Here is a 57671-nt window from a genome sequence, read left to right on the forward strand (position 1 = left end):
GGATTGAATCGGAACAGGCAACAATTTCACCCGCAATGCGCGAACACTGCCCCGCTGCCTGAGCGCGGATTTTTCTGACCGAGTGCCTTCAAGCGCGTCTGACCGAAACCTGGCAGACGCGTTTTTTTCGTCCGCGACCGGAGCACGCCGCCGCACTCGCCGCCGCCTCCGCTCCGGCTAGCGGCGAACCTCCAGATACCGGCTCGGCGTTTCGCCGAGGATGCGGCGAAACGCCGACGTAAAGGCGCTCGCGCTCGCATAGCCCAGATCGAACGCGACCCGCGTCACCGGCTGACCGTCGCTCAGGCGGGTAATCGCCGCCAGCATGCAGACCTGCTGACGCCAGGCGGCGAAACTCACGCCGGTCTGCGCGCGGAACAGCCGCGTAAACGTGCGCCGGCTCACGCCCGCGTCGGTCGCCACCTGGTCGAGATCGGCCGCGATCGACGGCGACGCGAACAGATGCCGGCAGATCTTCGCGAGGCGCGCGTCGGCCGGCAGCGGCGCGTGCAGCGACAGCCGCGGCATCGTCGCGATTTCCGCGACCAGCAGCGCCATCAGCTTGCCCGCCCGGCCGTCGACGTCATACATCGCCGGCAGGTCGATCGCATCGTCGATCAGTTGCCGCAGGAGCGGCGACACGCCGTACACGCCGCACTGGTCCGGCAGCCCCGCGGCCTCGGCCGTGTCGTCCGACACGAACGTGTTGAGCATCGTGACCGGCCCGGTCATCGTCATTTCGTGCCGCACGCCGGCCGGCACCCAGCACGCGCGCTGCGGCGGCACCAGCCAGCGGCCGTGCGGCGTCGACACGCTGATCGTGCCGCGCGACGCGAACGCGAACTGCCCGCGCCGGTGCGCGTGCTCCGGAAACGTCGTGCCCGCCGCGTAGTCGTTGGCGGTCACCACGACGCTACGGGGAATGTCTTCGTAGGGATCCAGCAGCGTATTTCTCAAGGCCCGAATTCCATCATGAATGACCCGATATCGAAGGCGGGTCACCTTCGATCGGTCTACGATCCGCTCCACGCTTGCGCGACCGGATGGCCGCAAGACCCGACGGCCGAATCGGCCGGATAGCGACTTCTTCGGAGCGGAGATGCCCAATACGTTTCATCGCGTGGGGGACGGCCCCCACCCTGTTCTCGTGCTGCACGGCTGGTTCGGCGACGCGCGTGCGTTCGAGCCCGTCGAGACGTGGCTGTCGCACGAACGCTTCACCTATGTGTTCATGGACTACCGCGGCTACGGCGGCATGCGCGGCGCGCACGGCGCGTACTCGATCGCCGAAATCGCCGCCGACACGCTCGCCCTCGCCGACGCGCTCGGCTGGCGCACGTTCAGCCTCGTCGGCCACTCGATGGGCGGCATGGCGATCGAGAAGGTCGCCGCCATGGCGCCCGACCGGGTACGCGCGCTGGTGCCGATCGCGCCGGTGCCGTGCGGCGGCCTGCCGTTCGACGCCGCGCGACGCGCGCTATTCGAACGCGCCGCCGACCAGCTCGCCGATCGCCGCACCATCATCGATCGCAGCACCGGCGGCCGGTTGCCCGCCGCCTGGGTCGAGTGGAAAGCCGCGTATTCGGCATCCTGTTCGTCGCCGCACGCGTTCGGCGCGTACTTCCGCGCGTGGGCCGACACGGATTTCACCGACGAGATCACGGGCCGCCATCCGGTGAAGGTGCTGATCGGCGAACACGATCCGGCGTTCGACGCGGCGCTGATGGCGCGCACCTATCTGCGGCGCTATCCGCACGCGACCGTCGACGTGCTGCGCAATGCCGGTCATTACCCGATGAACGAAACCCCGCTCGCGCTGGTCGCCGCGATGGAAGCGTTCCTGCTCGACACGGCGGCAGACCGCGCGCCCGGTGCGTGACGCGCCGCGCATCGGCGGCCTCCGGTCGGCACGCATCACCGCAGCATGAACGACATGGCCGACAGGCTGTTCAGCGTGCGCACCACGTGCTCGACCGACGGCCCGTCGAAGCGCAGCGTCACCGCATCGACCCGCTCGAGCGACGGCAGCACGCAGAACAGATCGGCGAGCGCGGCCGTCTGCACGCGCAGCGTGCAAGCGGCCGGCGCGGGCCGGTGCGCGCCCGCACGCCAGCCGGACGACAGCGCATGCGCGACCGTTTCGCGTGCGGCGGTCGCGATGCGCGCGCAGGACGCGGCCGGCGTGAGCGTGTCGCCGCTCGATGCGCCGCCGGCCGTCTTGACCGTCTCGAAACGCGCGTCCGGAAACAGCGGCCGGGTTTCCTCGGCGAATACGTCGTCGCCCGACGCCAGCGCGACGTGCGCGCCGTATTCGCGCGCCAGCGCGCCGTACAGCCCGGCTTCGCCGAGTTCGACGCCGTTCAGCCACACCTGCGTGAACGCGAAGCTGTTGATGGTGTGCGCAAGCACGCCGCGCGTCTGCGACTTCGCATGAAAGCCGATCATGAACACGAGGTCGGGCTGCTGCTCGAGGCCTGCCATCATCCCCAGCGTGCGCGGCTTGCCGAGCACGACGCGGGCGCGGGCATCGAGCCCGTCGGGCAGCAGATTGCGGAAGCTGCCGTGCGAATCGTTGACCCAGACGGCCTGCGCGCCGCCGGCGAACGCGCCTTCGATCGCCGCGTTCGCCTCGGCGGTCATCCAGCGGCGCGCACGTTCGTATTCCGGATTGCCGGCACGCGTCTGCTCGAGGGCGAACACGCCGGCGACACCCTCGATGTCGGTCGAGATCAGAATCTTCATGAATGGCTCGGACGTCCTTCGTTGCCTGCGTTGAATAACCGCTCGAGCTCGGGCACCGCATCGCGCAGCGATTGCCGTACGTGGCCGTCGCGGCCGGTCACGGTCACGGCCTGCAGCAGCGCGTCGGCGATCGCGTGCTCGACGCTTTCGGCCGCGGCCATGAACAGCGGATCGAGCGCCGCATCGGCCACGAGGGCCGGCAGCGCGACGGTCGACGCATCGTGCGCGATCGTGTACGCGGTGGAAAAGGCGAGCGCGATGTCGCCGCTGCCATGCCCGTAGACCGAGCCGGTGCGGGCGAGCCCCGCGCCCGCGCGGCGCGCGAGCCGCGACAGTTGCCGCGCGTCGAGCGGCGCATCGGTCGCGAGCAGCAGGATGATCGAGCCTTGCTCGGGCGGCGCCGCGTGCGTCGGCTGAGCGTCCGCTGCGGCACGCCGCTGCGCGACGATCCGTCCGACCGGCACGCCACCGAGCATCAGCATCGGCAGCCGGCCGAAATTCGCGAGCACCAGCGCGCCGACCGTATACGGCCTGCCGGCCGCGACGGCCACGCGCGACGCGGAGCCGATCCCGCCCTTCAGGTCGAAACACGACATCCCGCGCCCGGCGCCTGCCGCGCCACGTGCGAAATCTCGCGCCGCGGTATTGCAGGCTTCGTCGTGATGCGCGGCCGTCACCGCGAACGCCTGGATGTCGTTCAGATAGCCGTCGTTGCACTCGAACACGAGCGGGTTGACGGTCGGCCAGTCGCGGCCGATTTGCGGGTTCTCCGCGACCGCCGCGCGAATCTGCGCCTGCGCCACCGCGCCGACGCCGAACGTGTTGGTCAGCGCGATCGGCGTTTCGAGCGTGCCCAGTTCGTCGACCTGCACGAGCCCGACGCTCTTGCCGAAGCCGTTGATCACGGCCGCGCCGGCCGGCACCTTGCTGCGGTACAGGTCGCCCGGGTGCGGCTTCACGACGGTGACGCCCGTCTGCACGTCGCCCGCATCGAGCGTCGCATGGCCGACCGTCACGCCCGGCACGTCGGCGATCGTGCCGCGCGGCCCGGCCGGCAGCGTCGCGGCCCACATGGGCACGGCTCGCATCAGCGCCGCTCCAGCTTCGGGTCGAGCGCGTCGCGCAGCCCGTCGCCGAGCAGGTTGAACGCGAGCACGGTCAGGAAGATCGCGAGGCTCGGGAAGATCGCGACGTGCGGCGCGGTCACCATGTCCGCGCGCGCCTCGTTGAGCATCGCGCCCCACTCCGGCGTCGGCGGCTGCGCGCCGAGCCCGAGGAACGACAGGCTCGCGGCCGTGATGATCGACGTGCCGATCCGCATCGTGAAGTAGACGACGACCGACGACACGGTGCCCGGGAGGATGTGCCGCATGATGATCGTCCAGTCGGACGCGCCGATGCTGCGCGCGGCTTCCACGTAGGTCATGTGCTTGAGCATCAGCGTGTTGCCGCGCACGAGCCGCGCGAACGCCGGAATGCTGAAGATCGCGACCGCGCAGATCACGTTGACCATCCCGTTGCCGAGGATCGCGACCACGCCGATCGCGAGCAGGATCCCCGGGAACGCGAACAGCACGTCGGCCACGCGCATCGTGATGCGGTCCCACCAGCCTTCGTAGTAGCCGGCGAGCAGCCCGAAGAACGTGCCGATGAGCGCGCCGAGCGCGACCGAGAAGAAGCCGGCCGCGAGCGAGATGCGCGTGCCGGTGACGATCCGGCTGAAGATGTCGCGGCCAAGCGAGTCGACGCCGAACCAGTGCACGGCCGACGGCCCCGCATTCAGCGCGTCGTAGTCGAAGTAGTTCTCCGGATCGAACGGCACGATGTGCGGGCCGACGAAGGCCAGCACGACGAGCGCGAGCACGAAGCCGCCGGCGACCAGCGCGACAGTCTGCTTGCGGAACTTGCGCCAGAATTCACGCCACGGCGTGCGGATCGTGTTCGATGCGGCCGGCGCCGCGGGCTGGACAGTCGCGTTCATGCTGGCCTCACGCTCACTTGAACCGGATGGTCGGGTTGATGACCGCGTACAGCACGTCGACGGTCAGGTTGATCAGGATGAATTCGAGCGAGAACAGCAGCACGATCGCCTGGATCACCGGGTAATCGCGCATCGTGACCGCATCGACCAGCAGGCGCCCGAGCCCCGGCCAGTTGAACACGGCCTCGACGACGATCGAGCCGCCGAGCAGGAAGCCGAACTGCAGCCCCATCATCGTGACGACCGGGATCATCGCGTTGCGCAGGCAATGCTTGAGCACCACCAGCGGCTCGTGCACGCCCTTCGCGCGCGCGGTGCGCACGTAGTCCTCGTTGAGCACCTCGACGAACGACGCGCGCGTGAAGCGCGCCATCACGGCCGCGACCGCGGCGCCGAGCGTCAGCGACGGCAGCACGTAGCTCTTCCACGTGCCGTCCGGCACGACCGGCAGCCAGCCGAGCTTCACCGAGAAGATCTCCATCAGCAGCATGCCGAGCGCGAACGCCGGAAACGAGATGCCCGACACCGCGATCGTCATCCCGAGGCGGTCGGGCCAGCGGTTGCGCCATACCGCCGACGCGATCCCGATCGCCATCCCGAACGCCGTCGCCCACACCATGCTGACGAGCGTGAGCAGCAGCGTCGGCATGAAGCGCTCGCCGATCTCGGTCGACACCGGCCGCTTGCTGCGCGTCGACGTGCCGAAATCGCCGTGCGCGATCTTCACGAAGAAGTTCGCGAACTGCGCGGGCAGCGGCCGGTCGAGCCCGAGATCGGCGCGCACCAGCGCGACCGTCGCGTCGTCGGCTTCGGGCCCGGCCGCGAGCCGCGCCGGGTCGCCCGGCAGCAGGTGCACGAACAGGAACACCAGCACCGCGACGATCGCGAGCGTGGGCAGCAGGCCGAACAGGCGTTTGACGAGAAAATTCAGCATGGGGCACCGATCGAATCAGCGCGCCGGCAGCTTGCGCCGCCGGCGCCGGACAGCGGGCGAGCTGCCGTCATTTCACCGAGATTTCGTCGAAGTTGAACGAACCGTCCGGCATTACGTACATGCCGTGCAGGCGCTTGCTGCGCGCGTAGACGATCTTCTCCTGCACCAGGAAGATCCACGGCGCGTCGGCCCACACCAGCTTCTGCGCGTCGGCGTACAGCGCGGCCTTCTTCGCGTTGTCGGTCGTCTCGAGCGCCTTCGCGAGATCGTCGTCGACGGCACCGTTCTTGTAGTACGCGGTGTTGTAGAGCTTCGGCGGCGCCGACGTGGACGCGAGCAGCGGCGACAGCGCCCAGTTCGCCTCGCCCGTCGAGGCCGACCAGCCGCTGTAGTACATCCGCACCGGCGCCGCCGCCGGATCCTGCGCGCTCTCGACCTTCGCGACCCGCTCGCCGGCCTCGAGCGCCTGCACCTGCACCTTCACGCCGACCTGCGCGAGCTGCTGCTGGACGAACTGGATCAGCTTCTGCGCCGTCGAATGGTTGTACGCGGACCAGAGCGTCGACTCGAAGCCGTTCGGATAACCGGCCTCCTTCAGCAGCGCGCGCGCCTTCGCCGGATCGTACGGCCAGGGCCCGAGCTTGGTCGCGTATTCGACGCCGACCGGGGCGACGCCCGTCTGCGGGGTCGCGTAGCCGGCGAACACGACCTTCGCGAGCGCCTCCTTGTTGACCGCGTAGTTCAGCGCTTCACGCACCTTCGGATTGTCGAACGGCTTCTTCTGCGTGTTCAGCGAGATGTAGCGCTGGATGATCGACGGCCGCTCGATCAGCTCGACCTTCGGATTGCTCTTCAGGTCGGCCGCCTGCTCGAACGGAATCGTGAACGCGAAATCCGCCTCGCCGGTCTTGAGCAGCGCGGCGCGCGTGTTGTTGTCGACCACCGGCTTCCAGTCGATCGAATCGACCTTCGGATAGCCCTTCTTCCAGTAACCGGCAAACTTCTTCACCTTCATGTCGTCGGTCTGCTTCCATTCGACGAACTCGAACGGGCCCGTGCCGACCGGATGCAGCGACACGTCGCGCCCCCACTTCTTCAGCGCGGCCGGCGAGATCATCACCGCCGACGGGTGCGCGAGCGTGTTGATGAACGCGGAGAACGGCTCGCGCAGCGTGAAGCGCACCGTCATCGGATCGACCACCTCGGTCTTCTCGATCACGCGGAACAGCCCGTAGCGCTTCAGCTTGTTCGCCGGATCGGTCACGCGGTCGAAGTTCGCCTTCACCGCGTCGGCGTTGAAGTCGGTGCCGTCGTGGAACTTCACGCCCGGGCGCAGCTTGACCGTGTAGACCTTCGCATCGGGCGACGCCTGGTAGCTCGTCGCGAGCACGTTCACGAGCTTCATGTCCTTGTCGAAGCCGAACAGCCCTTCGTAGAACGACTTCACGACGGCCTGCGACACCGTGTCGTTCGCGTCGTACGGGTCCATCGTCGTGAACGTCGAGTACACGGCGACCACGACGTTCTGCTGCGCGAACGCGGGCGCGGCGACCGACAGCGCGAGCGCGCCTGCCCCCGCGGCGAACAGCGCGCGCGGGCGGAACATCGGGAACGAATGCGGCTTGTTCATTTTGTCTGGCTCCTGTGGATGATTCGGTAACGCGTGGTGGAAATCGCGGCGTGACTGCATCCGCTCCGGGAAGTGACGCCGTTGCCTGGCGCGTGCGCAGCTACGGTCCATATGCGCCTCGCCGCGCAATCAATACGCGCCGCCGACGCGATGCGTCGCGACGTAGTGATCGGGGCCGACCGCGACGAGCGGTGCGACGATCGGCTCGTCGCCGACCGCGCGGATCGGGCTCGGAATCTCGTCCGCCGCGAGCTGGCGCGGCGCATGCCGGCGTGCCGGGTCGGCCACCGGCACCGCGCTCATCAGCTTCCTCGTGTACGGATGCTGCGGCGCCTCGAACACCGCGCGGCGCGGGCCGATCTCGACGATCTGGCCGAGATACATCACCGCGACCCGATGGCTGACGCGCTCGACGACGGCCATGTCGTGCGAGATGAACAGATACGCGACGCCGAGCTCGCGCTGCAGGTCGAGCATCAGGTTCACGATCTGCGCCTGCACCGACACGTCGAGCGCGGACACCGATTCGTCGGCGATCACGACCTTCGGATTCAGCGCGAGCGCGCGCGCGATGGCGATCCGCTGGCGCTGGCCGCCCGAGAATTCGTGCGGATAGCGGCGCGCGGCCTCCGGCGGCAGGCCGACCTTGTCGAGCAGCCAGTCGACGCGCGCCTGCGCTTCGCGGCCGCTCGCGACACCGTGCACGAGCAGCGGCTCCATGATCGAGAAACCGACCGTCAGGCGCGGGTTCAGCGACGCGAACGGATCCTGGAAGATGAACTGGATGTTCCGGCGCAGCGCCTGCAGGTCCTGGCCCTTCAGCGCGCTGATGTCGCGGCCGTCGAATTCGATCGAGCCGCTCTGCGATTCGACGAGGCGCAGCAGCGAGCGGCCGGTGGTCGACTTGCCGCAGCCCGATTCGCCGACGAGCGCCAGCGTCTCGCCCGCGCGCAGCTCGAAGCTCACGCGCTCGACCGCATGCACGTACTGCGACACGCGGCCGAACACGCCGCTCTTCACCGGAAACCGCGTGACGAGATCGCGCACGCGCAGGATCGGCGGCGCGGCCGGATCGACGCGCGGCTGCCCGGCGGCGGGGACCGCGGCGGCATCGTTCGCATCGTTCGCATCGGCCGCATCATTCACGTCGTTCGCGGCAGGCGCCGGCGCGGCCGCGCTCGCGCCGTCCACCTTCAGCAGCGGAAATTTCTCGGGGATATCGGTGCCGTGCATCGAGCCGAGCCGCGGCACGGCCGCGAGCAGCGCACGCGTGTAGCGATGCGCGGGCGTCGCGAAAATGCGCTCGGACTCGCCCTCCTCGACCTTCTCGCCGCGATACATCACCAGCACACGATCGGCCACTTCGGCCACCACGCCCATGTCGTGCGTGATGAAGATCACGCCCATGTTCATTTCGTCCTGCAGGCCGCGGATCAGTTGCAGGATCTGCGCCTGGATCGTCACGTCGAGCGCGGTCGTCGGTTCGTCGGCGATCAGGAGCGCGGGCCGACACGACAGCGCCATCGCGATCATCACGCGCTGCCGCATCCCGCCGGACAACTGGTGCGGATAGCGCGCGAACACGCGGCGCGCCTCCGGAATGCGCACGAGATCGAGCAGCCGCAACGCTTCCGCGCGCGCTTCGGTCGCGCTCTTCGACTGGTGCAGCGCGATCGCCTCGCTGATCTGGTCGCCGACCGTAAACACCGGGTTCAGCGACGTCATCGGCTCCTGGAAGATCATCGCGATGTCGGCGCCGCGGATCCCGCGCATCGTCGCCGCACTCGCCTGCGCGAGGTCGACGAGCGCGCCGCCGCGGCGCCGCAACGCGATCCGGCCGCTCGTGATCTCGCCGCCGCCGTGCTCGACGAGCCGCATCAGCGCGAGCGACGTGACCGACTTGCCGGAGCCCGATTCGCCGACGATCGCGAGCGTCTCGCCGCGATCGACGTGAAACGACACGTTGCGTACCGCATCGAACGTCGCGTTCTCTCGTCGGAACATCACCGACAGGTCGTCGACGGCGACCACGCGCTGTTCCGGCAGCACCAGCGCGGACGGGGTTCGGCTCGAAGTCATGCGAAGGTCTCCTCGTACGATCCGGAATCAGGCCGCATCGTCGCGATAGATGCCGACCACGGGCGTCTCGCCGACGCGTGCGTAGCCGCGATACATCCCTTCCGTGTTGAACGGCATCGCGACGTTGCCGTGCGCGTCGACCGCGACGATCCCGCCGCGCCCGGCCAGGCGCGGCAGCTTGTTCATCACGACGTCGTGCGCGGCGTCGGCAAGCGACGCGCCGCGATAGGCCATCTGCGCGGCCACGTCGTGCGCGGTCGCGAGCCGGATGAACATCTCGCCGGTGCCCGTCGCGGAGACCGCGCAGGTCGCGTCGTCCGCGTAGCAGCCGGCACCGATGATCGGCGAATCGCCGACGCGTCCGGGCTGCTTGTTGGTGATGCCGCCGGTCGACGTCGCCGCCGCGATATGGCCGCGCAGGTCGCACGCGACCGCGCCGACCGTGCCGTGCTTGCGGTCGGGATCGAGCGGCTCGGCCGGCTGCCCGGCGCCGAACGCGAAGGTCGCCGCGTCGTGGTCGAGCATCATGCCGGCCGCCTCGCGCGCCTTGAGCCACTGCGCACGACGCGCTTCCGTGTCGAAGTAACCGGGCTCGGCGAGTTCGAGGCCCTGTGCGGCCGCGAACGCATCGGCGCCCGCGCCCGCGAACAGCACGTGCTCGCTTGCCTCCATCACGCGCCGCGCGGCGAGGACCGGATTGCGCACGCGGGTCGCGCAGCAGATCGCGCCGGCCGCGAGCGTCGTGCCGTCCATCACCGCCGCGTCGAGCTCGTGCTTGCCTTCGGCCGTATAGACGGCGCCGCGCCCGGCGTTGAACAACGGACAGTCCTCGAGCATCCGCACGGCGACGGTGACGGCGTCGAGCGCGCTGCCGCCGTCGGCGAGCACCTTCTGCGCGGCCTGCAGGATCGCGGTGAGTTCGGCGCGGTAACGGCGTTCGGTGTCGGTGTCCATCGCCTCGCGCAGGATCGTGCCTGCACCGCCATGAATCGCGACGATCGCGGATGAAGTCATGATTTTTTCGGACCGGAAGAAGAAGGGTTGGCGGCCGGCAGCGCCGCTTGCGGCTGGACCAGCCACGGCAACAGGAATTCGGTCATTTCGGCGGCGGACTTCGCGGAGCGGTGCGTGCGCAGCGCGACCGCGTCGATCAGTGCCTCGATCATCGTCAGCACGGCCGCTTCCGACGTGGCCGCGAAACGCCGCTCGGCCTTCACGTACAGGTTCAGCGACGCGATCGGTGCCAGCGGCGAACCGGGCCCGTCGGAAATGCCGAGCACGCGCGCGCCGCGCGCCGCCGCGCGGCGGGCCAGCTCGATCGTGTCCTTCACGTAGCGGGGAAACGCGAGCGCGATCACGAGATCGCGCGAGTCGGCCGTGTACAGGCGCCGCGCCGCATGCGACGGGCCGCCGAGCAGCGCGAGCGACTGCACGTTGTCGTGACACACCGACAGGCCGTGTTCCATCAGCCCGGTCAGAAACGCGCTCGAACCGGCGCCGAGGATCAGCACGCGCCGCGCGCCGACGATCGCCTCGACGGCCGCTTCGACGTCGGCCGCATCCAGCTGCGCGCGCGTGTTCTCGATGTTCGTGACGGCCTGGTCGAACACCGCGTCGATCCACGCGGCGCCGCGCACGCCCTGCTCCTGCTCTTGCTCCTGCGCGGAACGCAGCCGTTCGACCGGGCCGAGCGTCGCCTCGAAGCCGCGCACGAGCGCCGCGCGCATCGCCGGATAGCCGTCGAAGCCGAGCGCCTTCGCGAAGCGGTTCGCGGTCGCGATCGATGCGTTCACGGCCTGCGCCAGCTCGTCGATCCGCATCGTCGCCGCGCGGAACGGATTCGCGAGCACGAACTCGCCCATCCGGCGGTGGATCGGCGTCATCCGCGGCATGGCCGAGGCGATGCGCTCCGCGATCGCGGATTCCTCGTGACTGACATCGTGCGGAAGGAGCGGCGTCATGCGAATGGTTTTGCAAGGTGGATGAAAATCAATTTACACAATCTGCCGACAGGAAAAAAATAAATTTTCATCAGGGTTGTCACGCCCATTGCCGGGCCCGGCTGATGCAGTCGGCCCGTCGACGGCCGCTCGGCCCCGGCAAGCGGGCGTTCGGCGCTCGGTCGTCACGCAACGCGCCGGACACCCGATCTGCACGCCTATCGGGAATACCCCAAGCATGTTCGTTCGAATGCAGATTCACGTTGACCTGATTCGAATTCGAACATAGGATGCTCGAAAATGATCAGTCGTCCGATAACATCAGCTTTCGACAACATCGAAATGTTCGATTGAATGTGGTCATTTCGAGAAAAACCGGGCGAATCGGCGCCCACCAAGATCGGACATCGTACAAATAAGACTGAACGAGACGCCCTAGCCGGGCGACTTGCATGGATCAGGAGACAGCAGTGAAAACAGTCAAGGCGTTGCGCTGGTGGATCATCGTGCTGGTATGCCTCGGCACGATCCTCAACTACCTCGCTCGAAACTCCCTCGCGGTGCTCGCACCGGAACTGAAGCAGGTGTTCGCGATCTCGACGCAGCAGTACTCGTATATCGTCGGCGCATTCCAGATCGGCTACACGATCATGCAGCCGGTGTGCGGGTTCATCGTCGACCTGATCGGGCTGCGGCTCGGGTTCGCGCTTTTCGCGATGCTTTGGTCGGTGGTCGGCGTCGCGCACGGCTTCGCGTCGGGCTGGCTGTCGCTCGGCATCCTGCGCGGCTTGCTCGGGCTGTTCGAGGCCGCCGCGATTCCGTCGGGGATGAAGGCCGTCGCCGAATGGTTTCCCGATCGCGAGAAATCCGTCGCGGTCGGCTACTTCAACGCCGGCACGTCGCTCGGCGCCGCGATCGCGCCGCCGCTCGTCGTGTTCCTGTCGATGCGGTTCGGCTGGCAATCCGCGTTCATGGTCACCGGCGCCCTCGGCTTCCTGTGGGCCGCGCTCTGGTACACGCAGTACCGCTCGCCGGCCTATCATCCGCGCCTCACGTCGCAGGAGCGCACGCTGATCCGCGACGGCCAGGCCACGATGCCGGCCGTGTCGAAGCGCCGGATTCGCGACGTCGTCACCGCGCGCCGCTTCTGGGCCATCGCGCTGCCGCGCTTCTTCGCGGAACCCGCATGGCAGACCTTCAGCTTCTGGATTCCGCTGTACCTCGCCACCGAGCGCCACATGGCGCTCACGCAGATCGCCGTCTTCGCGTGGATGCCGTTTCTCGCGGCCGACCTCGGCGGCATCGCGGGCGGCTACCTGTCGCCCTACCTCGCGAACCGGTTCAAACTGCCGCTCGTGTGGTCCCGCGTCGCCGGCGTCGCGCTCGGTTCGGTGCTGATGCTCGGGCCGGCGATGATCGGGCTCGTGTCGTCGCCGTATACGGCCATTGCCCTGTTCTGCGTCGGCGGCTTCGCGCACCAGATGATCTCCGCACTCGTCAACACGCTGTCGGCCGACGTGTTCGATCCCGAGGAAGTCGGCACCGCCAGCGGCTTCGCGGGCATGGCCGCGTGGATCGGCGGGCTCGGCTTCTCGCTGCTGGTCGGCGCGCTCGCCGACAAGATCGGCTACGCGCCGCTGTTCGCGTGCCTCGGCCTGTTCGACATCATCGGCGTCACGCTGCTCGCGGTGCTGATCCGCGGGCAGTCGAAGCAGGAACGCCTGCTCGCGCAACACGCCTGACCTTCGTTTTCATCAGGAATCGCCTTCATGACTTCGCTTCTTCATCCGCCCGTGTTCCGCGTCGCCGCCCGGCAGGCGAACCGTGTGCTGCTCGCGTCCGACGCGGGCGCGACCCTCGAGATCTTCGTGCTCGAGGACGACATCGTGCGCGTGCGCGTGCTGCCCGACGCAACGGCGCGCAACCCGCGCACCTGGACGATCGCACCGGGCCTCGACGACGTGCCGCTCGAGGGCCGCGACCGTCTCGACCTCGGCGGGTTCGCGCTGCCCGACTACGACTTCGGCGAGGACGACGGCGGCGTGCGCATCGAAACCGCGCAGGTCCGTCTCACGGTAAGCCGGCAGGGCGGCCATTGCACGTGGTCGATGCGTGGTGCCGACGGCGCGTGGCGCGTCGTGCTCGCCGACCGCGCGACGCAGGCGTACAACTTCGGCTGGTGGGACGACCGCGCCTATCACTACGTCGCCCGCGAGCGCGGCGACAAGGTGTTCGGCCTCGGCGAACGCGCGGGCGACCTCGACCGTACCGGCGCGCGCTTCGAGATGCGCAACATCGACGCGATGGGCTACAGCGCGAAGCACACGGACCCGCTCTACAAGCACATCCCGTTCTACGTCACCTGGTCGCCCGACGCGTGCCAGGGCTTCGGGCTGTTCTACGACACGCTGTCGGATTGCGCGTTCGACATGGGCCGCGAGCTCGACAACTACCACGGTCTGTACCGCTACTTCGTCGCCGAGCACGGCGATCTCGACTACTACTTCATCGCATCGCCCGACACGCCGCTCACGGCCGCACGGCGCTTCACGTGGCTCACCGGGCGCCCGGCGCGCACGCCGAAATGGGGGCTCGGCTATTCGGGCTCGACGATGAGCTACACCGACGCGCCGGACGCGCAGCGTCAGATGAGCCAGTTCGTCGAGCAGTGTGAATCGCACGACATCCTGTGCGATTCGTTCCACCTGTCGTCGGGCTATACGTCGATCGGCGCGAAGCGCTACGTGTTCAACTGGAACCGCGAGAAGTTTCCCGACGCGAAGGGATTCGTGAAGCACTACCGCGACCACGGCATCCGCCTGTGCGCGAACATCAAGCCGTGCCTGCTGCGCGATCATCCCGCGTTCGACGACGCTGCACGGCGCGGGCTGCTGATCCGCTCGGCGTCCGGCGAGCCGGCGTGGGTGCAGTTCTGGGACGAGGTCGGCGCATATATCGACTTCACGCAACCGGACGCTTGCCGCTGGTGGCGCGAGCAGGTCACGTCGGCGCTGCTCGACTACGGGATCGAGTCGACCTGGAACGACAACAACGAATACGAGATCTGGTCGCCCGACGCGATCGCGCACGGCTTCGGCCAGCCATTTCCCGCGCGCGAGGCGAAAGTGCTGCAGACGATGCTGATGATGCGTGCGTCGCGCGACGCGCAGCGCGCGCATGCGCCGGCGCAGCGGCCGTTCCTCGTGTCACGCTCCGGCGGCGCCGGCATGCAGCGTTATGTGCAGACCTGGTCCGGCGACAACTACACGTCATGGGAAACGCTGCGCTACAACCTGAAGATGGGCCTCGGGCTCGCGCTGTCGGGCGTGTCGAACATCGGTCACGACATCGGCGGCTTCTCCGGTCCCGCACCGTCGCCCGAGCTGCTGCTGCGCTGGGTCCAGTTCGGCATCTTCATGCCGCGCTTCAGCATCCATTCGTGGAATGACGACGGCACCGTCAATGAACCGTGGATGTATCCGGAGATCACCGCGCGGATCGCGTCGCTGATCAAGCAGCGCTACCGGCTGCTGCCTTATCTCTATCACCTGTTGTGGCTGTCGACCACGCGCTACGAGCCCGTGCTGCGGCCGACCTTCGGCGACTTCCCCCGCGACCCGCGCTGCTACGACGAATGCGACGACATGATGCTCGGCGACGCGCTGCTCGTCGCGCCGGTGGTCGACCCGGGCCGCACGGAACGCACGGTCTACCTGCCGTCGGGCGCGCGCTGGCTGTGCTGCGCGAGCGCGCGATCGTTCGACGGCGGCGCGAGCGTGACGCTGCCCGCGCCGCTCGACACGCCGGTGATGCTGTTGCGCGAAGGCCGTGTGCTGCCGCTGAACGTCGCCGAGCAACGCTTCGGCGCGTGCGCGGACACGCGCGGCTTCCTCGTCGCGCCACGCATCGAGGACGGTGTCGCATACGGCGAATGCGTCGAGGACGACGGCGAAACGGAAGCGTGGCGCGACGGCGAATACGGGCTGTGGCGCATCGAGACCGGCCGCCAGGCGTCGGGCGAACTCGGCGTGTCGGTCCGCTGGGACGGCCGCATGCATCGCCCCGCCGAGCGCCTCGAGATCCTGCTGCCGGCGTCGCTGCAAGGCGCGCTTGCGGTGCACGGCGCGCGCGTCGAGCACGATGCGCGGGACGGCGCGTGGCGTCGCCTCGTCGTGGCGCTCGACGACTGACCGCGCACGCTCGGGCAAGCGCCGAGCCATGTTCGGGCGGACCGCGCACGCGGCCCGCCCCGCCATCCAAGAGGAGGCCGTCCAGCCTCCCGCCCCCTGAAGAGACCTGGAGATCGACAATGAAGGCACCGCATCATCATTATGCAATCCTGATTTTATCCGCCGCGTCGCTCGGCGCTTCCACCGCCCATGCGCAGAGCAGCGTGACGCTGTACGGCGTGGTCGACGATTCGCTCGCGTACGTGAACAACCAGCAAGGCCACTCGAACGTGTACATGCGCGACGGCAACCTGTATGCGTCGAAGTTCGGGCTGCGCGGCGACGAGGATCTCGGCGGCGGCACGCACGCGATCTTCGACCTGCAATCCGGCTTCAACCTGAACACCGGCGCGCAAGCCGCCGCCGGCACGATTTTCAACCGCCAGGCCTTCGTCGGGCTGCGCAACGACCATTACGGCACGGTGACGGCCGGCCGCCAGTACACGCCGTACTTCCTGCTGGTCGGCCCCTACGCGTCGAGCAGCTGGCTGACCGGTGCGACCGGCGCGCATCCGGGCGACATCGACGGCCTCGACACGACCATCCGCGTGAACAACTCGGTCACCTATACGTCGCCGACCTTGTCCGGGCTGACCGCGAGCGCGATGTACGCGTTCGGCGGCATCGCCGGCGCGACCGGCAAGGGCAATACGTTCAGCGCCGCGCTGCGCTATGCGAACGGGCCGGTCGGGATCGCGGCCGGCTACCTGCGCATCAACAGCTCGGGTTCGTCGGCGGGGTTCCTGAATCCGGCGACCGCGGCGTCGGGCAGCTTCGCCGTGTCCGTGCTGAACCAGGGCTACCTGACCGCGAAGGCTGTCGAGCAGGTCGCGACGGCCGGCAACTACACGCTCGGCAACCTGACGATGGGCCTCAACTACTCGAACGTGAAGTACCTGCCCGGCAACGGCTCCGCGTTCGCGAACACGGCCGTGTTCAACACCTACGGCGCGCTCGCCGCGTACCGCTTCACGCCGACCTTCTCGGTGGCCGGCGCGTTCGCGTACACGCTCGCGTCGAAGGCGAACGGCGTGTCGAACGCGGCCCGCTACCAGCAGTATTCGCTGAAGGAGTCGTACAGCCTGTCGAAGCGCACGACGCTCTATGCGCTGCAGGCGTACACGCATTCGAGCGGGCGCACGCTCGGCGCGCAAGGTGCCGGCCATATCGTCGACGCGGCGCCGATCGTCGGCGACTCGCAGCAGCTCATGCCGTCGACGACGCACGGCCAGTTCGTCGGCATGGCCGGGATCGCCGTGACGTTCTGAAATCGCGGCAGCGCATCGCCCGCCGGCGCCCCGGACGGTCCGCATCATCCGGGGCGCCGGATTCCGCGCCTCGTCTGCGCTCGGTCTGGGCTCCGTCGCACGCGCCGGCTCAGTGCGAGGGTGTTCGCGATCGGCCCGATACCCTACAATTCGTCAGGTTAACCCCTGCTGCTTGCCCCTTCTTGCAGTCCCGACACCGCGCTACACTCGACGCACGCCGTATCAGGGTCCGACGTGCGACGCGCGCGCCGGGCGGCGTCGCGCCTCGTTGCGCCCACAACTGGATGCCAGCCATGCCAGGTTCCCGTCCCTCGACCCGCACGGCGTTAGAGCCGCAGGCCGTCGCCCCCAGCACGCCCGCCACCGCGCGCGAGGCCATGCTGATGCCCTTCTTCCACTGGGGCTTCCATGCGTGGGCGATCTACGGGCTGACGGGGCTCGTGCTCGCGCACTTCGGTTTCCGCTACAACCTGCCGCTGACGCTGCGGTCCGGGCTGTATCCGATGCTGCGGGAGCGCGTGAACGGCCGGATCGGCCACGCGGTCGACGCGTTCATCGCATCGTGCGGACGCGTGGCCTCCGACGGAGTCGCACGATGAGCGGCCTGCTGCACGATCGCACCGGCGACTTCATCGCGCTCGCGACGCTCGCGGTGCTTTACCTCGGTGGCGTCGGCCTCGCGCTGTGGCGAATCCGCACCGCCGCGCCGCGCGGCAAGGTCTACTGGATCGTCTGCATCGCGTTGCTGGCCGGCGGTGCGATCGCGATCACCGCCAACCTGTCGCCCGTGCCGAACAGCGGCGAGATGCCGCCCGGTTTCGCGCTCGGCGTCGAGGCGGTGCTGCTCGGGCTCGCGCTCGTCGCGGCGGGCTGCGCGTGGCTGATGTTGCGTGCGAGGCGCGGCTGATATCTGTCGCTTGCGCGGCGGCGCAGCCTTGCCTTGTCATGCGCGAACGGCAGCGTGCATGCCGAACGTCGGTCGTCCTCGTAGCCTCACGCGTCATGCAGACGGCGCCCGCGCCGTGACGAGCCAGCACGCCGCGTCGAACCGCACGTCAGCGCCCTGCACGTAAGGCTCGAACGCAGCGCGCACCGTTTCGACCACGCGCCGCCGCGTCGCGTCGTCCGCGTCCTGAAGCGCGAGCCCGACCGGGCCCAGCCGCGCGATGTAGTCGTTCAACGCCGCCTCGGGCAACGCGCACGCCTGGTCGATCGGCTCGATCGCGATGTCGGCCCAGCCGCTGTCCGACAGCACCGACGCGATCCGCTGCCGGTCGCCGAACGCGAATTGCCCCGGCGCCCCCGGCTGCCGCGCCGGCAGGTCCGGCAGCAACGTTGCCGCGACACGCTCGGCCGTCGTCATGAACGGATTGTCGGCGGCGCCGCGCCATGCAACGAATCGCAGTTGCGCGTTCGCGCGCGCCGCGTGCCGCAGGTTCGCGAAGGCGCGCACCGGATCGTCGAAGAACATCACGCCGAAGCGCGACACGATCAGGTCGAACCGACCCGGCGCGAATGCATGCGTCTGCGCATCGGCATGCACGAAGCCGGCGCCCAGGCCGGCGCGTTCGGCACGCGCCCGTGCGGCGGCAATCATCCGCGCCGAAATATCGACGCCGGTACAGTGCGCGTGCGCACCAAGCCGCCGTGCGATCGCGAGCGTCACCGCGCCGGTGCCGCAGCCGACGTCGAGCACGCAGCGCGCGGATGCCGCGGCCGCCGCGTCCGCGAGCAGCGTCTCGAACGGCTCGAACATCCGGTCGAGCGAGCGCTGCGCGTCGACCCATGCCAGCCCCGACGGACCATTCCACAGCGCAGACTGCGCTTCGTTTGCCCGGCTGTCTTTCATCGTCGATTCTCCTTTTTCGTCCGTATCGTTGACCGTGATCCGGACTATGCTGCTTCAAGCCGGCTTGAGGTCAAGGCAGCGACCGCGGCACGACTCGCGCGCCGGCCGGCCGTCGGACTCCGCCCTTCACATTTCTTACACTCGCGCTGCGTATCGTTGACGACTTTCCTACGGTGCCTCTCATGCGACGACTCCTCCCGCGCGCACTGCTCGCGCGCTGCGCTCCGCTTGTTGCCCTCGCGGCGCTGTCCGCGTGTTCGAATCACATCGATACGCCCGCCGATCCGGCCAGTGCCGCGATCAACCTCCAGGCCGCGTGGGTCGAGATCGGCGACGCGAACCAGGCGATCGCACGCGTGATCACGAGCTACAGCCCTGCATCCGCGAGCGATCCGCTGTGCCCGCAACTGTCCGTCGACGGCAAGCTGTCGCGCATGACGCTGCGCGCCGGCGCCGCGACCGTTGCGCAGCGTCCGACGGCGAGCGCCGCGGCCGACTCGAAACCGTCGAGCTTCCCGGTGTCCGTCTGCGAAGCGGCGCTGCCGGCCGATGCGCAAACGGCGAGCGTCGCGGGCCGCGCACTGCCGCTGCCGAAAGCGCAGCCGCAGCGCATCGCGATCATCGCCGACACCGGCTGCCGGATGAAGAAGGCCGACAACGCATGGCAGGCGTGCAACGACGCGACGGTCTGGCCGTTCGACACGATCGCGGCGAGCGTCGCGAAGCTGTCGCCGGACCTCGTGCTGCACGTCGGCGACTATCACTACCGCGAAAACGCGTGCCCGCCCGACATCGCCGGCTGCAAGGACAGCCCGTGGGGCTATGGCTGGGATGCGTGGCAGGCCGACCTGTTCCGCCCGGCCGCGCCGCTGTTCGCGAAGGCGCCGTGGGTCGTCGTGCGCGGCAACCACGAGGAATGCGCACGGGCCGGCCAGGGCTGGTACCGCTTCCTCGATCCGCGCCCGTATTCGGCGGCCCGTTCGTGCGACGATCCGGCCAACGACGACGACGCGAACTACTCGGATCCCTATGCGGTGTCGCTCGGCGGCGGCACGCAGGTGATCGTGTTCGACACCGCGAAGGTCGGCCGCAATCCGCTGAAGACGACCGACGCGCAATTCCGCATCTACCAGAAGCAGTTCCAGACGGTCGCGTCGCTCGCGTCGAAGGCCGGCATGTCGACGACGATCTTCACGAACCACCATCCGATCCTCGCGTTCGCGCCGATCGCCGGCAGCACGCCCGCGCCGGGCAACCTCGCGCTGCAGTCGGTGATGGCGAGCCTGAACGCGCAGGCGTACTACCCGCCCGGCATCCACGTCGCGCTGCACGGGCACGTGCACGACTTCCAGGCGATCAACTTCTCGTCCGGGCATCCGGCGACGATCGTGTCCGGCAACGGCGGCGACAACCTCGACGTCGCGCTGCCCGACCCGTTCCCCGCCGGCCTGACGCCGGCGCCGGGCGCCGTGATCGAACGGCTGTCGCACAACAACAGCTTCGGGTTCCTGATCATGGAGCGACGCGGGGCGCCGGCGACGGGCTGGGTGTTCCATGCGTATTCGGCGGCGGGCAAGCTGCTCGCGTCGTGCGACCAGTCGGGCAACACGCTCGCATGCGACAAGACGGGGTTCATCGCGCCGTGAGGGACGAAGTTCGATTGCATGGCGGTTTGATGGATTCTGCGGATTCGGCGGATTCGGCGGATTCGGCGGATGCGGCGTGTTCGGCGTGTTCGGCGGATGCGGCCGGCTGCCGGGAAGGAATGGCTGGATCGCGAAGGCGGCCGATTCCTTCGGTCGCCCTCGCCGGGCGTCCGGCGTCCGCCGCGGTTCCGGCCGCCGGCGGACGGGCGGTACGCGCCCTTGCCGCCGCCGTGCTCGCCGGAGCGGCGCTCGCGGCCCACGGCGCACCTGCCGAAACGACCCTGCTCCCCGGCGCGCCGCCGGCGCGCGTCGTCGGTACGATCGGCAACGGCACGCCGCAGGTGACCGACAAGGTCGACGCGGCCACCGCCCGTTTCGCGCCCGACCCGACGCTCGTCGCGCTGGGCCGCCGGATCTTCTTCGATCCGCGGCTGTCCGAGCCGCGCGGCATGTCGTGCGCGGGCTGCCACGATCCGGGGCGCGCGTTCGCGCCGACCTTGTCGGCCGCTTCGCTCGCGGGGCCGGGCGTGCCGGAAGGCAGCCGCCACGGGCGCTTCAGCCAGCGCAACGCGCCATCGCTGCTCTACGTGCGCTACGTGCCGCGCCGCCACTTCTACCAGGACGACGACGCGCCCGCGCCGTCGCCGTTCGGCGGCCTGTTCAGCGACGGCCGCGCGGACACGCTCGCCGAACAGATCCGCGGGCCGCTGTTCGACCCGAACGAGATGAACAACCGGTCGCCGGCCGCGCTGCTGCGCAAGGTCGACGGCACCGAACTGGCGGGCGATCTCGCCGCGCGCTTCGGCACGTCGGCGCGGCGCGATCCCGAGCAACTGGTGCGGGCGCTCGGCTCGGCCGTCGAGGCCTATCTGCAGAGCGACGAGATGGCGCCGTTCACGTCGCGCTTCGACGCATTCCTGCGCACGCGCAAGCCGCTCGCGCCGGCCGAGATGCGCGGCCTGGCGCTGTTCCGCAATCCCGACAAGGGCAATTGCATGAGCTGCCATACGCTGTCGGAAACGTCGAGCCGGCCGGAGCGCTCGCTCTTCACCGATTTCGGCTACGACGCGATCGCGGTGCCGCGCAACCACGCACTGCCCGCGAACCGCGATCCGCGCCATTTCGACAACGGTCTGTGCGATACGGCTGCGCGGCTGCGCTGGCCCGAGCCGACGCAATGGTGCGGCTACCTGCGCACGCCGGGACTGCGCAACGTCGCGGTCAAGCAGACGTTCATGCACAACGGCGTGTTCACGACGCTGCGCGACGCGGTCGCGTTCTACAACACCCGCTCGACCGACCCTGGCCGCTGGTATCACGGCGCCCGGACGTTCGACGACGTGCCGGCCGCCTATCGCGGCAACATCAACGTCAATTCGACGCCGATGAACCGCCGGCCCGGCACGCCGCCCGCGCTGACCGACGCGGAAATCGACGACATCGTCGCGTTCCTCGGCACGCTGACCGACGCACGCTACGCGAATCCCGTCCCGGCCGCCGCCCGCATCGCCCGCGCCGCCGCGCCGGCGCGTTGACCCTGGCCGAACGGCCAGGCGCGTGCGCATCCGCTTGCGGTCGCCGCAAACACTGGTTATATTTACAGTACTGTATTTATGAACAGTGAGGTGCGCGATGGAACATCTGGTCCGTATCGTCAACGACACCGATCGCCAAGTGCTGGCATGGCTGCGTGCGCAGGTCGGCGACGCCCGCGTCGAGCGTGCGGCGCGCCAGCTCGGGCATACGCGAAAGCCCTTTCCGTCGGCGGTATGCCGGTATCTGGGCATGAGCGCGCCGGCCACGCTGCGCCCGGCGGAGCGGCCGCGTGCCGCACGCGACTTCTCGGTCGGAGATCGCTATCTGTCGCTGATCCGTCAGCACCTCGCCGCGCATGCGGTCAGCCGATGAAATCGCCGAAATCGTATCGTCGGCGCGTCGCCGCGCGGCGGCCGGCCGCGGAGAATGCGGCGAGCCGGATCGGCCGGCCCGTGCTCTCGTCACGACCGCCGAGCCCGGTAGCCAACGCGCCAGCCCGGCCGACACCCGCCCTGCTCACGCAGCGGCCGCCGCGTCGCGTATCAACTGGCCGAGCGTTTCGATTGCCGCTTCATGTGCCGTGTCGAACACCCGCGTGCAGGCAAGCCGGATATACGCGTCAAAGCGGTCGGAATTCGAGAAGATCGCGCCTGGCGCGATCCTTACCCCGCGTGCGAGCGCGGCATCGAACAAGGCTTCGGAACGCACGCCGTCGGGCAGCGCGATCCACAGCAGCATGCCGCCGGGCGGCCGGTTCATCCGCGTGCCGGCGGGAAAATGGCGCGCGATCGCATCGATCGTCACATCGCGCTGCACGCGAAGCTGTTCGCGAAACCGGTGCAGGTGGCGGTCGAACGCACCCGAGCCGACGAATTCGGCCGCGACGGCCTGCAGCAACGCGGCGTTGTGCCGGCTTTGCGCGAACTTGAGCATCTTCACGCGCGCGTGCCAGCGGCCCGCGCTCATCCAGCCGAGCCGCATTCCGGGCGCCAGCACCTTGTTGAGCGACGGGCAATAGATCACCGTGCCGTCGCGGTCCCATGCCTTCACGGGTTTCACCGCGTGCGGCGCTTCCACGAGTTCGCGATACGGCTCGTCCTCGATCACGGCCACGCCGCGACGCGAGCACAGCGCGACCAGCGCAGCCTTGCGTTCGTCGGGCATCACGCTGCCGAGCGGGTTCTGCAGATTCGGCACGACGACCACGGCCCGAATATCCGGGTACGCGGTCAGCGCCACGTCGAGCGCTTCGATCGACAACCCGGTCGTCGGGCTGGCCGGAATCTCGAGTGCACGCAGGCCGAGGCTTTCGAGCAGCTGGATCAAGCCGAAAAAGGCCGGCGATTCGATCGCGATCGTGTCGCCGGGGCGTGCCACCGCGCGCAACGCGAGATTCACGGCATCGACGCCGCCGCTCGTCGACATCACGTCGTCCGGCGACACGGTCACGCCGTACGACAGCGCGCGTTTGGCCATCGTCTGCCGGAATTCGGCCGAGCCGCCAACCGGCCCCGCGTCGGTCAGCAGCGTCGGCTTGCGCCGTAGCAGCCGGATCGCCAGCGCCTGCAGGCGCTCGGCCGGGTACAGCGTCGCCAGCGCGGATGCGCCACCGAGATTCAGCGCGTCGGGCCTCGCGTTCGCACGATCGATCACGCGCGACACGCGTTCGTGCAGCCCCGCGAACGGCGGCTCGACGCTCAGCGGCTGCCCGTCGCTTTCCGGCAGCGTGTCGAGCGCGGCCACCGCGCGCCGGCGCACGAAGTAGCCCGAGCGCGGTCTGGCTTCGCACCAGCCCGTATCCTCGAGCCGCCGGAAGGCCTGGGTCGCGGTAGACAGGCTCACGCCGTGCTGCGCCATGAACGCACGCACGGACGGCATCCGGTCGCCGGGCGACAGCGTGCCGGCCGCGATGATGCGGCGGTAATGCTCGGCGAGCCGTTCGTAAAGCGGCTCGCCGGCCATCGGCAAAGTCATGCGGGATGGATCGGTGATGGGCGTCATGCGGGTCATCCTGCCCGCGCGCCCGGGCGCACGCCAGATACAGATTCCGGGGAAACTCACCGATACAGCAACATGAAATCGCCGTCTGCACCGTAACAGATACCCGTCCCCTGAATCTGTCCTGTCCGCACGCGTTTCCTTAACCTGATTGCACGCTGTCGCCCTGCCATCGCCGGGCCGCGCAACCGGGAAAAGGACACGCCATGCGGACGCACGACATCCGGCTCGACGCCGGGCAAAGCCACTTTGCGTGGTTCGACAAGGGCAGCCGCGTCATCGTGCTCGACGGCGCGCTCGCGGTCACGTTACGTCACGGCGGGCTCGACTGGCTGCCCGATGCGCCGCAATACGTTCGCCGCGTGCTCGACGAAGGCGAATGCCTGACGATCGAGACGGCCGGTCACGTGGCATTGTCCGCCGGCGGCGCCGGGCCGGTTGCCGCGACCGTCGCGGCGCCCGTGGCCAGGCCCGGCGTATTCGCGGTGTGGCGTGCGTGGCTGCAGCGGGCGTCCGCGCGGCTGCTCGGCGAGCGGCATGTGCGCGAGCAGTCCTGACGCGACGGCTACAACACCGTCGCCGGTGTCGCCACGCGATCACCGTGTCGCTCCATCCGGCGACGAATTCGAGCCCGGCCGCGCGACGCCTACACACCGTCGCCGTTGTCGCCGCACGATCACCGTGTCGCTCCCCCGGCGACGAATTCGAGCCCGTCCGTCGCCCTCGCCGGGCCGGGCCGCTTCGGCCACGCCGACAACCTCGGCCGCAGCAGCCGCGCGTTGCTACCGCACCTTCCGCGCGCGCTCGATCCATTCGAACAATGCCATCCCGGCCAGCATCGCGCCGACGAACGCGATGCCCTTCACCGACCCGAGCCCGATCGACACGATCGCCGGCCCCGGGCAGAACCCGGCAAGCCCCCAGCCGATGCCGAACACGGCGCTGCCGGCGACGAGGCGCACGGTAATCGTCCGCACGGCCGGCCACTGGATCGGCAGGCCGAGCAACGACCGCGACCGGTGCTTCGCCCATGCGAACGCGAACACGGCGACGCCGATCGCGCCGGCCATCACGAATGCGAGCGACGGATCCCAGCGGCCGGCCAGGTCGAGAAAACCGAGCACCTTCTGCGGGTTGGCCATCCCCGACACGATGAGGCCGACGCCGAACATCAGCCCCGCCAGAAACGCGAATCCTGCCTGCATGTCAGCCCCCGAGCACGTGCCGTTGCACGAATACGGTCGCGAAGCCCGCGACCATGAAGACCGCCGTCGCGACGATCGAGCGCGTCGCGCCGCGCGACAGCCCGCAGACGCCGTGACCGCTCGTGCATCCGCCCGCATAGCGCGTGCCGATCCCGACCAGCAGGCCGGCCGCCAGCAACTCGCCCCAGCCTGCATCGACCTGCGGCGTCACGGCGGCACCGGCGACACGCATCAGCAGCGGCGCGGCGATCAGCCCGGCGACGAACGCGGCACGCCAGCCGCGCTCCGCCGCACCGGCCGTAAACAGGCTGCCGACGATACCGCTGATTCCGGCGATCCGCCCGTTGAACGCCATGAGCCACGCGGCCGCAAGCCCGATCAGCACGCCGCCGGCAAGCGACAGCCACGGCGTGAAATGAAGCGCATCAAGCTGCATCGCGCGTCCCCTTCGCGGCCGGGCCGCAGAACTGTTCGTACAGCACGCCCATCACCGCGATCGCAGCCAGGCTGTCGAGCGAGTAGTGGATGTTCTTGCCTTCGCGGCGCGTGCGGACGAGCGCGTTGTCCCGCAACACACCCAGCTGCTGCGACAGTGTCGGCTGGCGAATATCCAGCCGCGCCTCGAGATCGCTCACGCAGCGTTCGCCCTGCGACAGTTCGCACAGCAGCAGCAACCGGTCGGGATTGGACAGCACCTTGAGCAGCGCGCACGCCGATTCGGCGGCGGCGCGCATCTGATCGGGCTCGGGCAGCCCGGTGGAAGGGTCGGCGTTCATGAGAGCGATCGCATTCGATTAACGAATCAATATTATATATATTTATATATCGTTGATTCGTACTTTCGGTCGGCGCCATCGGAAGAAAAAGGAAAGCGCCGTCTGCGACGCCCACCCCTGCCTCCGCTACGCCTGCTCGCCGGCAAGCGCATCGGCTGCCGCCGCGCGCTTCTCGCCGGCCCGTACCGCGCCCAGCACCAGCACCGCGATCCCGGCGATCACGCACGGCACCGCGACGAATGCGAAGGCGATCGGCAACGGCAGCCCCATCGCGAGCATCGCCCCGCCCGCCATCGAACCGACGACCGACCCGCCGCGGCCGATTCCGTTCGCCCAGCTCACGCCCGTGGTCCGGCACTCGGTCGGGTAGAACGCGGCCGACAGCGCGTTCGCGCCGACCTGCGAGCCCGACACGCAAAAGCCCGCGGCGAACACGACCAGCGCGGCGCCCGCCGGCGACGCGGCCAGCACGCCGATCGCCGCGACGAACACGCCGGCCGCCGCATAGCTGCATGCCAACACGCGATGCGGATCGAAGCGGTCCATCAGCCCGCCGAGCACGATCGCGCCGAGCGTGCCGCCGACCTGGAACATCGCGGTCACGCGCGCGGCCGTCTGCAACGTCGCGCCGGTCGTGCGCAACAGCGTCGGCAGCCAGCTCGACAACAGGTAGATGACGAGCAGGCTCATGAAGAACGTGAGCCACAGCAGCAGCGTGCCGCGCAGCAGGTCGGCGCCGAACAGGCGGCCGAGCGGCGAAGCGGCCGGCTTGCCGCGCGGTGCGATGAACGACGCGTGCGCGAGATGCGGGTCCGGTGCGATGCGTGCGAGCATCGCCGCGATCCGTTCACGCGCCGCGCCGGTGTTGACGAGGTAGCGCACCGATTCGGGCAAGCGCCATGCGAGCACCGGCAGAAGCAGCAGCGGCGCGGCACCGCCGACGACGAGCACCGCGCGCCAGCCGTCGCGTTCGATCAGCGACGCGGCCGCGAGTCCGCCGAGCGCGGAGCCGATCGTGAAGCCGCAGAACATCGTCGTCACGAGCAGCGAGCGCCGCCGCGCGGGGCAATACTCGGACGTCAGCGTGATCGCGTTCGGCATCGCGCCGCCGAGCCCGAGGCCCGTCACGAAGCGCCACGCGATCAGTTCGGTCAAACCGCCCGCGCTCGCCGACGCCGCACTCGCGATGCCGAAACACGCGACACAGGCGAGCAGCAGGCGCTTGCGGCCGAACCGGTCGCCGAACGGCCCGAACACGAGCGCGCCGGCCATCAGCCCGGCGAGCCCGGCGCCGAACACCGGCGCGAGCTGCGCGGGCGACAGGCCCCATTCCGCACGAATGACGGGGGCGATGAACCCGATCGATGCCGTGTCGAAACCGTCGATCGCGACGATCAGGAAGCACAACACGACGATCGCGGCCTGAAACGGCGCAACGCGATGTCGGTCGATCCATTCGCTGACGTCGATGGACAGCGTATCGGCCATGATGATGTCTCCTCCATGAAGGCGGTCGCGCGCGATGTCGTTGAAATGCGCGCCGCCGGATGCAAACCGAAAGGCGTCAGGCAACGGACTTCAGGCAGTTCTCCGCGCGCCAGCCGTGCAGCCAGTCGAGCGCGTCGTAGAACTGCGCCTGCGTGCGTCCGACCCACAGCGCGTTGCGCACCTGCCGCTCGACGCCCTTCGCGTGATAGATCCGCCCCATCTCGCGCGCCGAATACAGCACGCGTGCGGTGCGCGGAATCCGCACGCGCTCGTACAGCGCAAACGCGGCCTCGAAGTCGCCGTCGGTCTGCGCGACGGCCGCGCCGAGCGTCACCGCATCCTCGAGCGCCTGGCACGCGCCCTGCGCGAGGTATTGCGTCATCGGATGGGCAGCGTCGCCGAGCACCGTCGCGCGGCCCGCACTCCAGCGCTCGACCGGGTCGCGGTCGGCGGTCGCCCAGCGCTTCCACGACGTCGGCCGGTCGAGCATCTGCTTCGGCAGCGGATGGATGCCGTCGAAGTACGACAGCACTTCCTCCTTGCTGCCGTCGCGCACGCCCCAGGTTTCCTGCTCGCGGCTGTGGAACGTGACGACGAGGTTGTACTGCCGGCCGCCGCGCAGCGGATAGTGGACGAGATGGCAATGCGGGCCGGCCCAGACGACCGGCGCATTGATCTGCAGATCCTTCGGCATGTTGTCGACGTCGACGACCGCGCGATACACGACGTGCCCCGTCACGCGATGCGCGTCGCCGATCAACGCGTGACGGATCGCGGACTTCACGCCGTCGCAGCCGATCACCGCATCGGCGCGATAACGCTCGCCGTGCTGATCGATCACGGTCACGCCGTGGTCATCCTGCTCGAACCCGCACACCTGCGTGCTGGTCCGGAACTCGATCAGCGGATGATCCTTGACCGCCTCGTAGATCGACAGGTGGATGTCCGCGCGATGGATCACCGCATACGGGTTACCGAAGCGTTCGCGATACGCGGCGCCCGTGTCGACGCACGCGACTTCCCGCGCATCGACCGCATCCATCAGTTGCAGCCGGTCGGTAAACACCGCCCGGCCGCGCGCGGCCTCGCCGACGCCCAGCGCGTCGAGCGCGTTGAACGCGTTCGCGGCGAGCTGGATGCCCGCGCCGATCTCGCCGATTTGCGCGGCCTGCTCGAGCAGCGTCACGCGAATGCCCTGGCGCGCGAGCGCCAGCGCCGTCGCGAGCCCGCCGATGCCGCCGCCGATCACGAGTACGCGTCGGCCTGTGTTGTGTGTCTCGCCCATGTCTGTCTCCTGCTTCGTGTTACGCGATGTAGTCCGGTTGCCGCTGCGGCTGCGCTGCGTCGAATGCCGGCTCGCGCCGCGCGTGTTCGTGAATCGCCAGGCTGCGCGGATACGCGCTCAGGTCGCAATCCATCCGCAGCGCGTTCGCGACCTGCGGCACGAGGCATACGTCGGCGAGTGTCGGCGCCTCGCCGAAACACCACGGACCCGTGTCCGCACGCGCGAGCAGACGCTCGACGCCGGCCATCCCTTCCGCGACCCAGTGCCGGTACCACGCGCTCTTCTGCTGCGGCGTGACCTGCAGTTCGCTGTCGAGGTAGCGCAGCACCCGCAGGTTGTTGACCGGGTGGATGTCGCATGCGATCAGCGTCGCGAGTTCCAGCACGCGTGCGCGCTGCCGCGGTTCGAGCGGAATCAGCCGCGGCGCCGGACGAATCCGGTCGAGGTAGTCGATGATCGCGAGCGACTGGCCGAGACGGAAATCGCCGTCGACGAGCGCCGGCACCGACGCCGACGGATTCACCTGCGCGACGTAGCCGGCCTCGCGGTGCTCGCCCGTGCGGATGTTCACGGGCAGCGTGTCGTACGACAGTCCTTTCAGCGCGAGCGCGATGCGCACCCGATAGGACGTCGAACTGTTGAAGAAGCTATGCAGTTGCACGATGTGACCTTTCGAGGAAAGCGAGGCGCGCGTCAGACCACGTGCACGGCCAGTTCGCCGAGCCGCTCGACGCCGACCTGCATCACGTCGCCCTTGACCACCGCGCCGACGCCTTCCGGCGTGCCGGTGAAGATCACGTCGCCCGGTTCGAGGCGGAAGAATTTCGACAGGTCGGCGACCGTTTCCGCGACCGACCAGATCAGGTGCGACACGTCGCTCTTCTGCTTCGTCGCGCCGTTGACCGTCAGCCACAGGCCGGCCTGCTCGAAATGACCGACCTCGCTCGCCGGATGCACGGGGCCGATCGGCGCGGAACGGTCGAACGCCTTGCCGATTTCCCACGGCCGGCCCATCTCGCGCATCTTCATCTGCAGGTCGCGGCGCGTCATGTCGAGGCCGACCGCATAACCCCACACGTGCTCGAGCGCACGCTCGAGCGGAATGTCGGCGCCGCCCTTGCCGATCACCGCGACGAGCTCGGCTTCGTAGTGATAGTTCTGCGTCTGCGACGGATACGCGAGATCGAGCGTTTCGCCGTAGGCGACCGGCACGACCGAATCGGCCGGCTTGCAGAAGAAGAACGGCGGTTCGCGATCGGGATCGAAGCCCATTTCGCGCGCATGCGCCGCGTAGTTGCGGCCGACGCAGTACACGCGGCGCACCGCGAAGCGGGCGTCGCTGCCGGCGACGGGAAGCGCCACCGGCGCTTCGGGCGGGAAAACATAAGTCATGAACGGCTCCAGCGTAGGCATGAAGGAAGGAACGCGCGCCGCGTCGGCGACGCACGCAACGAAGCGGGGAAAACGGGCGTCAGTCGCGCGCTTCGCGCAGCAGGTTCAGCGCGGACAGCACCGGCCGGTCGGAATAGCTGAACAGCACGCTGTCGGACGACGCAGACAGCCGCACCGGCGCCCACGACGGCGCGACGAAGATGTCGTGCGGCTCGAACGCGAACGCGTCGCCGCCGATGTGCGCGGTGCCGCTGCCTTCGACGACGCAGTAGATCGTCGCGTCGGTGCTGCGATACGTGCGGCCGTCGAAGCCGGCCGGCAGGAACTGCATGAAGGTCGCGATCGTCGGCATCGGCCAGCCGCCCGTCGCGGGGTTCACGTAGCGCAGCTTCACGCCGTCCCACGCGTCGAGTTCGCCGTTGCGGTACAGCGCGTCGAGCGCGTCGCGGGTGCGCGCATACGGATAGCTGAACACCGGCGACGTCGGATCGCTCGCGCGATGCCGCACCGGCGCCATGTTGTGGCCGAAGCGCGCGAAGCTGTCGCCTTCCGCGCGGCTCACCGGCTGCTCGGCCATCGGATGGTTTTCGGCGAAACCCGCGTCGAGGTTCGCGACGAGCGGAATGTCGAGCCCGTCGAGCCACACGACCGGCTCGCCGCCGTCTTCCACCGCCGGATTGCCGTGGTCGTGCCACGCCCAAGACGGCGTGATGATGAAGTCGCCCGGATGCATCGTCGTGCGCTCGCCGTTCACCGCGGTCCATGCGCCCTTGCCTTCGACGATGAAGCGCAGCGCCGACTGCGTATGCCGGTGGCTCGGCGCGATCTCGCCGGGCAGGATCAGCTGCATGCCTGCGTACAGGGTCGGCGTCATGCTCGACTTGCCGGGCAGGCCCGGGTTCTCCAGCACCAGCACGCGGCGCACGGCTTCTTCCGCGCTGATCACGCTGCCGGCCTGCATCACCAGGTCGCGCACCCGTGCGTACTTCCAGATCGCGGCCTGCGCGGCCGGCTGCGGCGTCTTCGGCACGAGGTTGTGCAGCGATTCCCACAACGGGGCGAGGCGCTGCTCGGCGATCCGGGCGTAGTAATCAGCGCGCGACGTATCCGGGTGTCGGCTGGTCATGATGTCTCCTTGGGGCGGCCGATCGCGGTCGGCGCTGTGTCGGGTCGGGGACCGCGTGCCGCAGTCCGTTAGCGCATTTATATTCGACGCAGACATACCCGGTAAAATGGTGAAATCATCTAATCCATATTGATTCGGATATACCTTCCGATACGGAGCGTGCGATGGACTGGACCCACCGGCTGCGCTTGCGGCACCTGCAGGTCCTGCTGAGCCTGGCCAGCACGGGCAACCTGAGCCAGTCGGCGGCTGCGCTCGCGACCACCCAGCCGGCGCTGTCGAAATGGCTGAAGGAACTCGAGGAGGATGTCGGCCTGCCGCTGTTCGAGCGGCATGCGCGCGGCTTGCGGCCGACGGCCTACGGCGACGCGCTGATCGAGCATGCGCGCCGCGTGGAGGCGCAGCTCGACGTCGCGCGCGACGACATGGCCGCGCTGCGCGAAGGCGGCAGCGGCCTGGTCACGATCGGCACGTCGGGCGTCGCGGCCGCCGATACGGTGCCGCTCGCGGTATCGCAGTTGCTGAAGCGGATGCCGCGCGCGCAGGTGCGGCTCGCGGAGAGCACGATGAACCAGCTGATGCCGCAGCTCGCGCGCGGCGAGCTGGACATCGTCGTCGGCCGTTCCGGGTCCGCATCCGTCGATCCGCACCTTCACGCAGAAGCGCTGTACGTCGATCCGGTGGTGTTCGTCGCGCGGCCCGATCACCCGCTCGTCGGCACGGCATCCGTCGGCTGGGACGAGGTGCTGGCCTGCTCGTGGATCGTCTGGCCGCCCGGCACCCCCGTGCACAACGCGCTACAGGTCGCGCTGACGGCCGCCGGGCGCGTGCAGCCGCCGCATTGCGTCGAATCGAATTCGTCGATCCTGAACCTCACGCTGCTGAACAACACCGACCTGCTCGGCGTCGCATCGCATCGTGCCGCGCGGCGCTTCGAGCAATTGAACGCGATCCGCATCCTGCCGATGCGGCTCGAGGGCCAGGGCGCGGTGTCGATCTACTGGCATCCGGACAGCGCGAAGCGCGCGGCCGTGGCCGCCGCGATCGAGTGCCTGCGTGCCTGTGCGGCGCCGCAGGTGGGCGGATGGGAGAAAGTGAAGGCGGAGTGAGCGACGCAGCGACCCGGCGCGAACCGGGCGCTGCGCCGTGGCGCATCAGCCGCCGTCGCAGGACGCGATGTCGTCCAGCATCAGCGTGCCGACTCGCGCGGGCACGAGCGGCGTGCGCGGCACCGGCGGCGTCCAGCCGAACAGCGCCTGCGCGGCCGCGCCGCACACGCGGCCCTGGCATGCGCCCATCCCGCAGCGCGTCTGCAGCTTCGCGGCCGTCCAGCCCGGCGCAGGCGCGGCCGCGTCTGCGACCGCGTCGAAGCGCACGTCCTCGCAACGGCACAGCAGCGTGTCGGGCCGCGCGAGCTTGCGGATCGGCTCGCGTATCGCGAAGCGCTCGCGCACCGCATCCGCGAACGCCTGCCAGTGCGCACGCCGCGCAACCAGCGCGGCCAGCGGCGCCGTCTGTCCGGTGGCCGCATAGCCGGCGATCTCGCCTTCGACGATCGCCAGTTCGCTGCCGCCGACACCCGTGCACTCGCCCGCCGCGAAACAGCCGTCGCGGCTCGTGCGCTGATGCGCGTCGACCACCACCGCGCCGTTTTCTATCCGGCAGCCGAGGTGGCTCGGCAGCACGGTGTTCGGCACGAGGCCGAAGCCGCACGCGAGCCTGTCGCAGTCGACCTCGAACTCTCGCTCGCCCTGCCGGATCCGCACGCGTTCGAGCCGCTTGTCGCCGAACGCCTCGACGACGTAGGCATTGGGCCGGTAGGCTGCCGTGACGAGCTTCGCCGCCTGCGTGAGTTTCGACGGCCAGCGCCAAAGCCCCGCGCCGAAACCGGCCACGTCGCTCCACGCCGCCTGTTCGAGCACGTGCGACACCTGCGCGCCGGCCTGACGGGCCGTCGCCGCGCTCGCGAGCAGCAGCGGGCCGCTGCCGGCGATCACCGTGCGCTGCCCGCGCACGTCGAGGCCGTACTTGATCAGGGCCTGCAGGCCGCCCGCGCCGGTCACGCCCGGCAGCGTCCAGCCCGGGAACGGCAGCAGCAGCTCGCGCGCACCGCAACACACGATCAGCGTGTGGAATTCGAGCAGGAAGCCGCGCTCGTCGTCCTCGAGCAGCAGCGTGCCCGGCTGCGTTTCGGCCACGATGCGCGTGGCCGCAAGATGCGTGACGTTCGGCTGACGCAGCACGGCCAGGCGTTCCGCCGCGGCCGGCACCGGCATCGCGGCCGCCGCCTGGCGCCAGATCTGCCCGCCCGCGCGCGGATTGTCGTCGACGATCGCGACCGTCGCACCGCTTCGTGCGGCGGCCTGCGCCGCCGACAGCCCGGCCGGGCCCGCGCCGACGATCGCGACGTCGACGCTCAGTCTTTCCTGTTTCGCCGTGCTCATCGCGTGCGCTCCACCCGCATCCCGTCGCGGCACAGCGTCTGGCAGGCCAGGCGGCGGCGGCCGTCGATCGTCATCCTGCACTCCTGGCAGATGCCCATACCGCAAAACGGCGCGCGCGCCGCACCCGTGCACGACACGCGCGTCGTGTCGTCACCGCTCGCCGCGACGGCGGCCGCGACGGTCGCACCGTCGGCCACCGTCAGCGCGCGGCCGTCCAGATGAATGATCATGTGAGCCTCCGGCGGGCCGCCCCCGCGGGGGGCGCCTTGCATGGGACCGGGGCAAGCGCTGAAGCGCCAACTCCGGTCGATGGCGAACGAAGTGTGCGTGGGGGTCGTTTCATGTCAGCGCTCCAGCTACGGGGGACGTCGTCAGGAAACGTCCCGGCAAATACGGTTCGATGTCGATGGGCGGCCGCTCGCCGGTCATCAATGCGGCGACGAGCCGCGCGCTGCCCGGCGCGGTCGTCACGCCCAGCCCTTCGTGCCCGACCGCGAGCCATACGCCCGGCCGCGCCGGATGTTCGCCGAGCAGCGGCAGGCCGTCGGGGCTCGCGGAACGGAAACCCGTCCATGCGCGAATCCCGTTCAGATCGGCCAGGTCGGGCAAATAGCCGGCCGCGCGGCGCAGCATCCGCGCGAGCACCGGCGGCTCGATGCGCGCGTCCTCGGTATCGAACTGGCGCGACGAGCCGATCAGCAGCTGGCCGGTCGGCCGCGGCTGCACGTTGAACGCGACCGACGTGCCGTCGCTCGCATGCGCGCTCGCCGCATAGCCTAGTTCGACGAGCTGATGCGACACCCGGCCCGGATAACGATCGGTGATCAGCAGATGCCCCTTCTTCGGGCGCAGCGGCAACTCGGGCAACAGCGTGCGCGCGGCGACGCCGTTCGCGACGACCACGCGTTCCGCGTGCAGCGTGTCACCGCTCGCGAGCGTCACGCTCGGACCATCGACCGCCACCGCGCGCTCGCGCCGCAACGTGATGCCCGGCGCGCGCTGCAGCAGCCAGCTCGCGGCGACGGGCGCATAGAGAATCGCGTCGCCGGGGATCTTCAGCGCGCCGCCGAGGCCCGCGCGCAGCATCGGCTCGAGTTGCGCGAGCGTCGCCGCATCGATCAGTTCGCCCGCGACGCCATGTGCGGCGAGCGTCGCCTGCTTGGTGCGCGCGAGGTCCATCTCGCTGGAATCGGCCGCGAGCCACAGCGTGCCGCAGTTGCGGTACGCGCAGCCTTCCGGCATCTCGCCGGCGAGCGCGCGCCACAGCTCGATCGAGTAATGGCTCAGCGCGAGCTCCGCCGCGTTGTCGTCCATCGCGACGAGGTGCCCCATGCCGGCGCCGGTTGCGCCGCCGCTCGCGTCATCGACGACGAGCACGCGCAGCCCGCGCTGCGCGAGTTCGTGCGCACACGCCGCGCCGACGATGCCGGCGCCGATCACGACGACGTCGGTCCTGATTTCGCTCACGACACGATGCCCCAGCCGAACGGATCGTCTTCCTCGATCAGCAGCGTCGCTTCCGCGCTGAGGTGCGCGCTGCCGCGGATCGTCGGCACGATGCCGCCGTCGGCCTGCGCATAGCTCGCCTGGAACACGCTGCCGATCACGCTCGCCTGCCGCCACACGACGCCCGGCTCGAGCTTGCCGTCGGCCGCGAGGCACGCGAGCTTCGCGCTCGTGCCGGTGCCGCACGGCGAACGGTCGTACGCGTGGCCCGGGCACAGCACGAAGCTGCGGCTGTCGTGCTCGGGATCGTCAGCGAACAGTTCGATATGGTCGATCTCGCCGCCGTTCGCGCCGGTGATGCCCGCGCGCTCGAGCCCCGCGCGCACCGCGGACGAATAGGCGGTAAGCGCCGCAACGTTGTCGCCGGCCACGCGCTGGCCGTGATCGCTGATCAGGAAGAACCAGTTGCCGCCCCACGCGATGTCGCCCTTCACGGGGCCGTAGCCCGGCACGTCGACATCGACGGCCTTCGCATGGCGATACGCGAGCACGTTGCGCACGCTGACCGACAGGTCGTCGTGCAGCGTCGCCTCGACGGTGCCGACCGGCGTTTCGATCCGGTGCACACCCGGCTCGATGCGGCCCATGTGATGCAGCGTGCGCACGACGCCGATCGTGCCGTGCCCGCACATTCCGAGATAGCCGCTGTTGTTGAAGAAGATCACGCCGGCCGCCGCCTCCGGCGACACGGGCTCGCACAGCAGCGCGCCGACCAGCACGTCGCTGCCGCGCGGCTCGAGAATGCACGCGGTGCGATAGCGATCATGCTCGCGCGCGAGCACGTCGCGGCGCTCGGCCATCGTGCCGTTGCCGAGCGAGGGGAAACCGGACACGACGAGCCGCGTGGGTTCGCCGCCCGTGTGCGAATCGATGATCTGGATGCGCTTCATCATGAGCCGTCCGATGTGGGGAAAAGAGCATAGCTTCCTCCGTCGCGCGTCCGTCCGCTTGTGGCTTTTCGATAAGGACGGCGACGAAATCGGCATAGTGCGAAGCACCCTTCGCGGCCCTTCCGGCCACTATGCCGATTTCGTCATTTTGCTCCGCGATCCGGCTCAAGCGTGATGGGTGTTTGCACGGCGATACTGGTTGCACGTCGACACGCCTGTCGTCGACCGATACGAAGCAGGAGATTGCAGTGAGCCGAAACGCCATCCAGCGGACCGGAGTTTTCCCCGCCCTCAGCAACCGGTTCGCACCGGGCGCTTCCATCGCTTTCGACGCCGCGCGCCGCGCCGATCGGAATCGGGCGAACCGCTGACCGCGCCGACCGATTTCCCCCCCGGCGGTGCAACGGCATCCCCCGTCGCATCGCCGCTTCCGGTCCGGCATGGCTCGCGCGGGCCGTTCGCTGCGGCGCCAACCCGCGCCGCGCATGAACGGCCCCCGGCCCGCGCCGGTCGCTCGAACCGGTCGCACGCCGGCCGGCAGGTGTTGCGCCGCTGCCCCGTCGGAGCGCAGCGCAAGCCACACCTGCACCGATATTTCCCAGGAGACAAACCCATGCCAGGCCAAGGCAACACACACCCGTCCGTCCCGCTTTCCCGTTCCGTGCCCGCCGACGGCGGTCACGGCAAATTCAAGAAGCAGTTGTCGCTGACCGACCTGACGTTCATCGGCCTCGGCGCGATTTTCGGTTCGGGGTGGCTGTTCGCCGCGAGTCACGTGTCGACGATCGCCGGCCCGGCCGGCATCTTCTCGTGGCTGCTCGGCGGCTTCGCGGTGCTGCTGCTCGGTATCGTCTACTGCGAGCTCGGCGCCGCGCTGCCGCGCGCGGGCGGCGTGGTCCGCTACCCGGTGTTCTCGCACGGCCCGCTGCTCGGCTACCTGATGGGCTTCATCACGCTGATCGCGTTCTCGAGCCTGATCGCGATCGAAGTGGTCGCCGCGCGCCAATATGCGGCCGCGTGGTTTCCCGGTCTCACCAAGGCCGGCTCGAGCGACCCGACCACGCTCGGCTGGCTCGTGCAGGCCGCGCTGCTGTGCTTGTTCTTTTACCTGAACTATTCGAGCGTGAAGACGTTCGCGAAGGCGAACAACATCATCAGCATCTTCAAGTTCATCGTGCCGCTGTCGGTGATCGCGGTGCTGTTCACGTTCTTCAAGCCCGCCAACCTGACCATGCACGGCTTCGCGCCGTTCGGCATGCCGGGCATCGAGATGGCCGTGTCGGCCGGCGGCATCATCTTCGCGTACCTCGGCCTCACGCCGATCGTGTCGGTCGCGAGCGAAGTGCGCAATCCGCAGCGCACGATCCCGATCGCGCTGATCCTGTCGATCCTGCTGTCCACGCTGATCTACGTGCTGCTGCAGCTCGCCTTCATCGGCAGCATCCCGACCGACATGCTCGCCGCCGGCTGGCACGACGTGAGCAAGGCCTTCTCGCTGCCGTACCGCGACATCGCGCTCGCACTCGGCGTGGGCTGGCTCGCGGTGATGGTGGTGGCCGACGCGATGATCTCGCCGAGCGGCTGCGGCAACATCTACATGAACGCGACGCCGCGCGTCGTCTACGGCTGGGCGAAGACGGGCACGTTCTTCAAGGTGTTCACGCGTGTCGACGAAGCGTCGGGCATCCCGCGCGCGGGCCTGTGGCTCACGTTCGGCCTCGCGATCTTCTGGACCATGCCGTTCCCGTCGTGGGAAGCGCTGATCAACATCGTGTCGGCCGCGCTCGTGCTGAGCTACGCGGTCGCGCCCGTGTCGGTCGCCGCGCTGCGCCGCACCGCGCCCGGCCTGCCGCGGCCGTTCCGCGCGGTGGCGTTCGGCATCACCGGCCCCGCGTCGTTCGTGATCGCCGCGCTGATCGTCTACTGGTCGGGCTGGAGCACGGTGTCCTGGCTGCTCGGCCTGCAGATCGTGATGTTCGTGATCTATCTCGCGTGCCGCCGCTGGGTGCCGACGGCGCACCTGAGCATCGCCGAACAGGTGCGCTCGTCCGCGTGGCTGATCGCGTTCTACGCGGCCATGATCGTGCTGTCGTACTTCGGCGGCTTCGGCGGCACGGGCCAGCTCGCGCATCCGTACGACACGGTCGTCGTCGCGGCCGTCGCGCTCGTGATCTTCTACTGGGGCGCCAACACCGGCATCCGTTCCGACAAGCTGCAGCTCGAAGACGACGAAGACTGACGCACCCGCTTTCCCCTTTCCACTCCGGCCGGGCGCATCACGTCCGGCCCCGCATTTTCCGAGGAAGAACCATGCAACTCACAGGTCAGCTCCTGATCGGCCAGTCGGCCGTCGCCGGACAGAACGGCACCCTTCACGCGATCGCCGCCGCGACCGGCGAACCGCTCGAGCCCGCGTTCGGCGGCGCGAGCCTGCACGACCTGGAGACGGCCTGCGCGCTCGCAGACGAAGCCTTCGACACGTATCGCGAAACGGGCCCCGAGCAACGCGCCGCGTTTCTCGACGCGATCGGCCGCAACATCATGGCGCTCGGCGACGACCTGATCGAGCGCTGCGTCACCGAAACGGGGCTGCCGCGCGCACGCATCGAAGGCGAACGCGGCCGCACGGTTGGCCAGCTCGCGCTGTTCGCGTCGCTCGTGCGCGACGGCGGCTACGTCGATGCGCGCATCGACCCGGCCCGCCCCGACCGCAAGCCGCTGCCGCGCGTCGACCTGCGCCTGCGCAACGTCGCGATCGGGCCGGTCGCCGTGTTCGGCGCGTCGAACTTCCCGCTCGCGTTCTCGGTCGCGGGCGGCGATACGGCATCGGCACTCGCGGCCGGCTGCCCGGTGATTGTCAAGGCGCACTCCGCGCACCCGGGCACGTCCGAGCTCGTCGGCCGTGCGATCCAGCAGGCCGTGCGCGAATGCGGGCTGCCGGCCGGCGTGTTCTCGCTGCTGTTCGATGCGTCGCGTGAAATCGGCCAGGCGCTCGTCGCCGATCCGCGCATCAAGGCCGTCGGTTTCACCGGCTCGCGCCGCGGCGGCGTCGCGCTGATGAACATCGCGGCCGCGCGCCACGAGCCGATTCCGGTCTATGCGGAAATGAGCTCGATCAACCCGGTGCTGCTGTTCCCGGCCGCGCTCGACGCGCGCCACGACACGATCGCGCCGCAGTTCGTCGCGTCGCTCGCCCTCGGCGCCGGCCAGTTCTGCACGAACCCGGGCCTCGTGCTCGCGGTCGACGGCCCCGCGCTGCGCGCGTTCGAAGCCGCGGCGGCCACCGCCGTGCAGGCGACCGCCGCGCAGACGATGCTGACGCCGCACATCCACGCGAGCTATGCGCAAGGCGTGGCCACCCTGCGCGCGCACGACGCGGTCGAGTTGCTCGCGGAAGGCGTGGAAGGCGGCCGCTACCAGGCGCGCGCGGCGCTGTTCGCGACGTCGGCGGACGCGTTCATCGCCCACCCCGAACTGCGCGACGAAGTGTTCGGCCCCGCGTCGCTGATCGTGCGCTGCCCGGATGCCGACACGCTGCATCACGTGCTGAAGTCGCTCGAAGGCCAGCTGACCATCGCCGCGCATCTCGCCGACGGCGACGCCGCGCTGTTCGCCGCGCTGCGCCCGACGCTCGAGCGCAAGGCCGGCCGCATTCTCGTCAACGGCTTCGGCACGGGCGTCGAGGTCGGTCATGCGATGGTGCACGGCGGCCCGTTCCCGGCCACGTCCGACACGCGCACGACGTCGGTCGGCGCACGCGCGATCGAGCGGTTCCTGCGCCCCGTGTCGTACCAGGACGTGCCGGACGCGCTGCTGCCGGACGCCATCCGCAACGGCAACCCGCTGAACGTGCCGCAACGCATCGACGGCGTGCCCGCGCCGCGGGAAGCGCGCGATGTCTGAGCCGCTCGCCGAAGTCGTCCTGTCGCTCGACGAGGTGTACGCACTCGCGCTACGGGTGCTGACGCACCACGGGATGTCCGCTGCGCACGCGCAGGCGATCGCCAGCGTGATCACGCAGGGCCAGCGCGACGAGTGCCACTCGCACGGCGTGTACCGGCTGCTCGTGTGCGTGCGCTCGCTGAAGAAAGGCAAGGTCGATCCGCAGGCGGTGCCGACGCTGCGCCGGCTGTCGTCGTCGATCGTCTCGGTCGACGCGCATCGCGGCTTCTCGTTGCTGAGCTTCGAGACCGGCCTGCCGGTGCTCGTCGAGATGGCGAAGCAGCACGGGATCGCCGCGATGACGATCAACCGCTGCTACCACTTCTCGGCGCTGTGGCCCGAGGTCGAGGCGATCGCCGCCGAGGGGCTGGCCGGCATCGCGATGAACCCGAGCCACAGCTGGGTCGCGCCGGAAGGCGGCCGCGAACCGGTGTTCGGCACCAACCCGATCGCATTCGCGTGGCCGCGCCCGGACGGCGTGCCGTTCGTGTTCGATTTCGCGACCAGCGCGATCGCGCGCGGCGACATCGAGCTGCATGCGAAACAGGGGAAGGCGATCCCGCCGCACTGGGCGATCGACGCCGATGGCCAGCCGACCACCGACCCGAAGGCCGCGCTGCAGGGTGCGATGCGCACCTTCGGCGGGCACAAGGGTTCGGCGCTCGCGGCGATGGTCGAACTGCTCGGCGGCGCGCTGATCGGCGACATGACGAGCCAGGAGTCGATGGATTTCGACGAAGGCGTCGGCGCGACGCCGTGCCACGGCGAACTCGTGATCGCGTTCGACCCGAAGGTGTTCCTCGGCGACGAGCTCGACGCGGGCCTCGCGCGCGGAGAGCGGATGTTCGCGTCGATCACCGGGCAAGGCGCGCGGCTGCCGTCGCAACGGCGCTTCGATGCCCGCGCGCGCAGCATCGCGCACGGCGTGCGGATTCCGCAGGCGCTGTACGACGAAATCCTGACGCTGCTCGACTGACGCGCGATCGGCGGGTACGGCGCACGGCTTCATCGTCGGCAGAACGGGCGATGACGCCGCCGCCCGGCTCCGCCGGCGATGGCCGGCGTCCGCCTTCGTGCCTGGTGCGCCCGGTTCGCCTTCACGCTCGGCGCACCGAAGCGCTGTCCGGCGCACCACGCCACCCGCGCCCTCGCCCGCGGGCGCCGCACGCCCGGCGGCTGTGGGATAATCGCCGAGTTTGCCCAGGGCGCAGCTCAAGAGGTTGTTCGCACGGGCGCGCGAGAGGCCTTTATTCCCGTGCCTCCACCCTTTTCCGCGATATTTCTTCAGCCATACCATGCCCACATACCGTTCCAAAACTTCCACCGCCGGCCGCAACATGGCAGGTGCGCGCTCGCTGTGGCGCGCCACCGGCATGAAAGACGACGATTTCTCGAAGCCGATCATCGCGGTCGTCAACTCGTTCACGCAGTTCGTGCCCGGGCACGTGCACCTGAAGGATCTCGGCCAGCTCGTCGCGCGCGAGATCGAGGCCGCCGGCGGCGTCGCGAAGGAATTCAACACGATCGCGGTCGACGACGGCATCGCGATGGGCCATGACGGCATGCTCTACTCGCTGCCGAGCCGCGACATCATCGCCGACTCGGTCGAGTACATGGTGAACGCGCACTGCGCGGACGCGATGGTCTGCATCTCGAACTGCGACAAGATCACGCCGGGGATGCTGATGGCCGCGATGCGCCTGAACATCCCGGTGATCTTCGTGTCGGGCGGCCCGATGGAAGCCGGCAAGACGCGACTCGCGAACCCGGTCACCAAGGCCATCGAACTGAAGAAGCTCGACCTCGTCGACGCGATGGTGATCGCGGCCGACCAGTCGTATTCGGATGCCGACGTCGCCGAAGTCGAACGTTCGGCGTGCCCGACCTGCGGTTCGTGCTCGGGCATGTTCACCGCGAACTCGATGAACTGCCTGACCGAAGCGCTCGGCCTGTCGCTGCCCGGCAACGGCACGGTCGTCGCGACGCACGCCGATCGCGAGCAGCTGTTCAAGCGCGCCGGCCGCCGCATCGTCGAGCTGACCCGCCAGCACTACGAGCAGGACGACCTGCGCGTGCTGCCGCGCTCGGTCGGCTTCAAGGCGTTCGAGAACGCGATGACGCTCGACATCGCGATGGGTGGTTCGACCAACACGATCCTGCACCTGCTGGCGATCGCGCAGGAAGCCGGCATCGACTTCACGATGAAGGACATCGATCGCCTGTCGCGCAGCGTGCCGCAGCTGTGCAAGGTCGCGCCGAACACGAACAAGTACCACATCGAGGACGTGCACCGTGCCGGCGGCATCATGGCGATCCTCGGCGAGCTCGACCGCGCCGGCAAGCTGCACACCGACGTGCCGACCGTGCACGCGCCGTCGCTGAAGGACGCGCTCGACCAGTGGGACATCGTCCGCACCGAAGACGAAGCGGTCCGCACGTTCTACCTGGCCGGCCCGGCCGGGATCCCGACGCAGGTCGCGTTCAGCCAGGACACGCGCTGGCCGAGCCTCGACCTCGACCGCGCCGAAGGCTGCATCCGCTCGTACGAGCATGCGTTCTCGAAGGAAGGCGGCCTCGCCGTGCTGACCGGCAACATCGCGCTCGACGGCTGCGTGGTGAAGACGGCCGGCGTCGATGAAAGCATCCTCGTGTTCGAGGGCTCGGCCCACGTGACCGAGTCGCAGGACGAAGCGGTCGAGAACATCCTGAACGACAAGGTCAAGGCCGGCGACGTCGTGATTGTCCGCTACGAAGGCCCGAAGGGCGGCCCCGGCATGCAGGAAATGCTGTACCCGACGAGCTACATCAAGTCGAAGGGCCTCGGCAAGGCATGCGCGCTGCTGACCGACGGCCGCTTCTCGGGCGGCACGTCGGGCCTGTCGATCGGTCACTGCTCGCCGGAAGCGGCGGCGGGCGGCGCGATCGGCCTCGTGCGCGACGGCGACAAGATCCGCATCGACATCCCGAACCGCACGATCGACGTGCTCGTTTCGGACGAGGAGCTCGCACGGCGCCGCGAGGAGCAGAACGCGAAGGGCTGGAAACCGGCGCAACCGCGCCCGCGCAAGGTGTCCGCCGCGCTGAAGGCCTATGCGAAGCTGGTGATGTCGGCCGACAAGGGCGCCGTGCGCGACCTGTCGCTGCTCGACGACTGACGCGCGGCGGCGGGCCGCACGACGGGCCCGCCCGCCTCGATCGGGAGCCGCTCTCCGGAGCGGCATCGGACTGCTGACGAACCCCACGTTTTTCGGAGCGTGGGGTTTCGTTTTTCCAGGAACAGGCTTGCAGGGGCGTGGTGAGCGGGCCGGCCGATCCGTTTTTCGTCCGGCGCAGGCCAAGGGCCGCGGCACCGCTGCCGTCGGCCGGTCAACGGCGAAACTCGTCGCTGCTCCCCCCACCGCCGCCACCGCCGTGGTTCCCGCCGCCGTTTCCGCCGCCCTGCGGCCGTGCGCCGCCGTAACCCCCACCACCCTGATGCGTCGGCGGCACCATCATCCGGGCCGCGCCACCGCCCGGTGCGGGCGGTGACGATGGCGGCGGTGGCGCCGGCTGACGGGCAGCCGCGCCAGGCATCTGCGCGGGCGCGGCCTGCGGCGCCGGCGCGCGGTTCGGGCCGTTCCAGCCGCCGCGCGTGGCCGACGGCCGTGCATCATGCCGCTCGGGCGGCTCGCCGCCCGGCGCGCGCTGAACCGGCCCGCCCGGCTGCGGGCGCCCGTAGGCCGGCGGCATCCCGCCGGGGCCGATGCGCGGCTCGGCACGATGCTCCCAGCGGTCGCGATCGTGAAACCACGGCCGGTGGCGGTAGTAGCGATCCCAGTACGCGCCGATCGCGAACCCGGTCACCGGCACGCCGATGATCGCGCCGTATTCGAGCAACGGCACGTAATTGCCCTGATACGGATAGTCGAGCTGCTCCGCGTCGATCCAGCCGCGCACGCCCGGCAGCGCGACGTCGCACCATGAGTAATCGCTCAGGCAGCCGAACACGTCCAGCGCGGTGCCGGGCGGGACCTCCGCGACGACCGGATAATCGGGCGCCGGCCCCGCATAGATTTCGGCCCCGGAATTCGTATAGGCGCTGCTTTGCGCGTCGGCGAGGCCCGGTATCGCGGCGAGACCGAACAGGACGACGCACAGTCTTCGGATGATCGTGTTGCTCATGTTGCTCTCCCGCGCGGTGCCGCCGCGCGTCGGTCAATGTCGATGGCCCCCGCCCCAATGCCCGCCTCCCCAGTGGCCGCCGCCCCAGGGACGGCGCCAGTACCCGCCGCGGTAGCCGCCGCCCCAATGCCCCCAGAAGCCGAGGCCGATCGTGACGGGCGGCCCGTACCAGCCCGGGTAATACGCGGGATAGTAGGCCGGGTAAGGCACATAGACCGGCGCGGCATATACCGGAGCCGGCGCGTCGGCGTAATCGTCCGCCGGCAGCGGCACGGCCGGCACCGCGGGTGTCGACGGGGCAACCGGCCCGGCATTTGCCGGCGCTGCCGGGAGTTCGCGCTGCGAAACCGTGGCAGGCGCGGGTGCGTAATACGGCGCATAGCCGTACGGGCTCGTGTAATAACAACCGCTCAGCGCGAGCATGGCCAGTGCCATGACGGCAGGCCTCGCGGCGGAAATCGGGTTCATTTCATGCTCCGAAGGAATCCGCGCGTCGCTGCGTGGCGCGCGCCTGACTCTAGCTTACGTCCCCCGCATATTTCTGCGGGTTTGATCCGTTACTTTTTGTTTCCACGGGTCGAATCCGGGTCGCAACCGGGCGGGCATGCCGCATGCTCGCGCGTCAGCCGCGCCGACGTTGAAGTTGACGCAAATGCCCTCAACTTGAATATCGAGTCAGGCTGGCCGGCGCGGACGGGCGTTCGCGGCCTCCGGGAGCCTGAAACCCGCGGACTTCGGCCCGCCCAGACAGGAACGCGGCTCACGCCGTCATCGACATGACTACGCCACGCCCCACGCTTCGGGCGGACACGCCCCTCGATCCGATCATCCAGCTGCTGGCGCTCGCCGGCGAACAGGGTTATCTGACGCACGCCGACCTCGTCGACGCGCTGCCGCCGGAAAGCGACAGCCCCGACGCGCTGGACGTCGTGCGCGCCGCGCTCGCAGACATCGGCATCGCCGTGCTCGACGAGCCGGCCGCGCCGGTGCCGTTCGCGGGCGCGGCGCCGGTCGACGTCGATCGCGACGCGCTCGACGAGGGCCGTGCGCTGCTCGGCGATCTGGCCCGCGGCACGAGCGCATCGACCGATCCGCTCGCGCTCTACATGCGGCGCATCCATGCGGTGCCCCTGCTCAAGCGCGAGGACGAAATCGTGCTGGCCCGCGAGATCGAAACGGGCCGCCATCAGATCCTGCACGCGCTCGCCGGCTGTCCGGCGGCCGTCGAGGCGCTGCTCGCGCGCCACGGCGCGACGGGCGCAACCGGCGCGGCCGCCAACGAAGGCGATGACATCGGCGACGGCGAAGGCAACGCACCGGTGCCTGCACGCTACGACACGCTGCAGGACGCGGTGACGGCCGTGCGCCGCGCATTGCACGCGCAGGGCTGCCGCTCGGCCGAATACCGCGACGCGCGCAACCGCCTGGCCGCGCTGCTCGGTTCGCTCGCGTGGGTGGCACCGGCCGTCGACGACGCAAGCCGCGTCGTGCGCGCACTGGCCGCCGCGCCGGTCGACGCCGCGACGGACGCCGCCGCGGGCACCGACGCCGCGTGCTTCGACACGGTCGCGCGGCGTGCGCTCGGCGCCGCGCTGAGCGACGGCCAGCAGAAGGTGCGCGACGGTACGCGCGCGATGCTCGAGGCGAACCTGCGGCTCGTGCTGTCGATCGCGCGCAAGTACATGAACCGCGGCGTCGACCTGCCCGACCTCGTGCAGGACGGCTGCCTCGGCCTGATGCGCGCGATCGAGAAGTTCGAATACCGGCGCGGCTTCAAGTTCTCGACCTACGCGACCTGGTGGATCCGGCAGGCGGTCGCGCGCGCGGTGGCCGATCGCGCGCGCACGATCCGCGTACCGGTGCACGTCGGCGACCAGTACCAGCGCGTGCATCGGCACGCACTGCGCTTCCGCCAGCGCACCGGCCGGCGCGCGACGCCGGCCGAACTCGCGGCCGAAACCGGGCTCGCCGAGGACAAGCTGCGCGCGGTGCTCACGCTCCCTGCCGAGCCGGTGTCGCTCGACACGCCGCTGCCCGACGCGGACGCCGGCCTCGTCGACCTGATAGAGGACCAGGCATCGGCGAGCCCGTTCGAGCAGCTGGCCGACACGCGGATGCGCGAATGCGTGACGTCGCTGCTGCGCTCGGTCACGCCGGCCGAGGCCGACGTGCTGCGCCGCCGGTTCGGCCTCGGCGGCGCCGAGCCCGACACCTACGACGCGATCGCGCAGGACGCGGGCATGTCGCGCGAACGCGTGCGGCAGATCGAGAAGCGCGCGCTCGCCGCGCTGCGCACGGCCGCGGAGGCGGAAGGCGCGCAGACGTTCCTCGAAGCGTGACGCATCGCACGTTCGTGCCGCGACCCGGCACGAACGTGCGCGGCCCGCTTCCGCCTGTGCAACGTTTGCTATTGATGCACATCAAGTTTTGTTCGTCGCCGGCCCTGACAATGTGTTGAAATAAAAAAATGCGACCGGCGCGTTATCCGCCGTGTCCATTCCGTTTGCACATCCCCGGGCTCCGCACATGCAAACGACCATCGGCCAGACACACGAGGAAAACCGGCAAATCGCGGCCTGCCTGCGCGAAGCCGCGCAGTTGCTTGCCGAACAGGGGGCGAATCCTTATCGGGTTGCCGCCTACCGCGCGTCGGCCGACACGATCGCCTCGCTCGAAGACGGCATCCGCACCCGCTTCGACGCGGGCGGCGTCGATTCGCTCGCCGCACTGCCGGAGATCGGCACGGGCGTCGCCCAGGCGATCGCCGAACTGCTGGTGACCGGACGCTGGCGCCTGCTCGACCGGCTGCGCGGCGACGCGGAGCGCGCGTCCGCATTCGAAGCCGTGCCGGGCATCGGCCACGCGCTCGCGCTGCGGATTCACGACCAGTTGCACATCGATACGCTCGAGGATCTCGAACGCGCGGCCCGCAGCGGCCAGCTCGAAGCGATCGCGGGCGTCGGCCCGCGTCGCGCGGCCGGCATCCGCGCGGCGCTCGACGACGTGCTGACCCGGCGCCGGCGCTGGCAAGGCCACGCGCGCAACGCCGATCTCGGCACGGAGCCGCCGGTCGAGCTGCTGCTGTATATCGACCGCCTGTACCGCAACAAGGCCGCCGCCGGCATCCTGCCCACGCTCGTGTCGCGTCGGCTGAACGCGGACCTGAGCGTTCAGCCGCCCGTGATGCACATGACGAAAGGCGGCTGGCATTTCACCGCGCTGTGCCCGTATCCCGTTCGCCCGCAGGAGTCCACCCGCACCGCCGACTGGGTCGCGCTCTACTTCTACGATGCGCTGCAATGCGAGTACCAGAGGACGGTCGTCACCGAAACGCTCGGCTCGCTCGTCGGCAAGCGCATCGTGCGCGGACGCGAGATGGAGTGTCGTGTGTATTACGCGGGATGATCCGCTCGGGGGCGCCGGCCGCCGCGGTACGGCCGCCCCGCCGCCCGCCCGCGCGCGCCGTTCCGGCAAACCGGACCGCTTGACCGCTTACGTGCCGTCCGTCTTCGTGCGGCGCACCGGATGACGATGCGCGGCGATGCGCAGCAGCTTGCGGAACGACGGACACTCGAGATGACTCGGCGCCGGGCACACGGCCGCATGTCGCAACGCATCGCGCACCGCGCCGAGACGGCGGATCGTGCGGTCGAGCTCGTCGGCCTTGTCGTCGAGTTTCGCGCGATCGAGCGCGAGCCGGCCGTCCGCGCCGAACATCGCGACGATGTCGTCCAGCGAAAAGCCGGCCTCGCGGCCGAGCGCGATCAACGCCAGGCGCTCCAGCACCGATTCGTCATACTGGCGCCGCAGCCCGTGACGGCCGGTCGGCACGATCAATCCCTTTTCCTCGTAGTAGCGCAGCGTCGACGCGGGCAATCCCGAGCGGCGCGCGACATCGGCGATGTCCAGACGGCTCATGCTTGATCTCAAGTGAACTTGAGGTTGCAAGATAGCGGCCCGCCCCCTCCGACACAAGCCCGGACCGCCCCGCCGTTGTCGCAGCCGCCCCGCCGTTGCCGGCCGATTCGGCGGCGCCGCGCCCGCGCCCGCGTCATTCGCCGCCGCTGTCGATCAGGTTGTGACGCACGCGCCCGAGCAGGCGCACGAGCGTGTCGCGGTCGTCGCGCGTGAAACCGCGCAGCCCGTCGTCGGTGACGGTGTCGCCCACTTCCAGCATCTGCGGAAAGATCTCGCGCGACTTGTCGGTCAGCCGGATCACGAACGCGCGGCGATCGTCGTCGTTCGCGATGCGTTCGATCCACCCGCAGCTTTCCATCCGGTCGAGCAGCCGCGTCAACGAGATCGGCGTGATCTCGAGCCATTCCGCGAGCCGCGCCTGATTCATCTCGCCCTTCCATGTCAGGTACGCGAGCACGCGGCTTTGCGCGCGCGTCAGCCCGATGCGCTTCGCGCGCCGGTCGAACAGGCGTCCTTGCAGGCGGGCCACGTCGGAAATCAGGTAACCGATCCGGTTCTCGTAGGTCTTGTCCATGCGGCGATTATAGGGGCAGGCCGCGAATGACCCCCGGCTCGGATCAAGCGATGAGCACAAACATAATAAGCATGCTTATAATTCGAGCCATACCGGATCGCCGCCCACGGCGACCGCCCCACGGAGACACCCGCTTGAATCCCGCCGCCGACGCCCCCGCCTCGCCGCCCGCCCTCAATCGGCCGATGCTGACCCTGTCGATCATGCTCGCGACGCTGATCCAGACGCTCGACAGCACGATCGCGAACGTCGCGCTGCCGCACATGCAGGGCACGCTGTCCGCGTCGCAGGACGAAATCACCTGGGTACTGACTTCCTACATCGTCGCCGCGGCGATCGCGACGCCGCTGACCGGCTGGCTGTCCGACCGGCTCAGCATGAAACGGCTGCTGACGATCTCGATCGCGGGCTTCACGATCGCGTCCGCGCTGTGCGGGCTGTCCGAGTCGCTCGTGCAGATCGTCGGCGCGCGGCTGCTGCAAGGCGTGTTCGGCGCTGCGCTGGTGCCGCTGTCGCAGTCGATCCTGCTCGACATCAACCCGCGCGAGAAACAGGGCCAGGCGATGGCGATCTGGGGGATGGGCGTGATGGTCGGCCCGATCCTCGGTCCGACGCTCGGCGGCTGGCTCACCGACAGCTACAACTGGCGCTGGGTGTTCTTCATCAACGTGCCGATCGGCGCGTTCGCACTGGCGGGCGTGCTGACCTTCCTGCCCGCGCGCGCGCCGCGCCCGCACGTGAAATTCGACGCGTTCGGCTTCGCGACGCTCGCGCTCGCGATCGGTGCGTTCCAGGCGATGCTCGACCGCGGCGAACAGCTCGACTGGTTCGGTTCGTACGAGATCCGCATCGAGGCGCTCGTCGCGGCGCTGAGCTTCGCGTTCTTCCTCGTGCATACGGCGACCGTCGGCAAGGCCTCGTTCTTCAAGTCGGAATTGCTGCGCGACCCGAACTTCGCGACCGGCACGCTGTTCATCTTCGTCGTCGGCGCGGTGCTGTACGCAACGCGCGCGCTGCTGCCGCCGATGCTGCAGAACCTGATGGGCTATCCGGTCGCGACGACGGGGCTCGTCACCGCGCCGAGCGGCGCGGGCACGATGATCGCGATGCTGTTCGTCGGACGATTGCTGAAATACGTGGACGCGCGGGCGCTGCTGCTCGCCGGGCTGGCGATTTCCGCGCTCGCGCTGTGGCAGATGATGCAGTACACGATCGTGCTGTCCGAGGCGGACATCGTGTGGCCCGGGGTGGTCCAGGGCTTCGGCCTGGGGCTCGTGTTCGTGCCGCTGAGCGCGCTGTCGTTCTCGACGCTGCAGCCCGAGCTGCGCGCGGACGGCACGGCCACCTACAGCCTGATGCGCAACATCGGCAGCAGTATCGGCATCTCGATCGTCCAGACGCTGATGACGCGCAACACGCAGGTCGCGCATGCCGACCTCGCGACCCACATCACGCCGTTCGACCCGGCCGTGCAGGCGATGGCCGGCAGCCACGTCGACATCGCGCTGCTCGACCGCACGATCAACCAGCAGGCCGCGATGATCGCCTACCTGAACGACTTCAAGCTGATGTTCGTCGCGACGCTGCTGATGATCCCGCTGTTGCTGCTGATCCGGCCGCCGCAGAAAACGGCGAGCGTCGACGTCGCGCACGCGGCGATGGATTGACTCAGTGCGGCGGGCACCTGCCCGCCGCGGGCCGCGACGTCAGGCCTTCATCGTCCCGGTGCGCACATAGCGCTCGTGCCACGACAGCGCCTCGGCGAGCAGATGCGGCGTGTGCTTGCCGAAGCTCTCGCGCGACGCGCGCTCGAAGTAGTCCTCGAGCATCGGCCGGTAGTCGGGATGCGCGCAGGTCGCGATGATCTTGCGCGCGCGCTGCTTCGGCGACAGGCCGCGCAGGTCGGCGAGCCCCTGCTCGGTGACGACCACCGCGACGTCGTGCTCCGTATGGTCCACGTGGCTCGCCATCGGCACGATCCGCGAGATCGCGCCGCCCTTCGCGGTACTCGCCGACATGAAGCACGACAGGTAGCCGTTGCGCGCGAAGTCGCCCGAGCCGCCGATGCCGTTCTGGATCTTCGTGCCCATCACGTGCGTCGAGTTCACGTTGCCGTAGATGTCGGCCTCGATCATCCCGTTCATCGCGATGCAGCCGAGGCGGCGCACGAGTTCCGGATGGTTGCTGATCTCCTGCGGGCGCAGCAGGATCTTTTCGCGGAACGTCGCGATCTCGTCCGCGAAGCGCTGCACCGCGGCCGGGCTCAGCGACAACGCCGTGGCCGACGCGAAGCTCAACGTGCCGTCGTCGAGCAGGTCGAGCATGCCGTCCTGGATCACTTCGGTGTACGCGGTCAGGTTCGAGAAGCCGGCGGAGCTGAGTTCCGCGAGCACCGCGTTCGTGATGTTGCCGACGCCCGACTGCAGCGGCAGCAGGTTTTCAGGCAGGCGGCCGCGCTTCACCTCGTGGCGCAGGAAGTCGATCAGTTGCAGCGCGATCTGCTTCGACGTGGCGTCCGGCGCAGAGAATGCGTTGCTGCGGTCCGGCGCGTCGGTCTCGACGATCGCGACGATCTTCTCGGCCGGGCAGCGCAGGTACGGCTCGCCGATCCGGTCGTCGCTTTTCGTCAGCGGAATCGGCTTGCGGTGCGGCGGCAGCGCGGTGCCGTAATAGACGTCGTGCATCCCGTCGAGGCCGAGCGGCTGACGCGCGTTGACTTCGAGGATCACGTGCTTCGCCTGCTCGAGCCACGTCTTGTTGTTGCCGATCGACGCGGACGGAATCAGCAGCCCGTCCTCGCGGATACCCGCGACTTCGACGATCGCGACGTCGAGGTCGCCGTACAGCCCGAACCATGCGTATTGCGCGACGTGGCTCAGGTGGACGTCCTGGTAGTCGACTTCGCCGTTGTTGATCTTGTCGCGCAGCGTCGGGTCGGACTGGTACGGCAGGCGCATCGAGATGCCGTTGGTGCGGGCGAGCGCGCCGTCGAGTTCCGGCGCGGTCGATGCGCCGGTCAGCACGTTGATCCGGAAGTCCTCGCCGCGCGCGTGGGCCGCGTCGATGTGGGCGGCGAGCGCGGCGGGCACGGCCTTCGGATAGCCGGAACCGGTGAAGCCGCTCATGGCGACGGTCATGCCGGGGCGGATCAGCGCGGCGGCTTCGTCGGCGGTGCGGACGAGCGAACGCAGGGCGGGAGCGAGGATGCGTGAAGAAGACATGGCTGTATATCTGACGCTTTTGGTCTGTCGTTGACGTCGCGGGGGGTGTCTCCTGGGCGACGCGAAGCCCTTGGGGCCGCGAGGGGCGGCCCGGCACCACGGGCACGGTCGGAGTATCGCAGAGGCCATCGCCGCGAAATGTCCGTTGAATGCAAAAGATACTTGCCGAATGCGCCGGGTATCGAACGGCCGTTCTGTGACAGGGCGCGGCCGCGCATCGAATCCGCTCGAAAGGTACGCGAAAGCGGACCGCCAGTTTGCCGCGCCCGGATTGCAAGCTGCTGAACGGCAATCGATCGATATCTTCCCGGATTGATCGCGTAAACGCGGGGAATCCGCACGCGACGGCCGATCGGCGACCGCCGCGGCCGATTGTCGCCCGACGCGGCTTTCGCGGGCCTGATGCACATCAACGCGACGACGCGCGCGGAGCGCCGCCGCGCCCGCGCGCAAGGCCCGTCCGCCCTTGACAGCCGCGCGACGCGAACCACACTGAAGCTGGTAAGGCCCGCCTGTGCGAACGCCGTTTCGCGCATCCGGTTCGCAACCGGGCGATGTCCGGAATACGCGGTAACACTCCCGTATGTCAGGACATTGATCGAATAAAAAGCAACAAATTACAATTCCGTATATATTTCGCCGATGGACCAAAGAAAAACCGCCACACGTTCCGAACCGCCCCTGCCACGCACCTGGGATGCGCGGCTCGCGCGCTCGCTCGTACGCCCGCTGATCGACACGCCCGTCACCCCGAATCACCTCACTACCCTTCGTCTGCTGATCGGCCTCGCCGGTGCCTGGTGCCTCGCGCAAGGCGGCTTCGGCTGGATCAACGCGGGGGCATTCCTGATCGTGCTGTCGAACTTCGTCGACCACACCGACGGCGAACTCGCGCGCATCAGCGGCAAGTCCAGCAAGATCGGTCACTTTTACGACCTCGCGGCCGACGCGCTCGTGACGGTCGCGCTGTTCGTCAGCATGGGCCTCGGCATCGTCGCCCAGGGCGGCCAGATGGCCGCGTCGCCGGTGCTGCTCGGCGCGGTGGCCGGCGCGGCCGTCGCGCTGATCTTCTTCCTGCGCATGCGGATCGAATCGATCGCCGGCAAGGCCGGCACCAAGCAGGCGTTCGCCGGCGGCTTCGAGACGGAAGACGTGCTCTACCTGCTGCCGATCGTGACGCTCGTCGACGGCGTGCAGCCGTTCCTGCTCGCGGCATCGATCGGCGCCCCGCTGTTCGCCGCGTGGGTCGTGATCGACTGGTGGCGCATCGTCCGCCGCGGCAATCTCCCGCAGAACCCTACCGAAATCCAGGTTTCCAAATGACTCCTAGCACGCGCGACGACTCCGTGCTGAGCCCGGCACGCCCCGCGCCTGCGCGCGCGGCAGCGGCCGATCCCGATCGCACCGTGGCCGACTGCGTCGGCCGTCTCGACCTCGACCGCCTGCGCGGCGACTACACGCGCCAGGGCTCGTTCCTGTACCTCGACGCATTCCTGCCGGCCGACGCACACGCGAAGCTCGCGGCCGCCGCCCGCGCGATGCAGGCCGGCCTGAACCGCAATTACCTGCCCGGCCACAAGCAGGGCGGCAGCGTGAGCCGGCACACGATCGACGAGCAGGCGCCGTACATCGCGGAGCTGTACCGCTCGAAGGCGCTGATCGGCTTCCTCGAGAAGGTCACCGGCGACAAGCTGATGCTGTCGCCGGACGACGATCCGCATGCGTATGCGCTGTATTACTACACGAAGCCGGGCGACCACATCGGCTGGCACTACGACACGTCGTATTACGACGGCCGCCGCTACACGCTGCTGATCGGCGTGATCGACGAGTCGTCGTGCCGGCTCGACTACGAGCTGCATACGCGCAATCCCGACGTGCCCGACGAACCGGGTTCCGTGCAGATCGCCGACGGCGGCATCGTGCTGTTCGACGGCGACAAGCTGCGCCATCGCGTCACGCCGCTCGGCCAGAACGAGACGCGCGTGTCGCTCACGTTCGAATACGTGACCAACCCCGGCATGCGGCCGTGGAAGCGCTTCATCTCGAACATGAAGGACGCGATCGCATATTTCGGTTTCCGCCAGGTGTTCAAGCAGCTGGCTACGCGCCGGTCGAGCGGGTCATGACACGCGCCGGCCTGATCCTGCTGTCCCTCGGAACGGCACTGTTCGTCGCCCTGCTCGCGTGGCAGGGCGTCGGCGCGGTCGCGTCGACGTTCCTCGCGGCCGGCTGGGGCCTCGCGCTCGTCGCGGCATTCCACGTCGTCCCGCTCGTGATCGACGCGCTGGCGATCTCGGTGATGTTCCGCCGCGGCCAGCCGGGCGCCGAGCTCGGCAACGCGCTGCGCGCGCGCTGGGTCGGCGAATCGGTGAACAGCCTGCTGCCCGCCGGGCAGATCGGCGGCCCGGTGCTGATGGTGCGCCACCTCGCGCAGCGCGGCACGCGGATGGCCGATGCGGCCGCCGCGGTCACCGTCAGCACGACGATGCAGGCGCTCGCGCAGATGGCGTTCGCGCTGATCGGCATCGCCACGTTCAGCGTGTATGCGACGCACGAGTCGGTCGCTCACCTGCGCACGCCGGCGCTGATCGCCACCGGCGTGCTCGGCGCGCTGGCCGTCGCGTTCTACGCGGCGCAGCGGCGCGGGCTGTTCGGCCGCGGGTTGCGTCTCGCGTCGAAGCTGCTCGGCCCGCGCGACTGGTCGTCGCTCGCGACCCGCGCGGACGCGATCGACGACGCGGTCGGCGCGCTGTACCGCGATCGCGCGAAGGTCGCGAAGACCTTCGCATTGAGCCTCGCCGGCTGGATCGTCGGCACCGCCGAAGTGTGGCTCGCGCTGCACTTCCTCGGGCACCCGGTCAGCTGGCTCGACGCGCTGCTGCTCGAGAGCGTCGGCCAGGCGATTCGCGGTGCGGCGTTCGCGATCCCGGGCTCGCTCGGTGCACAGGAAGGCGGTTACCTGCTGCTCGCCCCGCTGGTCGGCCTGCCGCCCGACGCGGCGCTCGCGCTGTCGCTCGCGAAGCGCGCGCGCGAACTCGCGCTCGGCCTGCCCGGCCTGCTCTATCTGCATTTCAGTGAAAGAAACTGGCAGCGGCGCCGTGCGCCGCAGCCCATCGCCGACTGATCGTTCAGATCCGCCGGCTTTTTGGTTGGAGAACCCATGCGAGCCATCATTCTTGCGGCAGGCCTCGGCTTGCGCCTGCAACAACCGCCCGAGGCGCAATTCCCGAAGTGCCTGCTGCGCTTCGACGACGTGTCGCTGCTCGAGCGCCATCTGCGTGTGCTCGACGCCGCGGGCGTCGATGAAATCGTGCTCGGGCTCGGCTTTCAGCACGAGAAGGTCGAGCAGGAACTGAAGCGCCTCGGCCGCACCGCCGAGATCGTGATCAACGAGCGCTATGACCTCGGCAGCGTGCTGACCGTGCACACCGTCGCCGACGCGATGACGCGCGGCGGCGACGTGCTGCTGATGGACGCCGACGTGCTGTACGACGAGAACATCCTGCACGCGCTGGTCGCCGATGCCGACAAGTCGGTCGACCGCCTGCTGATCGATCGCGACTTCGAGGCCGGCGACGAGCCCGTCAAGCTGTGCCTGAAGAACGGCGTGCCGGTCGAGCTGCGCAAGCAGCTCGCGGTCGACCTCGACTACGACACGATCGGCGAGTCGGTCGGCTTCTTCCGCTTCACCGAAGGCACCGCGCGCCGCCTCGCGAAAATCGTCGCGGGCTACGTCGACAGCGGCCGCGCGAACATGCCGCACGAGGAAGCCGTGCGCGACCTGCTGCTCGAAGGCGGCCACGCGTTCGACGTCGCCGACGTCACGGGTTCGCCGTGGATCGAGATCGACTTCCCGAACGACGTCGCACGCGCGACACAAGAAATTCTCCCCCTGATTCAACGCACGACCGCCGGAGCCGCACGATGAACGCACGCGAACCCAACTTCTCCGAATCGCGCAGCGCACGCCTGCGCCGCATGCTCGTCAGCAGCGAACTCGAATTCCTGATGGAAGCGCACAACGGCCTGTCCGCGCGCATCGTCCGCGAAGCGGGCTTCAAGGGGATCTGGGCATCGGGCCTCGCGATCTCCGCGCAGTTCGGCGTGCGCGACAACAACGAGGCAAGCTGGACGCAGGTCGTCGACGTGCTCGAGTTCATGGCCGACGCGAGCGACCTGCCGATCCTGCTCGACGGCGACACCGGCTACGGCAACTTCAACAACGTGCGCCGCCTCGTGAAGAAGCTCGAGCAGCGCGGCATCGCCGGCGTCTGTATCGAGGACAAGCAGTTCCCGAAGACCAACAGCTTCATCGGCGGCGAGCGCCAGCCGCTCGCGGAAATCGACGAGTTCTGCGGCAAGATCAAGGCCGGCAAGGATTCGCAGACCGATCCCGACTTCTCGATCGTCGCGCGTGTCGAAGCGCTGATCGCAGGCTGGGGGATGGACGAGGCGCTGCGTCGCGCGAACGCGTACGCGGAAGCCGGCGCCGACGCAATCCTGATCCACAGCAAGCTGTCGCGCCCGGACGAGATCCTGCAGTTCGCGCGCGAATGGAGCGGCAAGGCGCCGCTCGTGATCGTACCGACCAAGTACTACAGCACGCCGACCGACGTGTTCCGCCAGGCCGGCATCAGCACCGTGATCTGGGCGAACCACCTGATCCGCGCGTCGGCATCCGCGATGCAGGCGACCGCGCGCGAGATCCACGAGAGCGAAACGCTGATCAACGTCGAGGACCGCGTTGCATCGGTCAACGAGATCTTCCGCCTGCAGGACGCCGACGAGTACTCGGCCGCCGAGCGCATCTACCTGTCGTCGTCGTCGCGCGCGTCGAACGCCGCGATCGTGCTCGCCGCGAGCCGCGGCAAGGGCCTCGAAGCCGTCACCGAAGACAAGCCGAAGGTCATGCTGCCGGTCGCCGGCAAGCCGTTGCTGCGCTGGCTCGTCGACGGCTTCAAGACGCACGGCGTGAACGACATCACCGTGGTCGGCGGCTATCGCGCCGACGCGATCGACACGTCGGGCATCAAGCTCGTGGTCAACGAACGCCATGCGCAGACGGGCGAACTCGTGTCGCTCGCATGTGCGGCCGAACGCCTGACCGGCGACACCGTGATCTCGTACGGCGACCTGCTGTTCCGCAGCTACATCGTGCGCGACCTCGCGGAGAGCGAGGCCGAGTTCAGCGTCGTCGTCGATTCGTCGCTCACGGAAACCAACCAGAGCGTGCGCGACTTCGCGCTGTGCTCGGCGGCGGACGACCGCGGCCTGTTCGGCCAGAAGACGTATCTGCAACGTGTGTCGAGCGACGTCGCCGCCGGCACGCCGCACGGCCGCTGGATCGGTCTCCTGAACGTGCGCGGCGCGGGCGTCGACCGCCTGAAGGCGATGCTCGCGACGCTGCAGGCACGCCCCGATTTCGACACGCTCGACATCCCGTCGCTGCTCAACGAGCTGATCGCCGCCGGCGAGAAGATCGAGGTGCAGTACGTGCACGGCCACTGGCGCGGCGTCAACGATCTGGAAGACTTCCGCCGCGCGGGCGACTTCGCGCACGGCCAGACGCCGCTGTCCGAGCCGGGCGCCGGCAACGGGAGCGCGCAATGATCGAAGCGGCCCAGTTCGTCGAGGTCGCGCGCGAACGCGGTTTCGACTGGTACGCGGGCGTGCCCTGCTCGTACCTGACGCCGTTCATCAACTACGTGCTGCAGGACCCGACGCTGCACTACGTGTCGGCCGCGAACGAAGGCGACGCGGTCGCGCTGATCGCGGGCGCCACGCTCGGCGGCAAGCGCGGGATCGCGATGATGCAGAACTCAGGGCTCGGCAACGCGGTGAGCCCGCTCACGTCGCTGACCTGGACGTTCCGGCTGCCGCAGCTGCTGATCGTCACGTGGCGCGGCCA

Annotated in this window: 51 protein-coding genes and 1 pseudogene (1 of these 52 running past the window's edge); 24 read left to right on the forward strand and 28 right to left on the reverse strand. The window is 69.2% G+C overall.

Annotation, left to right across the window (positions count from 1 at the left end; translation table 11 throughout):
- Positions 1-177: 177 nt before the first annotated feature.
- The gene (locus DIE12_RS02000; protein ID WP_044842914.1) at positions 178-957 is read right to left on the reverse strand and encodes a helix-turn-helix domain-containing protein; all 780 of its coding nucleotides are present in this window, start codon (positions 955-957) and stop codon (positions 178-180) included.
- A 142-nt stretch (positions 958-1099) separates the two neighbouring features.
- Between DIE12_RS02000 and DIE12_RS02005 the strand changes: the two genes are divergently transcribed.
- Positions 1100-1879, forward strand: coding sequence for an alpha/beta fold hydrolase (locus tag DIE12_RS02005; RefSeq protein ID WP_124519654.1), 780 nt, complete (start codon positions 1100-1102; stop codon positions 1877-1879).
- Between the two features lie 35 nt (positions 1880-1914).
- Here the strand turns inward: DIE12_RS02005 and DIE12_RS02010 are convergent, their stop codons facing one another.
- The 8 genes from DIE12_RS02010 to DIE12_RS02045 all read right to left on the reverse strand — a co-directional run bounded on the left by DIE12_RS02010 (position 1915) and on the right by DIE12_RS02045 (position 11327).
- Positions 1915-2742, reverse strand: a complete 828-nt coding sequence (locus DIE12_RS02010) for a M55 family metallopeptidase (protein WP_124519655.1) — start codon at positions 2740-2742, stop codon at positions 1915-1917.
- Positions 2739-3830: a P1 family peptidase gene (locus DIE12_RS02015; RefSeq protein ID WP_124519656.1), complete on the reverse strand. Its 1092-nt coding sequence runs from the start codon at positions 3828-3830 to the stop codon at positions 2739-2741. Before DIE12_RS02015 ends, DIE12_RS02010 begins: the two co-directional genes overlap by 4 nt.
- Positions 3830-4723, reverse strand: a complete 894-nt coding sequence (gene gsiD, locus DIE12_RS02020; protein ID WP_044842910.1) for a glutathione ABC transporter permease GsiD — start codon at positions 4721-4723, stop codon at positions 3830-3832. Before gsiD ends, DIE12_RS02015 begins: the two co-directional genes overlap by 1 nt.
- Positions 4724-4736: 13 nt before the next feature.
- A complete protein-coding gene (gene gsiC / locus DIE12_RS02025) occupies positions 4737-5657 on the reverse strand; it encodes a glutathione ABC transporter permease GsiC (protein WP_044842909.1) in 921 nt (306 codons plus the stop codon).
- Positions 5658-5724: 67 nt separating this feature from the next.
- Positions 5725-7287, reverse strand: coding sequence for a glutathione ABC transporter substrate-binding protein GsiB (gene gsiB, locus DIE12_RS02030; RefSeq protein ID WP_044842908.1), 1563 nt, complete (start codon positions 7285-7287; stop codon positions 5725-5727).
- 129 nt (positions 7288-7416) lie between these two features.
- Complete coding sequence (locus tag DIE12_RS02035; protein ID WP_124519657.1) at positions 7417-9366, reverse strand: dipeptide ABC transporter ATP-binding protein; 1950 nt, start codon at positions 9364-9366, stop codon at positions 7417-7419.
- A gap of 27 nt (positions 9367-9393) precedes the next feature.
- Positions 9394-10380 carry an isoaspartyl peptidase/L-asparaginase family protein gene (locus tag DIE12_RS02040; protein WP_124485004.1) on the reverse strand — a complete coding sequence of 329 codons (987 nt, stop codon included), beginning with the start codon at positions 10378-10380 and terminating at the stop codon, positions 9394-9396.
- Positions 10377-11327, reverse strand: a complete 951-nt coding sequence (locus tag DIE12_RS02045; protein ID WP_124485005.1) for a MurR/RpiR family transcriptional regulator — start codon at positions 11325-11327, stop codon at positions 10377-10379. Before DIE12_RS02045 ends, DIE12_RS02040 begins: the two co-directional genes overlap by 4 nt.
- A 449-nt stretch (positions 11328-11776) precedes the next feature.
- On the opposite strand from DIE12_RS02045, the gene DIE12_RS02050 reads away from it, so the two are divergent.
- From DIE12_RS02050 to DIE12_RS02070, 5 genes and pseudogenes are all read left to right on the forward strand, one after another.
- The gene (locus tag DIE12_RS02050; RefSeq protein WP_124519659.1) at positions 11777-13048 is read left to right on the forward strand and encodes an MFS transporter; all 1272 of its coding nucleotides are present in this window, start codon (positions 11777-11779) and stop codon (positions 13046-13048) included.
- A 27-nt stretch (positions 13049-13075) separates the two neighbouring features.
- The gene (locus tag DIE12_RS02055; protein ID WP_124519660.1) at positions 13076-15496 is read left to right on the forward strand and encodes a glycoside hydrolase family 31 protein; all 2421 of its coding nucleotides are present in this window, start codon (positions 13076-13078) and stop codon (positions 15494-15496) included.
- 119 nt (positions 15497-15615) lie between these two features.
- Complete coding sequence (locus tag DIE12_RS02060; RefSeq protein ID WP_124519661.1) at positions 15616-16803, forward strand: porin; 1188 nt, start codon at positions 15616-15618, stop codon at positions 16801-16803.
- A gap of 326 nt (positions 16804-17129) precedes the next feature.
- Positions 17130-17393 (forward strand): annotated as a pseudogene (locus tag DIE12_RS02065) (BCCT family transporter); the annotation flags it as partial.
- A gap of 5 nt (positions 17394-17398) precedes the next feature.
- Entirely contained in the window at positions 17399-17710 is a 312-nt protein-coding gene (locus tag DIE12_RS02070) for a hypothetical protein (protein WP_044843140.1), read from the forward strand.
- Between the two features lie 93 nt (positions 17711-17803).
- Here DIE12_RS02070 and DIE12_RS02075 read toward each other — a convergent pair whose 3' ends face one another.
- Entirely contained in the window at positions 17804-18652 is an 849-nt protein-coding gene (locus tag DIE12_RS02075; protein ID WP_124519662.1) for a class I SAM-dependent methyltransferase, read from the reverse strand.
- 182 nt (positions 18653-18834) lie between these two features.
- Between DIE12_RS02075 and DIE12_RS02080 the strand changes: the two genes are divergently transcribed.
- The 3 genes from DIE12_RS02080 to DIE12_RS02090 all read left to right on the forward strand — a co-directional run bounded on the left by DIE12_RS02080 (position 18835) and on the right by DIE12_RS02090 (position 22206).
- Entirely contained in the window at positions 18835-20298 is a 1464-nt protein-coding gene (locus tag DIE12_RS02080) for a metallophosphoesterase (protein ID WP_124519663.1), read from the forward strand.
- A gap of 230 nt (positions 20299-20528) precedes the next feature.
- Entirely contained in the window at positions 20529-21833 is a 1305-nt protein-coding gene (locus tag DIE12_RS02085; protein WP_124519664.1) for a cytochrome-c peroxidase, read from the forward strand.
- 97 nt (positions 21834-21930) lie between these two features.
- Positions 21931-22206, forward strand: coding sequence for a hypothetical protein (locus DIE12_RS02090; RefSeq protein WP_044842898.1), 276 nt, complete (start codon positions 21931-21933; stop codon positions 22204-22206).
- Between the two features lie 144 nt (positions 22207-22350).
- Here DIE12_RS02090 and DIE12_RS02095 read toward each other — a convergent pair whose 3' ends face one another.
- Positions 22351-23835 (reverse strand): PLP-dependent aminotransferase family protein, encoded by a 1485-nt coding sequence (locus tag DIE12_RS02095; protein WP_185500275.1) that lies wholly within the window; start codon positions 23833-23835, stop codon positions 22351-22353.
- Positions 23836-24038: 203 nt separating this feature from the next.
- On the opposite strand from DIE12_RS02095, the gene DIE12_RS02100 reads away from it, so the two are divergent.
- On the forward strand, positions 24039-24389 hold the full coding sequence (locus tag DIE12_RS02100; protein WP_124485012.1) for a hypothetical protein: 351 nt from the start codon (positions 24039-24041) through the stop codon (positions 24387-24389).
- Positions 24390-24614: 225 nt separating this feature from the next.
- On the opposite strand, the gene DIE12_RS02105 is transcribed toward DIE12_RS02100, so the two are convergent.
- From DIE12_RS02105 to gtdA, 8 genes are all read right to left on the reverse strand, one after another.
- Positions 24615-25037, reverse strand: a complete 423-nt coding sequence (locus DIE12_RS02105) for a DUF6691 family protein (protein WP_124485013.1) — start codon at positions 25035-25037, stop codon at positions 24615-24617.
- Between the two features lies 1 nt (position 25038).
- Positions 25039-25473 (reverse strand): YeeE/YedE family protein, encoded by a 435-nt coding sequence (locus DIE12_RS02110; RefSeq protein ID WP_044842894.1) that lies wholly within the window; start codon positions 25471-25473, stop codon positions 25039-25041.
- The gene (locus tag DIE12_RS02115; RefSeq protein ID WP_124519666.1) at positions 25463-25813 is read right to left on the reverse strand and encodes a helix-turn-helix transcriptional regulator; all 351 of its coding nucleotides are present in this window, start codon (positions 25811-25813) and stop codon (positions 25463-25465) included. The genes DIE12_RS02110 and DIE12_RS02115 overlap by 11 nt, the downstream gene beginning before the upstream one ends.
- Before the next feature lie 126 nt (positions 25814-25939).
- Positions 25940-27301, reverse strand: coding sequence for an aromatic acid/H+ symport family MFS transporter (locus tag DIE12_RS02120; protein ID WP_124519667.1), 1362 nt, complete (start codon positions 27299-27301; stop codon positions 25940-25942).
- 76 nt (positions 27302-27377) lie between these two features.
- Positions 27378-28586 (reverse strand): 3-hydroxybenzoate 6-monooxygenase, encoded by a 1209-nt coding sequence (locus tag DIE12_RS02125; RefSeq protein ID WP_124519668.1) that lies wholly within the window; start codon positions 28584-28586, stop codon positions 27378-27380.
- Positions 28587-28605: 19 nt separating this feature from the next.
- Positions 28606-29247: a maleylacetoacetate isomerase gene (gene maiA / locus DIE12_RS02130; protein ID WP_124519669.1), complete on the reverse strand. Its 642-nt coding sequence runs from the start codon at positions 29245-29247 to the stop codon at positions 28606-28608.
- A 32-nt stretch (positions 29248-29279) separates the two neighbouring features.
- The gene (locus tag DIE12_RS02135; protein ID WP_124485018.1) at positions 29280-29978 is read right to left on the reverse strand and encodes a fumarylacetoacetate hydrolase family protein; all 699 of its coding nucleotides are present in this window, start codon (positions 29976-29978) and stop codon (positions 29280-29282) included.
- Positions 29979-30057: 79 nt separating this feature from the next.
- A complete protein-coding gene (gene gtdA, locus DIE12_RS02140; protein ID WP_124519670.1) occupies positions 30058-31104 on the reverse strand; it encodes a gentisate 1,2-dioxygenase in 1047 nt (348 codons plus the stop codon).
- 164 nt (positions 31105-31268) lie between these two features.
- Here gtdA and DIE12_RS02145 point away from each other — a divergent pair, with 164 nt between their 5' ends.
- Positions 31269-32213 carry a LysR family transcriptional regulator gene (locus tag DIE12_RS02145; protein WP_124485020.1) on the forward strand — a complete coding sequence of 315 codons (945 nt, stop codon included), beginning with the start codon at positions 31269-31271 and terminating at the stop codon, positions 32211-32213.
- Positions 32214-32258: 45 nt separating this feature from the next.
- Here the strand turns inward: DIE12_RS02145 and DIE12_RS02150 are convergent, their stop codons facing one another.
- The 4 genes from DIE12_RS02150 to DIE12_RS02165 form a co-directional block, all read right to left on the reverse strand.
- On the reverse strand, positions 32259-33548 hold the full coding sequence (locus tag DIE12_RS02150; protein WP_124519671.1) for an FAD/NAD(P)-binding oxidoreductase: 1290 nt from the start codon (positions 33546-33548) through the stop codon (positions 32259-32261).
- The gene (locus DIE12_RS02155; RefSeq protein WP_011658575.1) at positions 33545-33778 is read right to left on the reverse strand and encodes a 2Fe-2S iron-sulfur cluster-binding protein; all 234 of its coding nucleotides are present in this window, start codon (positions 33776-33778) and stop codon (positions 33545-33547) included. Before DIE12_RS02155 ends, DIE12_RS02150 begins: the two co-directional genes overlap by 4 nt.
- Before the next feature lie 109 nt (positions 33779-33887).
- Positions 33888-35015, reverse strand: coding sequence for an FAD-binding oxidoreductase (locus DIE12_RS02160; protein WP_124519672.1), 1128 nt, complete (start codon positions 35013-35015; stop codon positions 33888-33890).
- Positions 35012-35944 carry a 4-hydroxyproline epimerase gene (locus tag DIE12_RS02165; protein ID WP_124485087.1) on the reverse strand — a complete coding sequence of 311 codons (933 nt, stop codon included), beginning with the start codon at positions 35942-35944 and terminating at the stop codon, positions 35012-35014. The genes DIE12_RS02160 and DIE12_RS02165 overlap by 4 nt, the downstream gene beginning before the upstream one ends.
- A 613-nt stretch (positions 35945-36557) precedes the next feature.
- Here DIE12_RS02165 and DIE12_RS02170 point away from each other — a divergent pair.
- The 4 genes from DIE12_RS02170 to ilvD all read left to right on the forward strand — a co-directional run bounded on the left by DIE12_RS02170 (position 36558) and on the right by ilvD (position 43041).
- Positions 36558-38183, forward strand: coding sequence for an APC family permease (locus DIE12_RS02170; protein WP_044842883.1), 1626 nt, complete (start codon positions 36558-36560; stop codon positions 38181-38183).
- A gap of 71 nt (positions 38184-38254) precedes the next feature.
- Positions 38255-39847 carry an aldehyde dehydrogenase (NADP(+)) gene (locus DIE12_RS02175; RefSeq protein ID WP_124519673.1) on the forward strand — a complete coding sequence of 531 codons (1593 nt, stop codon included), beginning with the start codon at positions 38255-38257 and terminating at the stop codon, positions 39845-39847.
- Entirely contained in the window at positions 39840-40862 is a 1023-nt protein-coding gene (locus DIE12_RS02180) for an Ldh family oxidoreductase (protein ID WP_124519674.1), read from the forward strand. Before DIE12_RS02175 ends, DIE12_RS02180 begins: the two co-directional genes overlap by 8 nt.
- Before the next feature lie 319 nt (positions 40863-41181).
- Positions 41182-43041, forward strand: a complete 1860-nt coding sequence (ilvD, locus tag DIE12_RS02185; protein WP_044842880.1) for a dihydroxy-acid dehydratase — start codon at positions 41182-41184, stop codon at positions 43039-43041.
- 211 nt (positions 43042-43252) lie between these two features.
- Here the strand turns inward: ilvD and DIE12_RS02190 are convergent, their stop codons facing one another.
- Positions 43253-44047, reverse strand: a complete 795-nt coding sequence (locus DIE12_RS02190) for an SH3 domain-containing protein (protein WP_124519675.1) — start codon at positions 44045-44047, stop codon at positions 43253-43255.
- 33 nt (positions 44048-44080) lie between these two features.
- Positions 44081-44515 carry a hypothetical protein gene (locus DIE12_RS02195; protein WP_124519676.1) on the reverse strand — a complete coding sequence of 145 codons (435 nt, stop codon included), beginning with the start codon at positions 44513-44515 and terminating at the stop codon, positions 44081-44083.
- 308 nt (positions 44516-44823) lie between these two features.
- Between DIE12_RS02195 and DIE12_RS02200 the strand changes: the two genes are divergently transcribed.
- Positions 44824-46386 carry a sigma-70 family RNA polymerase sigma factor gene (locus DIE12_RS02200; RefSeq protein ID WP_124519677.1) on the forward strand — a complete coding sequence of 521 codons (1563 nt, stop codon included), beginning with the start codon at positions 44824-44826 and terminating at the stop codon, positions 46384-46386.
- A gap of 187 nt (positions 46387-46573) precedes the next feature.
- Positions 46574-47452 (forward strand): helix-hairpin-helix domain-containing protein, encoded by an 879-nt coding sequence (locus DIE12_RS02205; RefSeq protein WP_124519678.1) that lies wholly within the window; start codon positions 46574-46576, stop codon positions 47450-47452.
- Between the two features lie 87 nt (positions 47453-47539).
- Here DIE12_RS02205 and DIE12_RS02210 read toward each other — a convergent pair whose 3' ends face one another.
- Positions 47540-47965: a helix-turn-helix domain-containing protein gene (locus DIE12_RS02210; protein ID WP_044843992.1), complete on the reverse strand. Its 426-nt coding sequence runs from the start codon at positions 47963-47965 to the stop codon at positions 47540-47542.
- 133 nt (positions 47966-48098) lie between these two features.
- A complete protein-coding gene (locus DIE12_RS02215) occupies positions 48099-48539 on the reverse strand; it encodes a MarR family winged helix-turn-helix transcriptional regulator (protein WP_124519679.1) in 441 nt (146 codons plus the stop codon).
- Between the two features lie 134 nt (positions 48540-48673).
- Here DIE12_RS02215 and DIE12_RS02220 point away from each other — a divergent pair, with 134 nt between their 5' ends.
- Positions 48674-50206 carry a DHA2 family efflux MFS transporter permease subunit gene (locus DIE12_RS02220; RefSeq protein ID WP_124485030.1) on the forward strand — a complete coding sequence of 511 codons (1533 nt, stop codon included), beginning with the start codon at positions 48674-48676 and terminating at the stop codon, positions 50204-50206.
- A 39-nt stretch (positions 50207-50245) separates the two neighbouring features.
- Here DIE12_RS02220 and DIE12_RS02225 read toward each other — a convergent pair whose 3' ends face one another.
- Positions 50246-51760: an acetyl-CoA hydrolase/transferase family protein gene (locus DIE12_RS02225; protein WP_044843989.1), complete on the reverse strand. Its 1515-nt coding sequence runs from the start codon at positions 51758-51760 to the stop codon at positions 50246-50248.
- 642 nt (positions 51761-52402) lie between these two features.
- On the opposite strand from DIE12_RS02225, the gene DIE12_RS02230 reads away from it, so the two are divergent.
- The 6 genes in view from DIE12_RS02230 to aepY are tightly spaced (at most 36 nt apart) and all read left to right on the forward strand, a layout consistent with a single transcriptional unit that may run on beyond the window.
- Entirely contained in the window at positions 52403-53083 is a 681-nt protein-coding gene (locus DIE12_RS02230) for a CDP-alcohol phosphatidyltransferase family protein (RefSeq protein WP_124485032.1), read from the forward strand.
- On the forward strand, positions 53080-53889 hold the full coding sequence (locus tag DIE12_RS02235; RefSeq protein WP_124485033.1) for a 2OG-Fe(II) oxygenase: 810 nt from the start codon (positions 53080-53082) through the stop codon (positions 53887-53889). The genes DIE12_RS02230 and DIE12_RS02235 overlap by 4 nt, the downstream gene beginning before the upstream one ends.
- Positions 53886-54887, forward strand: coding sequence for an HpnL family protein (locus DIE12_RS02240; RefSeq protein WP_044843986.1), 1002 nt, complete (start codon positions 53886-53888; stop codon positions 54885-54887). The genes DIE12_RS02235 and DIE12_RS02240 overlap by 4 nt, the downstream gene beginning before the upstream one ends.
- Before the next feature lie 36 nt (positions 54888-54923).
- Complete coding sequence (locus DIE12_RS02245) at positions 54924-55691, forward strand: NTP transferase domain-containing protein (RefSeq protein ID WP_044843985.1); 768 nt, start codon at positions 54924-54926, stop codon at positions 55689-55691.
- The gene (gene aepX / locus DIE12_RS02250; protein ID WP_124519680.1) at positions 55688-57373 is read left to right on the forward strand and encodes a phosphoenolpyruvate mutase; all 1686 of its coding nucleotides are present in this window, start codon (positions 55688-55690) and stop codon (positions 57371-57373) included. The genes DIE12_RS02245 and aepX overlap by 4 nt, the downstream gene beginning before the upstream one ends.
- On the forward strand, positions 57370-57671 hold the 5' end (the start) of the coding sequence (gene aepY / locus DIE12_RS02255; RefSeq protein WP_124519681.1) for a phosphonopyruvate decarboxylase. It continues 880 nt past the right edge of the window; the window shows 302 of its 1182 coding nt (coding positions 1-302); its start codon is at positions 57370-57372; the stop codon falls past the right edge of the window. Before aepX ends, aepY begins: the two co-directional genes overlap by 4 nt.

Origin of the sequence: Burkholderia sp. Bp9015, assembly GCF_003853505.1 — a bacterium.
Taxonomy (GTDB): Bacteria; Pseudomonadota; Gammaproteobacteria; order Burkholderiales; family Burkholderiaceae; genus Burkholderia.

Coding starts and splice junctions, on each gene's coding strand:
- DIE12_RS02095 (WP_185500275.1), bottom strand. CDS start 23,835: ATGACGCCCATCACCGATCCATCCCGCATGACTTTGCCGATGGCCGGC.
- DIE12_RS02135 (WP_124485018.1), bottom strand. CDS start 29,978: ATGACTTATGTTTTCCCGCCCGAAGCGCCGGTGGCGCTTCCCGTCGCC.
- DIE12_RS02210 (WP_044843992.1), bottom strand. CDS start 47,965: ATGAGCCGTCTGGACATCGCCGATGTCGCGCGCCGCTCGGGATTGCCC.
- DIE12_RS02125 (WP_124519668.1), bottom strand. CDS start 28,586: ATGGGCGAGACACACAACACAGGCCGACGCGTACTCGTGATCGGCGGC.
- DIE12_RS02200 (WP_124519677.1), top strand. CDS start 44,824: ATGACTACGCCACGCCCCACGCTTCGGGCGGACACGCCCCTCGATCCG.
- gsiD (WP_044842910.1), bottom strand. CDS start 4,723: ATGAACGCGACTGTCCAGCCCGCGGCGCCGGCCGCATCGAACACGATC.
- DIE12_RS02040 (WP_124485004.1), bottom strand. CDS start 10,380: ATGACTTCATCCGCGATCGTCGCGATTCATGGCGGTGCAGGCACGATC.
- DIE12_RS02245 (WP_044843985.1), top strand. CDS start 54,924: ATGCGAGCCATCATTCTTGCGGCAGGCCTCGGCTTGCGCCTGCAACAA.
- DIE12_RS02215 (WP_124519679.1), bottom strand. CDS start 48,539: ATGGACAAGACCTACGAGAACCGGATCGGTTACCTGATTTCCGACGTG.
- DIE12_RS02060 (WP_124519661.1), top strand. CDS start 15,616: ATGAAGGCACCGCATCATCATTATGCAATCCTGATTTTATCCGCCGCG.
- DIE12_RS02115 (WP_124519666.1), bottom strand. CDS start 25,813: ATGAACGCCGACCCTTCCACCGGGCTGCCCGAGCCCGATCAGATGCGC.
- DIE12_RS02195 (WP_124519676.1), bottom strand. CDS start 44,515: ATGAACCCGATTTCCGCCGCGAGGCCTGCCGTCATGGCACTGGCCATG.
- DIE12_RS02170 (WP_044842883.1), top strand. CDS start 36,558: ATGCCAGGCCAAGGCAACACACACCCGTCCGTCCCGCTTTCCCGTTCC.
- DIE12_RS02180 (WP_124519674.1), top strand. CDS start 39,840: ATGTCTGAGCCGCTCGCCGAAGTCGTCCTGTCGCTCGACGAGGTGTAC.
- DIE12_RS02110 (WP_044842894.1), bottom strand. CDS start 25,473: ATGCAGCTTGATGCGCTTCATTTCACGCCGTGGCTGTCGCTTGCCGGC.
- gtdA (WP_124519670.1), bottom strand. CDS start 31,104: ATGACCAGCCGACACCCGGATACGTCGCGCGCTGATTACTACGCCCGG.
- DIE12_RS02230 (WP_124485032.1), top strand. CDS start 52,403: ATGGACCAAAGAAAAACCGCCACACGTTCCGAACCGCCCCTGCCACGC.
- DIE12_RS02015 (WP_124519656.1), bottom strand. CDS start 3,830: ATGCGAGCCGTGCCCATGTGGGCCGCGACGCTGCCGGCCGGGCCGCGC.
- DIE12_RS02080 (WP_124519663.1), top strand. CDS start 18,835: ATGCGACGACTCCTCCCGCGCGCACTGCTCGCGCGCTGCGCTCCGCTT.
- DIE12_RS02075 (WP_124519662.1), bottom strand. CDS start 18,652: ATGAAAGACAGCCGGGCAAACGAAGCGCAGTCTGCGCTGTGGAATGGT.
- DIE12_RS02120 (WP_124519667.1), bottom strand. CDS start 27,301: ATGGCCGATACGCTGTCCATCGACGTCAGCGAATGGATCGACCGACAT.
- DIE12_RS02225 (WP_044843989.1), bottom strand. CDS start 51,760: ATGTCTTCTTCACGCATCCTCGCTCCCGCCCTGCGTTCGCTCGTCCGC.
- gsiB (WP_044842908.1), bottom strand. CDS start 7,287: ATGAACAAGCCGCATTCGTTCCCGATGTTCCGCCCGCGCGCGCTGTTC.
- DIE12_RS02045 (WP_124485005.1), bottom strand. CDS start 11,327: ATGACGCCGCTCCTTCCGCACGATGTCAGTCACGAGGAATCCGCGATC.
- DIE12_RS02190 (WP_124519675.1), bottom strand. CDS start 44,047: ATGAGCAACACGATCATCCGAAGACTGTGCGTCGTCCTGTTCGGTCTC.
- ilvD (WP_044842880.1), top strand. CDS start 41,182: ATGCCCACATACCGTTCCAAAACTTCCACCGCCGGCCGCAACATGGCA.
- DIE12_RS02205 (WP_124519678.1), top strand. CDS start 46,574: ATGCAAACGACCATCGGCCAGACACACGAGGAAAACCGGCAAATCGCG.
- DIE12_RS02165 (WP_124485087.1), bottom strand. CDS start 35,944: ATGAAGCGCATCCAGATCATCGATTCGCACACGGGCGGCGAACCCACG.
- DIE12_RS02070 (WP_044843140.1), top strand. CDS start 17,399: ATGAGCGGCCTGCTGCACGATCGCACCGGCGACTTCATCGCGCTCGCG.
- DIE12_RS02240 (WP_044843986.1), top strand. CDS start 53,886: ATGACACGCGCCGGCCTGATCCTGCTGTCCCTCGGAACGGCACTGTTC.
- DIE12_RS02235 (WP_124485033.1), top strand. CDS start 53,080: ATGACTCCTAGCACGCGCGACGACTCCGTGCTGAGCCCGGCACGCCCC.
- DIE12_RS02145 (WP_124485020.1), top strand. CDS start 31,269: ATGGACTGGACCCACCGGCTGCGCTTGCGGCACCTGCAGGTCCTGCTG.
- DIE12_RS02090 (WP_044842898.1), top strand. CDS start 21,931: ATGGAACATCTGGTCCGTATCGTCAACGACACCGATCGCCAAGTGCTG.
- DIE12_RS02100 (WP_124485012.1), top strand. CDS start 24,039: ATGCGGACGCACGACATCCGGCTCGACGCCGGGCAAAGCCACTTTGCG.
- DIE12_RS02010 (WP_124519655.1), bottom strand. CDS start 2,742: ATGAAGATTCTGATCTCGACCGACATCGAGGGTGTCGCCGGCGTGTTC.
- gsiC (WP_044842909.1), bottom strand. CDS start 5,657: ATGCTGAATTTTCTCGTCAAACGCCTGTTCGGCCTGCTGCCCACGCTC.
- DIE12_RS02005 (WP_124519654.1), top strand. CDS start 1,100: ATGCCCAATACGTTTCATCGCGTGGGGGACGGCCCCCACCCTGTTCTC.
- DIE12_RS02105 (WP_124485013.1), bottom strand. CDS start 25,037: ATGCAGGCAGGATTCGCGTTTCTGGCGGGGCTGATGTTCGGCGTCGGC.
- DIE12_RS02155 (WP_011658575.1), bottom strand. CDS start 33,778: ATGATCATTCATCTGGACGGCCGCGCGCTGACGGTGGCCGACGGTGCG.
- DIE12_RS02150 (WP_124519671.1), bottom strand. CDS start 33,548: ATGAGCACGGCGAAACAGGAAAGACTGAGCGTCGACGTCGCGATCGTC.
- DIE12_RS02035 (WP_124519657.1), bottom strand. CDS start 9,366: ATGACTTCGAGCCGAACCCCGTCCGCGCTGGTGCTGCCGGAACAGCGC.
- aepX (WP_124519680.1), top strand. CDS start 55,688: ATGAACGCACGCGAACCCAACTTCTCCGAATCGCGCAGCGCACGCCTG.
- DIE12_RS02175 (WP_124519673.1), top strand. CDS start 38,255: ATGCAACTCACAGGTCAGCTCCTGATCGGCCAGTCGGCCGTCGCCGGA.
- DIE12_RS02055 (WP_124519660.1), top strand. CDS start 13,076: ATGACTTCGCTTCTTCATCCGCCCGTGTTCCGCGTCGCCGCCCGGCAG.